Source organism: Allochromatium vinosum DSM 180 (genome assembly GCF_000025485.1).
Lineage (GTDB): Bacteria > Pseudomonadota > Gammaproteobacteria > Chromatiales > Chromatiaceae > Thermochromatium > Thermochromatium vinosum.
On the sequence record NC_013851.1, the window covers coordinates 2,601,823 to 2,659,304 of the forward strand.

The following is a 57,482-nucleotide window of genomic DNA, read 5'->3' on the forward strand; positions in this document are numbered from 1 at the left end:
ACCAGCGACCGACCGCCCAGATCCCCGGCCAGCACCCGAGGCGGTGAATCCGGCTCGCCGAGCTGATCGACCACCAGCGCCGCCGCGCCGAAGTCCTGATCGACCGTATAGTCGTTGACCGTGACCACCAGCGCGCGAATCCCGGCATCGAGCGCCGCACGCGCACCATTGTCCGAATCCTCGACGGCCACGCAGTCCTCGGGTTTCAGGTCGAGCCGTTCCAGCGCATAGGTGAAGATATCCGGCGCCGGTTTCTTGTTCGGCACCACGTCGCCCGCCGCGATGACCTCGAACCAGCCCGAAAGCCCCGGCTCGCCGGCATTCTCCAGCAACGCGACGACGTTTTCGGGCGTGGTCGTGGTCGCGATCGCCAGCCGCACCCCGGCCGCGCGTGCCTCGCGCCACAGACGCAACACACCCGGCCGCAGCGGAATCACTCCCTGACGCAAGAGCGCCAGATAGTGCGCGGTCTTGTCGCGATGCAGCCCGGCGACGAAGGCCTCGACATCCACACCCGGCGCCGGCTCGATCCCGGCACGGTGCATGAAATACCGGATACGCTCCTTGCCGCCGGCCACCGCCAGCAGCTCGCCATAGAGTTCGGGGGGCCAATGCCAATCCAGACCGGCCGCCGCGAAGGCGGCATTGAAGGCAGGACGATGGCCATCGCGCTCGGTGTCGGCGACAGTCCCGTCCACGTCGAAGATGAGAGCCTTGAACCCATGCATGCCTGTCTGCTCCAGTCCGCTCGTCGCGAGCGCTCGCCATGAACCGAACGCGCAAGATTACCCAAATCGGCGCGCGCCCGCATCGCTTCCGGGACGCGAAACAGCGAAGATCAGTTGCCCGCCGGTGCGCGATCTGGTACTTAAGCACGCTTTCTCGGCTCAGACCGCTGGCGGAGGTCGCTTTCGAGCCGCCGGGAGCCACTGAATCCAAACCGCACCCTGACCAGAGAGCCAGCGCGGTCCATGGGAGGAGCACACGATGACCGAAGAACGTCAACACAACGCTGAGGGCTATTCCTTCGAGCCGTACAAGGCCGGCAGCGACGAGGAATACATGAACCCCGATCAGGAAGCCCACTTCCGCGAGATCCTGCTCGACTGGAAGCGCTCGCTGATGGAAGAAGTCGACCGCACCGTGCATCACATGCAGGACGAGGCGACCAACTTCCCCGATCCCAACGACCGCGCGACCCAGGAATCGGAGTTCAGCCTGGAACTGCGCACCCGCGACCGCGAGCGCAAGCTGATCAAGAAGATCGACGAGGCGCTCGACCGGCTCGACAACCACGACTACGGCTATTGTGAGGCCTGCGGCGTGGAGATCGGCATCCGCCGTCTCGAAGCGCGCCCGACCGCCACGCTCTGCATCGACTGCAAGACGCTCGACGAGATCCGCGAGAAACAGCGCGGCTGAGTCCGCCCGCATGAACGGCGAAGCCCCGTCGGTCGCGTCCGGCTACCGGGGGCGCTTCGCCCCCTCCCCGACCGGCCCGCTTCATTTCGGTTCACTGCTCGCCGCTGTCGCAAGCTTCGCCGACGCGCGCGCCCACGACGGCGTCTGGCTCCTACGCATCGAGGATCTGGACCGCCCGCGCGAGGTTCCCGGAGCGGCCGAGGCCATCCAGCGCACACTGCGCGCCTTCGGCTTCGAGTGGGACGAACCTGTGGTCTTCCAGAGCGCGCGTCTCGACGCCTATGACGCGGCACTCGCGCGTCTGGAGGCGCTGGGGTTGGTCTATGGCTGCGGATGCAGCCGCGCCGAAATCGCCGCCCGCGCCCGAGCCGGACTGGAAGGACCGATCTATCCCGGCACCTGCCGTGACGGGTTGCCGCCCGGACGCAAGGTACGCAGCCTGCGTCTGCGTACCGCAACCGATCCCATCGACTTCGAGGATCGCATCCAGGGCCGGCACGGCCACTCGGTCGCCGAGTCGATCGGCGATTTCGTGCTGCGACGCGCCGATGGGCTCCATGCCTATCAGCTCGCCGTGGTGGTCGATGACGCCTGGCAGGCCGTCACCCATGTGGTGCGCGGCGCCGATCTGCTGCTCTCCACGCCGCGCCAGATCGAACTGCAAAGAGCGCTGGGGCTGCCCACGCCCATCCATGCGCATGTCCCGCTGGTGCTCGATGATCAGGGACGCAAGCTGAGCAAGTCGCTGGCGGCCGCCCCCGTCGATGCGGCCGACCCGCTGCCCGCCCTGCGGCTGGCCTGGCATCTGCTCGGACAAGAATCACAGGCCGCCGTCTCGCTGCACGACTTCTGGAGACACGCCATTGCCGGCTGGCGCATTGAGCGCGTTCCAGCCGGCTTGAGCGGCTCGCTTCGACCGGGGCCGGGAGCGATGCTCAGGTCGCCGCTATCACCCGATTGCGCCCAGTCTCCTTGGCGCGATAGAGACCATCGTCGGCGCGTTTGAGCAACTGTTCGGTATCCTCGCCGGGAGCCAGGGCCGCTACGCCGATGCTGACGCTGGGCCGGTAATCCGTGTCGAGCGGACGCATCAGATTGACATGGGCGCGCAGACGCTCGGCCACCGAGACGGCCACTTCGAGTTCGGCATCGAACATGTAGAGTCCGAACTCCTCGCCACCCAGGCGACCAGGCAAGTCCGAGAGCCGTACCTGGGCGCGCATCAGTTCGGCGAAGGCGACCAATACGCGGTCGCCGGCCGCGTGCCCGAAGGTATCGTTGACGCGCTTGAAGTGATCCAGGTCCATCATGAGCACGGACAGCGGATGCGAGCGCGTTTGCGCCTGCCGCACCCCATGATTCAGGCGCTCCATGAAATAGCGCCGATTGGGCAACTGGGTCAGGGCATCGGTGCGGGCCAGCTGCTCGTTCAAACGATTGGCCTGCTCCAGATCGTGGTTGGCCTTGCGCAGATCACGCACCAAACGCGACATCTCCAGCGTCAGGTTGCCCATGCGCGCGATGACGTCGTTGTCGTCGGCCCCGGCCCGCTCGCCGATGAGCAGGGCGTTGTCGCCCAGCGGATAGGCATGGAACAGATAGTTCTCACCGCCCATGACGGTCTTGAAGACCCGAGCCACCGGCTGGCGATGCGGCAGACCAGGCTCGATATCCGGCTGCTGACTGCCGCTGCCGAGAAAACGCGCCAGCGGTTCGCCGCGCACAGAGGCGAATCCGGCGAAGCGCGACCGGAAGGCGACGTTGGCGTCCAGGATCAGACCGTCCCGATCCACTTCCACCACGACCAGACGTCCGGAGTCCATGACATACCCGTGCAAGGCGGCGGCCAGCTCCGGATGCAGCGAACGATCTTGGGATACCAGGGTCACTCGGCCGTCTCCAGTGTACGCGCCCAGTCGACCAGTGCCTCGACGCTTTCGAGAAAGAGATCCGCCCCAACCGTCTCCGCCAGCGCAGGAGCCAGGAGAAAGGCCTGACCGCCGACCAGGATCGGAGGCGTCTCCGCCCCCAGGGCCGCGCGCAGGGCCGACACGGCGTGTCGAGCCTCCTGCACGTTGCTGACGAGCGTCACCGACAGCGCGATGAACCTCGGGCGCTCGGCGAGCGCCCTGGCCGCCAGTAACTCGGGCGTGGTGTCACAGCCCATCAGCGTGACCTCCCAGCCGTCGAGTTCCAGCGTAGTGGTCAGCATCCAGGCGCCCAGCTCATGGAACTCGTTGGCAACGGGCGCGATCAGCGCGCGTCCCCGGCTCATTGAGGGAAAGGGCTGGTCGTAGTAGAGCGCCGAGAGGATGCAATAGACCATGGCCGTGGTCTGATGCTCCATTTCCACCGAGAACTCGCCGCTCTCCCAGCGCGCGCCCACTTCCACCATGGCCGGATAGAAGAGCTCGCGCAGCACCTGCGCATAGCTCATCCCGCACTGCATCAGACCGCGACAATGGCGGATGACCACCGGATAGTCGCCCTGGAAGAGATGTTCCAGGATGAAGTCGTAATCATGCCGCCAGACCTCTGACACCGGCAGGCGCCGGGCCTGATACTGGCGCGCGCGCTCAATGGAGCGCGGATGGGCGTCGAGCATCCAGCGATATACCGGCAGGATGGCCGCCGCGTCTTCAGGGGGCAACATCTGGCCGATGACCGCGATCCAGGCTTCCAGTTCGGCGGCGAAGTAGTCGAACGCAATACCCTGATTGTGATAAGCCGAATAGACCCAGGGTAGCGCCTCCTCCAGCAGACAGGGATCGTTGGCGATGAAGACCTCGACCATGAAAGCGGCATGGTTGCGATGATTGGTGTCCAGGAGTCGCAGCGGATTGCCGCCCAGGAACTCGCTGAGGCGCGGATGTGCGGCAATCCGCTGGCTGACGGCGACCGCCATCATGTCCTTGCTGGACCGATAGTGTTCAGCGGTGCCGGCTGGAATACACCAGAGCGAGGCGTTCGACATCGCGGTGCCTGATACTGTTCAGCGATGATCCGTCTTGGCCCCTCTCCCCACACCGGAGAGCGGTTGGGGAGAGAGGCGTCAGGCGATACGGCCTAGGCCAGCTCGTCTTTGAGCGCGTGCAGATAGGCCGCGAAACGTGCGCCGAGCTCGGGATGTGCCAGGGCGTATTCCACCGTAGCCTCCAGATAGCCGAGCTTGCTACCGCAATCGTAGCGCTTGCCCTCGAAGGGATAGGCGATCACAGGTTCGTCCTTGAGCAGGTCCGAGATGCCATCGGTCAACTGGATCTCGCCGCCGGCGCCCTTGCCGGTACGTTCGAGCTTGTCGAAGATGCGTGGCGTGAGCAGATAGCGCCCGACCACGGCCAGATTGGAGGGCGCATCGGCCGGATTCGGCTTCTCGACGATGGAGACCACGCGCATGGTGCCGTCGGCGTCCGTTTCGACCTGGACGATACCGTATTTGTTGGTCTCCTCGCGCGGCACCTCCTGGACGCTCAGCACGCTGCAACCGTGACGGGCATGGACTTCCGCCATCTGTTCGACCACACCCTTGCCGCTGGAGCGGATGAGGTCGTCGGCCAGCAGCACCGCAAACGGCTCGTCACCGACCACCGGCTTGGCGCACAGCACCGCATGCCCCAGCCCCAGGGCGACGGCCTGACGCACATAGATGCAGGACGCCGATCCGGGCAGGACATTGCGCACGATGTCGAGCAGCTTGTCCTTGCCGGCACGCTCCAGCTCGGATTCCAGCTCGTAGGCGGTATCGAAATGGTCCTCGATCGAGCGCTTGTTGCGCCCGGTGATGAAGACCAGTTGATCGGCACCGCCGGCCTCGGCCTCCTCGGCGGCGTACTGGATCAGGGGTTTGTCGACGATGGGCAGCATTTCCTTGGGGCTGGCCTTGGTCGCCGGCAGGAAGCGTGTGCCCATGCCCGCGACCGGAAAGACAGCCTTGCGAACCTTGGCCATGTATCAGTTCTCCGCAACGTTCATACAGGATTGGTTGATCGCGTCGATCACCGACCGCGGATCAGCCGCTTGGGTGATGGGACGTCCGATCACCAGATAATCGGCGCCGGCGGCCAACGCCTCGGCGGGGGTCATCACCCGCTTTTGATCGCCGTGCGCGGCGCCGGCCGGTCGAACACCAGGAGTGACCAACCGGAAGTTACTGCCCAGCGCCGCGCGCACCGGCGCGGCCTCCAGCGGCGAGCAGACGATACCGTCCAGACCCGCGTCATGCGCCAGATTCGCCAGCGCCAGGACGCGCTCAGGCGGCTCACCGGGGCAACCGATGGCGTCCAGATCCGCGCGATCGAGACTGGTCAGCACCGTCACCCCGATCAGCAGCGGCGGACGCTCGTACCGGCTCAGACGTTCGCGCGCCGCCTCCATCATGGCGCGTCCGCCCGAGGCATGGACATTGACCATCCACACCCCCAGATCCGCCGCCGCCGCACAGGCGGCCGCGACCGTATTGGGGATGTCATGGAACTTGAGGTCGAGAAAGATCTCGAAGCCCAGACGCTGGAGCCGTTCGACGAAGGCCGGCCCGAGCCGGGTGAAGAGTTCCTTGCCGACCTTCAGCCGGCAGCGCGTCGGGTCGAGCTGTTCGGCCAGCGCCAGGGCCGGCGCCTCAGTAGCGAAATCGAGGGCGACGATGATGGGTTTGACGTGTGTCACGGATCTTCGATGGTCTCTAGAGTGAATTAGGTTGTGGCCGGAAGTCTGCCCGCCGGGACTCAGACCGGCGGATGTGTCGCCTCGCCCTGGATGGGGTCGGGCAACACGGCGACGACCGTGCCCCAGTTGCGACAGCTCGGACACTGCCAATGCAGCGAACGCGCCTGAAAACCGCACTGCTCGCACTGATAGACGGACTGACGCTGCAACAGATGACGCGCCACGCCGAGCGCGACCCGCGCATAGCGGTGGGCGCGCCCATCCGGGTCCGACTCGCGCGCGCGCAGATCGAGGAAGCGCTCCAGCACGGCCAGATCGGCCCAGCGCGCCAGATAGTCTGCCAGCAGATCCAGGGCGGCCTCGGAACCGTGCGCCTGTTCGACGCGCTCGCCGAGCGCCAGCATCAGGTGCGGACCGGCGCGATTGGCAGCCAGAGCCTCAAGTTGCGCGATCACGTTCTCGCCCAGCCGCTCCATGGACTCGATCAGGGCCGGCAGGATCTCGGGCACATAGGTCGCCCCACGCTCGGCGACGCGCTTGAAGAGCGCGGCGGCGCCCGCGACATCGTCTTCCTCCAGCACCATGAAACCTTCCAGTATGGTCGCGCGGACACAGTCGGACTGGATGTCCCGCGCCCGGCTCAACTGCTCACGCGCGCCCGCCGGATCCTGCCGCCGCCGCGCCTCCTCGGCCAACTCGCAATGATAGTGCGCGATCTCGACCGTGAGGCGCTGCCCGGTCAGGGCTTCGAGCTGAGCCGCCACCTCCAGACAGCGGCTCCAGTCGCGCTCGCGCTGATAGATCTCGCGCAACGCCTGGAGCGCACGCTGACCGTGCAGCCCCAGACCCACGAGTTCCTCGAACAGCGTCTCAGCCCGATCGAGCAGCCCGGCGCTCATATAGTCCTGCCCCAGCTCGAACAGTGCGAAACCGCGCAGCTCCGGACCGAGATGCCGCCGTTCGATCAGATTCTGATGGAGGCGAATGGCACGATCGACCTCGCCGCGACGCCGGAACAGACTGCCGAGCGCCAGATGCGTCTCGGCCGTCTCGCTGTCGACCTCGGTGAGACGCAGAAAGAGATCGATGGCCTTGTCCGGCTGCTCTTCGAGCAGATAATTCAGGCCACGCAGAAAATCCGGATGCGCCGCCGGCAGGACATCGATCTTGCGACGCAGATCGCGGCGCGCCAGCCACCATCCCGAGGCCGCCGCCACGGGCAGGAGCAGAAAGAACAGTTCGATCATCCGCTCCTCCGCGAGACAACCCGCCCTTCGGGCCTCCAGTTCGACACAGCCTCACCCCCATGGATGGATCTAGCGAAGAGAAGCCCCGATATCCTGGCTGGGGGCATGACCCCAGGCCGACGGCCCGGGGTCCGGTGTGCGATCCATGCTCAGGCTCCCAATCATACAGACAAGCGACCGGACTCGCATGACCCGGCAGCTTGCCCGGTGGTGTGTCGACCCCGACTGTCGGACTGACATCGACCAGTCATCCGGCGGACTTCCCGCAACCTCAAGCCAGGATTCGACAGACATGCACGATCTCAGCAACAAGACCATCCTCATCACCGGCGCCTCAGGCAACCTGGGTAGCGCCACGGCATGCGCCTTGGCGGCTCGGGGCGCGCGGCCGGCCCTGATCGGACGCGATCCCGAGGCGCTGCGCCGCACCCAAGCGATGCTGCCCGCTGGGGCCGACTCGCTGACCCTGAGCGTCGATCTGCTCGATCCGAAGCAGGTCGCGGCCATGGTCGAGCAGGTCGCCGACCATTTCGGCGCCATCCATGGACTGGTCAACATCGCCGGCGGCTTCAGCATGGGACCGGCGATCCAGGACACGACGGATGCCGAGTGGGACGCCATGCTCGACCTCAACGCCCGTACTGCCTTCCACGGCGCGCGCGCGGTTGTGCCGAAGCTCCAGGCGGCGGGTCAGGGCGTCATCATCAACGTCGCCGCGCGCGCGGCCCTGCGCGGCGTCGGGCACATGGGGCCTTACTGCATCTCAAAATCCGCCGTCGTCACCCTGACCGAAACACTCGCCGATGAACTCAAGCCGAGCGGAATCCGGGTAAACTGCGTTCTGCCAGGCACGCTGGACACGCCCCAGAACCGCGCGGCCATGCCCGACCAGGATCCCTCCAACTGGGTCGGACTGGACGCTCTGGCCGACGTCATCGTCTTTCTGGCGTCGGACCTGTCGCGCGGCATCACCGGGGCGGCCATTCCCGTATACGGACGCAGTTGAGGATCATCGTGCAACGCACAGCCGACACCCAGACATCCAGAACCCTCCCCCTCAAGGACCGACCACGCCCCTGGTGGACGCTCCTCGCCGGGCCGCTCCTGATCGGTGGCCTGCTCGCCCTGCCGGCGGTCATGGCCCGGTCCGCGCTCGACGCCGAGACCCAGGCGCTGTTGGTCGAGGCGGCCACAGCCGCTGCCGACCTCGACGCCTATCACAGCCGCTGCCGGGGCGACGGCTCGGGACGGCGGACCGAGAACCTCAATAAGCTCATCGTCGGCAAGCTGCGCACGACCCTGCTCACGGTTCAGGACGACTTCTTCCCTGAGCGCAACTACCGCCGCGTCCAGGCACGCCTCGAAAATGACTTCGTCGAGCGACTGCAAGCGGCCGGCGGCTGTCAGGGCGCCAAGGACTCCCCCCTGCCCGAAGCACTGCGCCAACGCTACGAAACGGCCATCGAAGCCATTCGCCGACTGCCCTGATCCGACTTCGGCGCCGGCCGCCGATCGTCCGCTATCTCGCGTGCCCTACGCACTCCGAATGGCAACAGGACTTTACAGTCCGGATCGTTCGTTATATAAATAACAACAATTCGCATTTCAATGCTTTGGCAACCGATATGTTTCGCGCGTCAGGGCGTCGTTTTGTCCGCGTGACTGAAACCGACTCGACCAGGAGCAATGACCCTTGAGAACCCAACCACTCTCCGCCGCTATCGCGCTCATGCTCGCCGCCGGCACCGCTCAGGCTACCAGCTCATCGAATACCCAACCGTCGGGCGAACCCAAGCGCCTTGAGCGTCTCGAACAGCGCCTCGACCGCCTGGAGGGGACTCTCGACGACAAGCAGACCAAAGACGACGCCGCACCGACCTGGTATCGCAACATCGAGATCGCTGGCCTGATCGAGGTCGAGGCCAGCTATCTCTCACCCTATGAGGGCGGCAGCGAGAGCGACATCGTGCTGGCCACGGCTGAGCTGGGCATCCGCTCGCAGGTCAACGACTGGGTCGAGGCCGGGATTTCGTTCCTCTACGAGCAGGACGAGACCGATCTCGAGGTCGACACCGCCTATCTGACGTTTGCCAACGCCGATGTCTCGCCGCTGTTCCTGACCGCCGGTCAGGTCTATGTGCCCTTCGGCGTCTATGAGACCAACCTGGTCTCCGACCCGCTGACACTGGAGATCGGCGAGGCGCGCGAGACGGCGCTGCAACTGGGCTTCGAGCACAGCGGCTTCTCGGGTAGTGTCTATGTCTTCAATGGCGACAACAACGTCAAGGGCAAGGATCGGATCGAAAGCTGGGGAGCCAATCTCGGCTTTGCGCAGGACAGCGACGACTGGGCCTGGTCGGTGGGTGCCGGTTATATCAACGACCTCGGCGACTCGGACAGCCTGCATGAAACCATCAACGACATCCGGGTCGGCGCGGCCGAACTCGATCCGAGCCTGAGCATCGATCCGACCGAGCGCACCGCCGGCTGGACCCTCAACGCGGCCGCCAACTTCGGCCCCTTCAGCCTCATCGGCGAGTATCTGTCGGCGGCCGACGACTTCGACCCGAACAGCCTGGAGTTCAAGGGCGAGGGCGCGCGCCCCTCGGCCTGGAACATCGAAGCCGGCTACAGCTTTACGCTCCTGGGTCGCGAGTCGGTGGCGGCGGTCGCCTATCAGGGCACGCGCGAGGCGCTGGCGCTCGAACTGCCGAAGGAGCGCTGGCTGCTCGGCTGGTCGATCGAAATCTTCGATCGCACCTCGCTCGGACTCGAATGGGCGCGTGACCGTGACTACAACACGCGCGATGGCGGTACCGGCAAGTCGGGCGATACCTTCACCGCGCAACTGGCGGTCGAGTTCTGACGGCCTGCACAGTTCCCTCGGCGGGGCCGGTCGACGACAACCCCGCCAGGTTCGCATTCCCCTCCCATCTCAGCCGCCCCCTCCAAGCCGTCCTCCTGCCGTCGACGCCCGACAAAAACTGGCGTCCATACAGCACCTTCCGCGCGCCCCGGCCGGCGATGGCTCTTGTCAAGCTCATTTGTCTCTAGCCACAGCATCTGGTTAGAGGTATACTCGCCGCCTACTACATATTGTGCCCGCACCTGCGGGCGCTTTGCGTTCCAGCCGCTCGCCAAGGGTACTGATTTGGAACGAAAAGCGCGATTTCACCCAGGCACGGGCGTCGACATCTCCGCTCAAAACCGTACTGCCGACCGAGGATCACGATGACCAATCAGACGCACTCACCCACTCCCCCGACCCGCGTGGTCAAGCGCGATGGGCAGGAGGTGCGTTTCGATGCCGGCAAAATCGAATCGGCGATCCGGCGCGCCGGTCAGGCCAGCGGTGAGTTCGGTGCCGCCGAAGCCAGTCTGCTCGCCGCCCAGGCGATCAAGGTGCTGACGCACCGCTTCAGCGATGGCCGTCTGCCCGACATCGAGGGCATCCAGGATGTCGTCGAGCAGACGCTGATCGCCGCCAACCACTTCGAGACCGCGCGTGCCTATATCGTCTATCGCGAGCAGCACAACAAGCTGCGCACCGACAGCCGGACCCTGGTCGATGTCGGCAGCTCGATCAACGAATATCTGGACCGTTCCGACTGGCGCGTGGCGGCCAACGCCAATCAGGGCTACTCGCTCGGCGGGCTGATCCTCAACACCTCGGGCAAGATGATCGCCAACTACTGGCTCAATCACGTCTATCCGCCCGAGATCGGCGCGGCGCACCGCGAGGGCGATCTGCACATCCATGACCTGGACATGCTCTCAGGCTACTGTGCCGGCTGGTCACTGCGCACCCTGCTGCACGAAGGTCTCAACGGCGTGCCCGGCAAGGTCGAGGCCGCGCCGCCCAAGCACATGTCGAGCGCCATCGGGCAGATCGTCAACTTCCTCGGCACGCTCCAGAACGAATGGGCGGGGGCGCAGGCGTTTTCGAGCTTCGACACCTACATGGCGCCCTTCGTGCGCGTCGACGGCCTGCCTTACAGGCAGGTCAAGCAGTACATCCAGGAGCTGATCTACAACCTCAATGTGCCGTCAAGGTGGGGCACACAAACGCCATTTACCAATCTCACCTTCGATTGGGTGTGTCCCGAGGATCTGCGCGAGCAGGTGCCGGTGATCGGCGGCGTGGAGCAGCCCTTCACCTATGGCGATCTCCAGGCCGAGATGGACATGATCAATCGGGCCTATATCGAGGTCATGACCGAGGGCGATGCCAAGGGGCGGATCTTCACCTTCCCGATCCCGACCTACAACATCACGCCGGACTTCCCCTGGGAGAGCGAGAACGCCGAGCAGTTGTTCGAAATGACGGCCAAGTATGGCTTGCCCTACTTCCAGAATTTCGTCAACTCCGAGCTGTCGCCCAACATGGTGCGCTCCATGTGCTGCCGGCTCCAGCTCGATCTGCGCGAACTGCTCAAGCGCGGCAACGGACTCTTCGGCTCGGCCGAGCAGACCGGCTCGCTGGGCGTGGTCACGATCAACTGCGCGCGGCTCGGTCATACCCATCGCGGCGACGAGGCGGGCCTGATGGCGCGGCTCGACGAACTGCTCGACATTGCGCGCAACAGTCTGGAGATCAAGCGCAAGGTCATCCAGCGCCACATGGACGCCGGACTCTTCCCCTATACCAAGCGCTATCTGGGCACGCTGCGCAATCACTTCTCGACCATCGGCGTGAACGGCGTCAACGAGATGATCCGCAACTTCACCAGTGACGCCGAGGACATCACCACGCCCAAGGGGCATGAGCTGGCCTGCCGGCTGCTCGACCGGGTACGCGCGCGCATGGTCGAGTTCCAGGAAGCGACGGGCAACATGTACAACCTGGAGGCCACGCCGGCCGAGGGCACGACCTATCGCTTCGCGCGCGAGGACCAGAAGCGCTTCCCGGACATGATTCAGGCCGGCACCGAGGAGACGCCTTACTACACCAACAGCTCGCAGCTGCCGGTCGGTTATACCGACGATCCGTTCGAGGCGCTGGCGATGCAGGAGACGCTCCAGAGCAAGTACACCGGCGGCACGGTGCTGCATCTGTACATGAGCGAGCAGATTTCCTCGACCGAGGCGTGCAAGCGTCTGGTGCGCCGTGCGCTGGAGAACTTCCGTCTGCCCTATATCACGGTCACGCCGGTGTTCTCCATCTGCCCCAAACACGGGTATATCGCCGGCGAGCACCCGTTCTGCCCGATCTGCGATCAGGAGCTGATCGCGCGCAAGCACAAGGCCCAGTGCGCCAGCACGGGCTGCCAGTCGATCCACTGAAACCCATCCGAACGGCTGGACTCGGTCGCCCCGGCTGCCTGGCCCGAGCGATACCGAGTCAGCCACGGTCCCAGACTCGTTGCACCAGCGGCGAGTGACAATCAAGACGCATCGAATTCAAGGAGAATGCGCGTATGAACGACACCATCGAACTCAAGACCGAAGAACGGACTCCCTGCGAAGTCTGGACCCGCGTCATGGGCTATCACCGTCCGGTCTCGGCTTTCAATGCCGGCAAGCAGGCCGAGCACGCCGAGCGCTGCTACTTCAACGAGCAGCCTCGCGGTTCGCTACGCCAGCAGGATCAGCGGGTCGCGGCCTGAGGCACGGCCCAGGCCGCCCTCACGGCGGCTGGATTTCCCCGCCCATGCCCGACAGCGCACCCTTTGCCACGTCCGACCATCCTCAGGCCGCCGAGCGGCTGAGGGTCGGCGGTTTCACGCGCCTGACGACCATCGACTATCCCGGCGAGCTGTCGGCGGTGGTCTTCTGTCAAGGCTGTCCCTGGCGCTGTAGGTACTGTCAAAACGGCGATCTGCTGGACACGACCGCCGTCGAATCGCTGATCGACTGGGCTGACATCCGCGCCTTTCTGCGTCAGCGGGTCGGACTGCTCGATGCGGTGGTTTTCAGCGGCGGCGAACCGACCGTACAGACGGCGCTCGGTGCGGCCATGCGCGAAACCCGCGCGCTCGGCTACAGGATCGGCCTGCACACCAGCGGCGCCTATCCCGAACGCCTGCGCCCGCTCCTTTCGCTGATCGATTGGGTCGGGCTCGATATCAAGGCCCTGCCCGAGGACTATACGGCCCTCACCGGCCTGCCCGATTCGGGTGAGCGTGCCTGGGCGAGTTTGGCCTTGCTGCTGGAAGCTGGGGTGAATCTGGAAGTCCGCACCACCCTGATGCCCGACTGGACACCCGACTACCTGCGAACACTGAGCCAGAGGCTGGCGACCAAGGGTATTCGGCGCTATGTATTGCAAGCCTGCGCAACCCAGCGGGCACTCGATCCCCACCTGCCCGGCTACTCGATCATGCCGCGCGAACTCGTCGAGGTTGTCGACCCGACGGCCTTCGAGCATCTCGATATCCGAGGCTTGTAACGGCTGCCTGACAACGGCTCTATTCTCCAAGCATGACATCCAGCGCTGGAGAGAGACCAATGGAAACGCTCGTGATTGAAGTGGCAACAGACGCCGAACTGAATGCCAGAATTCTATGGGCCGCCGAGCGCGAAGAACCTCAACCACCGGGGTACTTCTTCGAGACCGAGGAAGACCTGCTCAACGCCCTCACAGCCAACCGCTTCGCCATTCTCAAAGCACTGGCGGGTGCCGGACCTATCGGTGTGCGCGAGCTGGCTCGCCGCGTCGGACGCGATGTGCGTGCGGTTCACGCCGACGCGCAACGACTGTCTGGAATCGGACTGATCGAGAAGAGCGCCGATGGCGCCTTGCGCCGCCTGCTGCGTTGACTCCAGCAATGTTTCAGGCAGATCGAGTTCTACAATCACCTCGCCTGCCCCGTCACGTGCTGTTTCACAGCGTTTGTTTGATTTGATCATCCGCATTTTCAAAAAACTTTTTTTCTTGAAATGTGATTTCTTTGTACACTCGTCTTGGATTTCCGCAGAGTCCACAACGCGGCCTACCACAGTTCAATGAATTCTTTTTGTGATAAAAGTGTGGCGAAACTTTAGGCTCAACTTGATCAATCGCATTGATCAGATATAACTTTTTAAGACCGATCTGTCGTTTGATATGACGCTGTTTTTGCAACAAGCGTTTGGATCGAATTAAGCGATATTCAGTGTTGCTCATCCGTTTGTTCAAAATAAATACATCTAATTCTGAGATAATCAAGCGCTGTTGATCGCTTCGCAGAGAGACCGCAACGCATTCAAGGAGTCGGGATCGCTTAGGCGATGATCGGACCCTGTGGTGATCAGCCGCGAGGCCGGTAGGCCGCTGTGTGCCAGCAGTTGTTCCGAGTCTGAATAAGCCACAACGTCATCTTGCGGTGAATGCAGAATCCAGGTCTCCGGTTTGACGCGATCCGTCCAGCCATGATCACGCCAGGCCGAGCACAGCAGCACCAGGGGTGTGTCTTGGGACCGGAGGTGCATGGCCACGGCACCACCGCGCGCGGAGCCGACGATGACATCGGGAGCGTGCTGATCGTAAGTGGCTTGGGCGACGTTGACGGCCAACTGAAAATCATTGTCATCCAGAGCTGGATTGAGTACCTCATGTCCCTGAGCCTGTAGAAACGAAGGTTTCATGCCACCTGGGACTGAGTGCCAGCCGTGTAAAAATAGTATTTTCATCGATGGATTCGCCTGCCTTTGCGTCTCAAGACAGCGCGCTGAGCGGCGCATCGGTGCCGGCCACAGGTTCAGCGCGATAGCCCTGTTCGGCCAGCGCCCCGATGAGATCCAGAGCTTCATCGAGCACGTCGAGCCGGCGCACCCAGGACATGGGCAACGCGGCCAGTCCGGCCCATGCGCCCCAGATCTGTCCAGCGATGGAAGCGGTGGAATCGCTGTCCCCGTCATGATTGGCGGCGTGCCGCACGGCCTCGGTGAAGCTGCCGGCGCGCTGGACGGCATAGAGAGCGATGGCCAATGCCTCTTCGCCGACCCAGCCGTGGCCGAGTTGGGCGATGGCGCTCGGCGGGGATTGGTCGGTTCCGGCCAACTGTTCCGCCCGTTCGATACAGTCAAGCAGATCGGCCTGAATCCCGCGTGCGTGCAGGGTTTGGACTGTGACCGTCTTGGCGCGGTTCAGAGCCTCGGTAAACGTGGCACCGGCGTGCAGTTCGCCGATCAACACGGCCAGCAGGCCGCCGCCGGCCCAGCCGTCGGGATGTCCGTGGGTCAGGGCACCGGCGCGGGCGGCCTGCTCGAAGCGATGTCGCGGATCAGCCGGTTCAATCCAGCCGAGCGGAGCCACGCGCATCACGGCGCCGCAGCCTTTGGAGTCATTGATCGGCTGTTCAGGCGTCCCCGGTCGGCCTGACTGCAAGGCGCTCAGGCAGGTGTTGCCGGGGGCACGCCGCTGCCGCAGAGCCGGACGTGTGGCGAGGAGGCCGCGACAGTGGGCGCTCGCCGGTCCCCCGTCTTGGGTGTCGAGCCAGTCGGCATAGGCGTGGCTCAGGCTGTCGATCAGCGAGCCGGCATCCGCGACACGTCCGGCCCGTACCATCCCTTCCAGCGTGAACAGGGTCATCTGGGTGTCGTCGCTGACCTGGAGTTGGTCGTCGGTGAACAGCAGTTCGCACAGTCCCGCCGGGCCGAACTGTTGGCGAATCTGCTCCAGGCGGTGAAACTCGATCGGATAACCGAAGGCGTCACCCAGCGCGCCGCCCAGCACACAGCCGAGCGCGCGGTCGAGAAAGGCGTCGTTCCAGTACAGCGGGCGGAGAGCGCGGACATAGGCTTCCTGGTCGGCGGTCTCGACGGAACCGGGACGCACCGCGCGCACGGCGGCCAGGGCGAGTGGCGGCTCGAATCCGAGCTCGACCAGCAATCGAGCGGCGACGGTGCCGCTGCGACCCAGACCGCCGAGGCAATGGATCAGCACGTTCTCGCCGGAACGCAGGCGTTGGCGCAGTCGGGTGCCATAGAGCACCCAGCGGCGCTCGAAGCCGGGGCCGGGCGGCTGCACATCGCGGATCGGTAGGTGATACCAGTCCAGCCCCAGCGCTTCGACCGTCTCGCCAAGTTCGGGGACGCCGAAACGGGCGAGTTCGGGCGTTTCCATCAGGGTGACGACGGCGGCTGCACCCCAGTCGCGAATGACCTGGAGATCCGTCTCCAGATCGCGTCGCCAATCGCCGGTCCGGGCGCCGATCTGGTGTTTGCCGGGGCACAGGCTCAAGCCGATCCGACCGCCGCCGGGAGTCCGGACGCTGTCGATGCGCAGGGGATGAGTGTGACTGGTTCGAATGGACATCATAGCTACCCGCAATCGCTAGTCAGACCATGAGCGACGAACGGGTTTTTGTACCTGCCAAATCATCGTTGGTCCACATCGCATTCCGGCGTATCCAACGCATCTGAAATGACGGCCACGATCATCTTCAAACGACTGATGAAAATTAATAAACTCTTCCGGCGTTTTCAGATTCGATCGACAAGAGCGTATACGACACAGCTCTTTGTGACCGCGATCATGACGTCGTTCAGGTTCATTAGAGCCATCCGTCACAACCAATCCGCCATTAATCATTTTATTACAGACGCGGTTGATGTTGCTCGTCGCCAGCCATAGATTTCCGCTTCCTCCTTCGCCCATGCCATCACAACGATAGAAAAAAACGCCCAATTGCTCTCCACGGATTTCCTTATAAAGCGCTAAAAATCCATAGCCACGTCTTTTGTGAATTCTGATTTCACGTCCAGTTTCGAGGTGCCTGTAAGTCTCAGTGAGAATGCATGGCGTAATGTCACGATCGTCCTTATTCCAAACCGGCGGACCTTTAATCATTTTAGAGATGAGTTCATAGCGGCTATCCTCTTCTAAAACCGGAGCCTGTTGGTCCGCCGCCACATCAAAACCAAAATAGCGCGTATCCTGATGGCCAGGTGAAAAATATCCGCGATCTACAAACCAAAAATCCGTAACATAGGGGGAAAAAATTTCGATTGGCGCAATTAAATCTCTACCACTGCACGGATAGAACAAGGCGGAATCTTTGATTTGCTCTAATTTTTTTCGACTTAAAACCAAACAATCTTGAACTTTTTTAATTTCTTCTTGAATATTAACCTTAAATCTTATTTCGGTTTCCGTATCATCCTCATCTAAAAAACGCTTCAATCTATCAGCTTTATTCACCCCAACCAAAGAACTCTTCAATCTTCTCTTCATGATTTCATCCTATTTCGATTTCACTACAATTATCGTAATTCACCGTCATTTTTAATCATACGCATAAAGCGCAATTCGATATCGAACACTAACTGATTTAGACGCATAGTCAATTAGTGCATTCTTTAAACCAAATATGAACAATAATTTTTTGGCGGATGGTTTAAGCATAAACTGGCTCAACACTTCAACACTGAATGGCGTTTACAACAGCCATTAGCGACCTTCTGGTTTTTAAACCAGATTTTGCATATAAATACATTTTTGGAAAATTTGCCAAGGCAGAGATTTTTGCTCAAAAAATTAGCCGAAAAATTATAGCGCACCCGGCCTAAAGCTGGGGTAAAATTAAACACTTTGACAGCGCTTTTGTCAAGTGGCAAACTCTTTACCTGCTGACCGCAATCAGCAAAATTAAACTATACGTGAATTACCGGTGATTGTTTTTAGACATAAAAAACCAAAAACAAATCGAATTAATTTTATGCAAAAAACAGCAAATCAATACAAATTTAATCAATAAAAATCTCTATATTTCACAACAAAAATCACTGTGACATACTGTTAGGCTGACGAGAATCGTCGGCCAGTTGTACTCGACAAGCGTGAGGGCGCGTTCGACACAGCGGTGGATGATGCAGTGACTTCGACAGGAGACTTAGTTATGCGATTGGCTAACACAGTTCAGGACTGGCTCGACGAAAATGGCTGGGAAGATGTGATTGAGCGCGACGAGGTTGCCCAAACCTCACAGTGCCACATGTTTTATAGGATTCATAATCAGCGCTGTGAACTCTTCATCGAAACCGACGAACCGAAAGACTGGATCACCCTCTATTTCTATCTGCCGTTTAATGCGCGCGCTGATAAACGCACGGATGTGATCTGTCTGTGCAATCGCCTCAATGCCACACGGTCCAGATTCGGATCGTTGCAGGTCTTGCCGAGCGGTCGGATCCGCTTCCGTCATACGCTGGATGTCGAAGGGGCCGAACTCTCGACCATCGTGATCCAACGAATGCTTGAATCCGCTGCACACCTCGTCGAGATTTTTATGAGCGATCTGGCGGCTGTCGCACTCACCAGCCTGACCGCTCAAGCGGTATTCGAACGGCTCGATCAGGTTGAAGAAACCGGGGCAACCAGCTGACGATCTGATACCGGACGGAGCGCTGGGTGAATCCGTCGTGGCCGTGAACCTGAATCAACGTCTTATTTTGATGGAGAGACCAATGAGACTGGCCGATACCATTGAGCAGTGGCAGATTGAACAGGATTGGCAGGGAGAGCTGGAGCGCGATGAAGCGCAGCAAACTGCAACCCTGGAGGCTGGCTACCGGATCAAGGAACAGTCGTTCAAGTTATACCTGGAAACCGATGAGGAAAACGACTGGCTGGCCGTTTACCTCTATGCGCCGTTCAACGCCCTTGAACATAAGCAGATTGAGTGTGCGTTGCTGTGCAACAGCATTGATGCGCGGCGATCAGCTGGGTCGATCCATGTACTACCCGATGGTCGTATTCGCTATCGCCAGACGATTGATGTCGAAGGTATGACGGTATCGGGAGTCATGATTAGCAACCTGATTCAAGATGCTGGAGATTGTTTCTTCGCCTGGCTTGAGGAAATTGCCGCCGTCGCCCTGACCGAGGCCACAGCCGAAGAGGTTCTGGCGCAACTCGATCAAGAAGCGACCGAAGATGAATCCGAGCAGACCGAAGCAGTACCGGAAGAGGCCCCCGAGGACGCGCGTCTGCATTGATTCAGCTCGTTGACTGAGCATCTGGTCTTCAGGAGGAGCGTTTCTTGAAGAAAATCTTGTATGTCGACATGGACAATGTCCTGGTCGATTTTCAGTCAGGCATTGCCCGGTTGACGGACGCGGTCATACACGACTATTCCGGAAGACTGGACGAAGTCCCAGGGATCTTTGCCTTGATGTCGCCCATGCCGGGCGCGCTTGCAGCCTTCAATGAACTGGCAGCGCTGTTTGACACCTACATCTTGTCAACAGCGCCCTGGGAAAACCCATCCGCCTGGACCGATAAGCTGTTATGGGTGAAACAGCATCTCGGAACGACCGCTTACAAGCGGTTGATTCTGACGCATCACAAGCATCTCAATGACGGGCACTTCCTGATCGATGATCGAACAAAAAATGGGGTCGATCGCTTTGCCGGAGAACATATTCACTTCGGAACAGAACGGTTTCCGGATTGGAATGCTGTGTTAGACTACTTGCGAAAAATCAAATAGATTTTAAAAAAAATCAATTGCTTGTATTGGATGCTGGTTGCTCTACATGAGCACCGGCACGTCCGCATTGAGACCCGCTTTCGAAGAGATTAAGACCAAAAGAAAATAAGATGAAAAAGTCAACTGTCAATTTTATTTCTTGGTTTCTGGCAATCTTTGCTTTGATTGTTTGGATTATTATTGCAGAAGCCGAAGGCGTTCGGGCGGATCGAATTCAATCTGAAGCCGTTGAGCTCGGTTATGCTTTTTATAATCAATCTGGAGAATTTTTTTGGTTAAAGGGAAATTAAGGCGAGTCTATCCCGAGATACTTAATTTTTCTTCCTCTGGGTCCACTATATTCAGTGGTTCAATGATTGTAGTCCACTTCAATGATGGATGACGCACATGTGCATACTCGAATTAAAGCTTGTTGGCGATATCGCCGGACAATTCCGCGTCGCAAGATACCAGCGAGGGTACCGCTGGAGCTCGCTTGAAGTAAATCAATTGCTCAACGACATCTGGAATAGCAATGGCGCCCCCTACAGTCTCCAACCGGTTGTCGTGAAGCGCGAACCCGAACGCAAAGATGCATGGGAACTCGTGGACGGCCAGCAGCGTTTAACGACACTGTACTTGGTCTTTTTCTACATGCACCGCGAAAACCTCAAAAACGTCCCACCGCCTTACTCCATTACCTATGACACCAGGTCGCAGGTCGAGAATTATCTCAGAACACTAGATCATGAGCGGCGTGAGGACAACATCGATTTTTTTCACTTGCATGTAGCCTACACATGCATCCAGGCATGGTTTGAAAAGAATGGGCCGACACCGATCCAACGTCAAAACATAGCTGATGAGGTCTTTCGCTATCTCGTCCAAAGTGTGCGGGTCATCTGGTACGAAGCGCCGCAGGAGCTCGACGCCACGACTTTATTCACGCGGTTGAATGTTGGCCGCATTCCCCTCACTGACGCCGAGCTCTTTAAAGCCCTGTTGCTCTCGAGTCGTCACAACGCCGGTGGCGTCGTGGACAGAACCCACGAAATCGCGGCGCAGTGGGACACCATCGAACGCAGTCTCCAGCATCCCGATATCTGGGCGTTCATTGCCGACGAGGCCACTGTCAACACCCCAACGCGGATCACCCTGCTGCTCGATACCCTCGCCGGTGGGCCGCACGGCGCAGCACGCCCGCAATTCCATACGTTCGACGTTCTTCGCGCGCGGGTTGAAGCGAACGGATCAGAAGCGGTCTGGAACGAAGTCGTTGCACTTTATGAACTCATTCTCGGCTGGTACGAAAGCCGAGATCACTATCATAAAATCGGCTATCTGGTGGCGATCGGTCAGCGGTTCGGCGACCTCGTGTCACTGGCCGGCAATCAGAATAAACGCGAGTTTGACGCCATCCTTGACAGGCGAATCAGGGAAACCCTCAACCTCACACCCACTGCCGTGGCGTCCCTTAGCTACGAGTCAGACAAAAAAAAGTGTACTCGGCTGCTCCTACTGATGAACGTCGAAACGGTGCGCCGGATACAGGGGTCGAGCGAACGGTATTCGTTCCGCCTCCACAGGGAACAAGCCTGGTCGCTTGAGCACATTCATGCGCAGCACGCAGATACCCTCACGATTAAGGAGCAGTGGCGGGAGTGGTTACAACTGCACCGTGAGGCGCTCGCTGACCTGACATCGATCGACCCGAATCTCCGGAACGCACTCCTTCAGCGCATCGACAACATTATTGGTAACGCTATCGATGGCCAAGTGTTCCAGGAACTCGTGCGAGACGTATCAGCGGCATTTACATTCGCCGACACGTCACCTCCAGCGGCAGGCCATACCGTGCACTCAATATCGAACCTTGCGCTTCTCGCCAATGGCCACAACAGCGTGCTCAGCAATTCGGCGTTTGAAGTCAAGCGGCGGCGTATCCTAGCGCTGGATCGGCAAGGCGCTTACATTCCCATCTGTACGCGTCAAGTCTTCCTCAAGTACTACACCGACGCAGACGCGCAGCAATTCCATTTTTGGAGTACGAAGGATCGCAACGCTTACCTGTCTGCGATCCTTTCGCCCGAGGGTGGTGTCGGTTCCTACCTAAAGTAAAGAGCAGCCTCAGCGATGACGACATCTTACAACGGCCTATTCAACCAGCCGCAGGGTAACGCTCCTGCTGTGGTCCGCATCGAGATCCCAATCATCCAGCGCGATTATGCGCAGGGGCGAGACAGTGAGGCGGTAGCACGCATCCGCGCCCAATTTCTTGATGCCATACACAATGCTGTGACAAATAAGGGAAGCCCACTCAGCCTCGATTTCATCTACGGCGATGTGATCGACGGGACGCTCCGCCCGCTCGACGGTCAGCAGCGGCTGACCACCCTCTTTTTGCTGCACTGGTATCTGGCGTGGCGCGCTGATCGCCTTGAGCAGGAACAGGGGTGGAAGCGCTTTGAATACGCGACGCGTCCCAGCGCGCGGCGGTTCTGCGAGTGCCTCGTCGAGTCAACGCCTCCGGCCGACGCACGTCTGCGCGCGTGGTTCGAAGATCAGCACTGGTTTTTGTATAGCTGGCAGCACGATCCGACGATCCAGTCGATGTTGCGCATGCTTGAGGCAATCCATGAACGCTTTGCTACGGCAGATTGTGTTGCCGCCTGGAACCGTCTCGTGCGCCCCCAAAATCCGGCGATCTCGTTCCAACTGCTGCCGATCGAGAATATGGGTTTGACCGAGGATCTCTACATTAAGATGAACTCGCGCGGGAAACCGCTGACGCCGTTTGAGAATTTCAAGGCGCGGTTCGAGCAGATCTTAGAGGTTTCCTGCCCTGAGCGCGTCGAGGGGTTCGCACTGAAGGTCGATGGGGTGTGGGCTGACCTGCTATGGCGGTTCCGGCGAAGGACCGAAAACAGTGTCGACGAGGCCTTCCTTCACTACTTTCAGTTCATTAGCGACGTCTGCGAGTGGCGCGACGGTCGGATCCCTGCGGATGACATCGAATCCCTTGCCGAGCGTGTCTACGGTCCAGGCAACCCGAATGCACTGGCGCACCTGGACTTTCTGATCAAAAGCTTCGACACCTGGGTTGGCATTGACACGTCCGCCGTGTTCGCGCAGACCTTCTCGCACCCGCCTGCTCAGGGCGACAATGCGCCTCCGGACACCGTGGTTCTCTTCGGGATACCGCCGGACGGCTCGGTCGATCTCTTTGCGGAGTGCTGCCAGGGCCGGGTACACCGAAGCTGGCCGAAAACCCTGCTCCTCTACGCGGTCCTGCTACACCGGCCGCATCAACACACGCCGGAATTTCTGCGCCGGGTTCGCATACTTCGGAACCTGATTGAAGCCTCGGGTAACGAACTCCGTGCTGACAGGATGCCCAATCTACTCAAGGACACTCGATACCTCATCGAGGCCGATGCTGAGCATCTGAATCTCTTGGACATCAAGAGCTTCAACCAGGCGCAGGTTGCCGATGAGCAGCTAAAAGTCCAGTTTCTGGAGCAAACGCCTGATCTTAAGGACGTGCTCTTCCGTCTTGAGGACCACACACTTCTACGCGGCGCTCTGGCCGCCTTCGAATTCGATGCAACGGTGTTTGAGAAGCTGGCGAACGCGTTCCACGCTGTATTCGCCACCCCGGCGGTGCTTCCGGTTCTGACCGGCGCGTTGCTTGCGGCTGGCGACTACTCGCGCCGCATCGATCTTAATCGGTTCTCGAAGTTCGGGTCGGGCGTTATCTTGGCACAATGGCGAACGGAGATCCTAACGGGGTCGAGTCGGGCTGTCCTTACACCTATCCGCAGGTCACTCGGCCACCTTCTCGATGTTGTTGCCCAAGGAAACGGCGACGTCGTTTTAGCACTCAAGGACTTCACGCAGAATTGGTTGAACAACTTTGACGCCGCACAAGGCTTGGACTGGCGCTGGTACTTCGTGAAGTACCCGGAGATGCGCGCGGGTCGGTCTGGCGTCTATGCCCACGCGACAAGGGCAATGGACTACGAAATGTGCATGCTGGATAGGCAGACTATGGCTAGCTACTATCGCGATCCATACCTCTCCGCAATTCGGGTGCAGAGCACTGTTCCGGACGACGCTGTTACGGGAACAGTCTGGCAAGACAGAGTTAATGGTCCGTGGTTCGCAGGCTACGAGACCGAAGAGCGTTGGATGCGCCTTACGAACAGTGGTACGCGGATGCGGTGCGTAAACTCTGGGCTACAACTACGCGCTCCGCAAAACGAGGATGACGCGGCAAAATTCTGGGAGGTCTGTATAGACCATGAGGTAAATGCCGATGGGCTCTTGAGGATTCCCCAAGTGCAGGTGAACGGTCATTCGCTCGATACTGTAGACCGGGTGCAACGTGGGGCCGACCTGCTTCGCGCTCTGGTACAAAAAGGTCTATAGCTGTTGCGTCTAGCGCAAGTTTCTGTTCCGTTGGTTGTCGGACCCGACGCCTGAATGGGTCAATTCTCGTGGCCATTGACAATGGTCTATCACCCCTCAATACCGTCGGGCAGACCAAGCCACTATTATCCAGAATATTTGCCGTGCGCGGTACTAAACCCCGTCCGGGATGAAATGCATCATTTTGCTGTAGGTGCGGCTTCAGCCTCATCGGTCGAACATGCGGCTGAAGCCGCACCTACAAAAGACGTTTCTCGAACCGGACGTGGTTTAGTAGCTTGGCCTAACACTCAAGGAAAATGAGGGACACCACCCATCTTTGGCTCTACCATAACTTTTCTTCTGAAAATCGCCTTACACGGCATCGCTGCACGGACGCCCGGATTCGTAGACCTCCAGCCCCAGAGATGGGTGCGGCAGATCACGATAGTCCGCCGCTTCAGACGTCTCACAGTCCTCCCAGTCAATGCCGAACGACTCCAGATACGCGCGCGCCAGCCCGATCGCCGGCTCGATCTGCGCCTTGACCTCGGGGCGCAGACTGCCGCCGAAGTCGTCCAGCTCGACCGGCTGCACGCCGATCAACAGCAGATGGCGCGGATAGTCGCCGAGCAGATCGGCCAGCGCCAGCACCTCCTGGAAGCCGGTCTGGTGCAGGCTCATCTTCTTGGCGCCCATGAACTTGGGCACCTCGTCGCCCTCGACCCGTTTGAGCGTGCCGGGCGTCAGCCCATAGTCGATGGCATCGAACACCACCAGCACCTCAGCCCAGCGGATGTCGTCGACCAGATAGATGCCCTGGGTGCCGCCGTCGAGCAGACGCACGTTGGGGCCGAAGCGAGAGCGGCGGGCGATCTCCTCGATCACCCGCACGCCGAAACCCTCGTCGGCCCAGAGCACGTTGCCGATGCCGAGAACCAGCACATTGGGGTCGGCGCTCATGGCCGATCATCCTTGAACATGCGCCACCCGCTGACCATGGTACTGATGAGACTCTGACGCGACATGATGTCCTCGCGGATGGCGGTATAGACGTGCAGCATCACGAACACGACGATGACCCACATCCCCCAGTGGTGCCACATGCGCACGTCCTGGCTCTGGCCGACGGCCGGTATGACCCAGCCGAAGAGATCGTCCTGCCAACTCCCCAGCCCGGTCTGCTCGGAATAGAGCGCAAACCCCGTGACCATCATCACCAGCCCGCCGACCGTGATGATGATGACCATGAACAAATGCGCCAGCGGATTGTGCCCGACGTATTTGCGCGGCTCCGGCTCCTGGAAGGCATACCAGCGCAGCTCGTGCACCAGCTCGCTCCAGAATCCGCGCCGCCAGAAGGGCAAGGTGAACAACTGACGCGAGTAGCGATTGCCCACGACCGCCCAATAGAGCCGGAACAGGAAACCGACCAGGAACACATAGCCCGCCGCGAAATGCAGGAAGCGGATGTTTCCCATCAGATAGTGATCGCTGGCCTCGCCCGGCAGGCTCGGCAGCGGATTGGCGATCAGATAGCCGGTGACGGCCAGGACCGTGATCGCGAGCGCATTGACCCAGTGCCAGATCCGCACCGGGGTTTGGTAGACATAGACGGCCGTGCGCTTGACCGTTGGGACGCCGGTGTACATAGACATAGCCTGTTCCTCCAATCAGCGGACCTTGACCCGCGTCAGCTCCTCGCCGTCCGGGCTCATGATGTGCGTCGAGCAGGCCAGACAGGGATCGAAGCTGTGCAGCGTGCGCAGGATCTCCAGCGGCTGATCGGGAACCGCCACTGGCGTGTTCAGGAGCGCGGCCTCGAAAGCGCCGATGTTGCCCGCCGGATCGCGCGGCGAGCCGTTCCAGGTCGTCGGCACCACGGCCTGATAGTTGGCGATCTTGCCCTTCTCGATCACCACCCAGTGCCCGAGCGCACCGCGTGGAGCCTCGGTGGTGCCGACACCCTTGGTCAGTTTCGGCCAGGTTCGCGGCTCCCATTTGTCGGGATTGGCGGTCGCGCTGTCGCCGGCCTTGAGATTGGCCACCAGTTTGTCCTGGAAATGGCGCAGCTTGTGCGCCGCCCAGGACGCCTCCAGCCCGCGCGCTGCCGTGCGCCCGAGCGTCGAGAACAGCGCCGAGACCGGAAGCTGCAAGTCGGTCAGCACCTTCTCGACCGGCTCCTTGAACTCCGGGATGCCCTTGGCATAGCCGATGATGTAGCGTGCCAGCGGCCCGACCTCCATCGCGTGACCGCGCCAGCGCGGAGCCTTGATCCAACTGTATTTGGCGTTCTCGTCGATGGCCTCGATCCGGGTCTGGCTGCCCTTGGTGTTCGGACCCAGGACGAAGTTCGGCTCGGTCACGCCGTCCCAGGGGTGCAGTCCCTTGGACTCGTCTTTGTACTTGAACCAGGAATGGGCGACGAACTCCTGGATCTGCTCGGGATCGCGCAGATCGACCTCGTGGACCTCTTCGAGCTTGCCGTTGATGATCGCGCCGCGCGGCAGGCATTGGTTGTCGGACGAATCGTCGTTGGCGCGCTCGGGGATGTCGCCATAGGACAGCACCGCCTGACTGCTCAAGCCCCCGCCGTGGGTCCAGTCCTTGTAGTAAGAAGCGATGGCCATGAGGTCCGGCAGATAGACCTTGTCGATGAACTCGATGGTGCGGTCGATGATCGAGGAGACCAGATTCAGCCGCTCCATGTTGACCGCGCCCACCGCGCCCGCGTCATGGATGTTGATGGCGCAGGGCACGCCGCCGACCAGCCAGTTCGGATGCGGGTTCTTGCCGCCGTAGATGGTGTGGATCTTGACGATCTCTTTCTGGAAGTCGAGCGCCTCCAGATAGTGGGTGACGGCCAGCAGATTGGCCTCGGGCGGCAGCCGGTAGGCCGGATTGCCCCAGTAGCCGTTGGTGAAGGGACCGAGCTGACCGGACTCGACAAAGCGCTTGATCCGGGTCTGCACGTCGCGGAAATAGCCGGGCGAGGACAGTGGCCAGTCCGAGATCGACTGCGCCAGCGCCGAGGTCGCCTTGGGATCGGCCTTGAGCGCCGAAACCACGTCCACCCAGTCGAGCGCATGCAGATGGTAAAAGTGCACCAGATGGTCGTGCGCGTAGAGCGTCAACTGCATGATGTTGCGGATGGAGTTGGCGTTCTCCGGGATCTGGATGTCGAGCGCATCCTCGATGGCGCGCACCGAGGTCAGGGCGTGGGTGCCGGTGCAAACACCGCAGATACGCTGGGTGAAGGCCCAGGCGTCGCGCGGATCGCGACCGCGCAGGATCACCTCCAGACCGCGCCACATGGTGCCGGTCGAGACGGCATTGCGGATGACGTTCTGCTCGTCGAGATTGACCTCGCAGCGCATGTGACCCTCGATGCGGGTCACGGGGTCGACGACGACGCGCCGTCCGGCTGTGTCGAGTTGGAAGCCGTTGGGGGTCTGAACGCTCATGCCTGTTCATCCTCGGTGTGCTGAGCGCCCGCGCGCTGTTTGATGCGATGGACGGCGCTCGCCGCCGCATGCGCGGTGATGGCCGCGCCGACCGTGCCGGCGGCCGCGATTCCGACCGCATCGGCATTGGCCTCGATGCCGAAGACGCGGGTGTCGGTGACATGGTCGTAGAAGCTGCCCTTGTCCCAGAAGTCCTCCTCCGAGCAGCCGATGCAGCCATGACCCGACTGGATCGGGAAGGAGACCCCGTCGTTCCAGCGCACGGTCGAACAGGCGTTGTAGGTGGTCGGTCCCTTGCAGCCCATCTTGTAGAGACAGTAGCCCTTGCGCGCGCCCTCGTCGTCCCAGGACTCGACGAACTGACCGGCGTCGAAGTGCGGACGGCGGTAGCATTTGTCGTGGATGCGCTGGCCGTAGAACATCTTCGGCCGCCCCTGGCGATCGAGTTCCGGCAGACGCTCGAAGGTCAGCATGTAGGCGATGACGCCGGTCATGACCTCGGCGATCGGCGGACAGCCGGGCACCTTGATGATGGGCTTGTCGTGGATGACCTTGTCGATCGAGACGGCCTGAGTCGGATTCGGATGCGCGGCCTGCACGCAGCCCCAGGAGGCGCAGGTACCCCAGGCGATGACGGCCTGACAGTCGCTCGCGACCTCGCGCAACTGATCGAGGAAGGGACGCCCGCCGATGATGCAGCTCATGCCGTCCTGACCCAGCGGCGGATTGCCCTCGACAGCCAGGATGTAGCGGCCTTTGTACTGATGGCGGATCTCATCGAGGATCGCCTCGGCCTGATGCCCGGCGGCGGCCATGAGCGTGTCGTTGTAGTCGAGCGAGATCATCGACAGCACGACGTCCGAGGCCAGCGGATGGGCCGAGCGGATGAAGGACTCCGAGCAGCAGGTGCATTCCAGACCGTGCAGCCAGAGCACCGGGATGCGCGGCTTGGTCTCCATGGCCTCGGCGATGCGGCCCGCGAAGCCGGGCGCCAGACCCAGGGTCGCGGCGGTGATGGTGCAGAACTGGAGGAACCCGCGCCGGCTGATCCCCTGCCGGCGCATCGCCTCATAGAAGGTGTCGGTGGTAGCCATCTTGGTGCCTCTATTTTTTTCGTTGTCATTGGCGCCACGCGCGTCACGCCGGGTCGTGGCGGCCTGATCTCCTCCAAAGAGTATGGAAATTAGAGCACCCCTGGATTGAATTCATCAAGGTGGTGAAAAAAATAAAAATCGTGTTATCAATGACAATTGTCAATTGCTATAAACCCAGGACATCCGGATCGGATGCGTTGGGCGGCAACTACCGGGGCGGCGATGCCTGGTTTAGACTGCGATCCAGGCAACCATCCGCCCCTCCAAGTCCCCCTCTTTCAGGAAACCCGTCTTGCTCGCTATCCTTGCCGTCACGGCTCCCATCTTTCTGTTGATCGCACTCGGTTTCGCCGCCGTGCGCCGGGCCTGGATGCCGCGCGAGGGCGCGGTGGCCATGAGCCGCTATGCCCTGCTGTTCGCCCTGCCCGCGCTGCTGTTCGACACGCTCTCCAAACGCTCGCTCGACAGCATCCTGGTGCCGGACTTCCTGCTGGTCTATGTCAGCGCCTCGCTGATCACCTATGGGATCGGTGTACTGGTCGCCTCCATCGCGCGGCGGACCTCGCCGCTCGACAACGCCTTCTTCGGCATGGGGCTGTCGATGTCCAACAGCAGCTATATCGGCTATCCGCTAGTGGCGCAGTTGCTGGGCGACTCGGCTCTGATCGCGGTGGTCATGGCCATTCTGACCGAGGTGCTGATCATCCTGCCGCTGACCCTGATCCTGACCGAGTTCCATCGCGAGCGCGGACGCGGCAGCATGCTGCGGACGCTGGGGCGGGTGCTGCGCACGGTCGGTACCAATCCGATCCTGCTGGCGATCGCGGCCGGACTGGCGTTCTCGGCGCTCGGCTGGCACCTGCCGGTGGCGATCGGGCGCACCATCGAGCTGCTGGCCGGCTCGGCGGCGGTGGTGGCGCTGTTTGCCATCGGCGGCAGTCTGGCCGGACAGCGGGTGCGGGGCGCGCTCGGCCCGGCGACGGCGATCGCCACCGGCAAGCTGGTGGTCCATCCGCTCGTGGCCTTCGGGATGCTGATGCTGGTGCCGACGCTCGATCCGACGCTCGGTCAGGCCGCCCTGATTCTGGCGGGACTGCCGATGGTGACGATCTTCCCGCTGATCGCCCAGCGCTATGACCAGGGCGAGATTCCGGCCACGGCGCTGGTGATCACGACGCTGCTGGCCTTCGTGACGCTCAATCTCGGGTTGTGGCTGTGGGGGATCGGCGTGCCGGGTTAGGCGCTCTGGTTGATCTCGCGCGCGAAGCGTTCGAGCTTGAGCGTGTCGGCAGTGAAGAGCCGGATGCCCTCGGCGAGCTTCTCGGTGGCCATGGCGTCCTCGTTCAGCTCCCAGCGGAAACCGATCTCGTCATAGCCGACCCTGGGGATGTCGAGCGCCCGCGCCCGGTCCGGATCGAGCCGGCGCGACACCTCGCCCTCGGTCGAGGCCAGCTCGCCGAGCAGCGCCGGGGAGATGGTCAGATAGTCGCAGCCAGCCAGCTCCAGGATCTCGTCGAGATTGCGGAAGCTCGCACCCATGACCACGGTCGGATAGTCGTGACGCTTGTAGTAGTTGTAGATGCGCGTGACCGAGCGCACACCGGGATCTTCGTCGGCCGGATAGCCGGCGACGTTCTCGGCCTTCTTGTACCAGTCGAGGATGCGCCCGACGAAGGGCGAGATGAGCGTGACACCGGCCTCGGCACAGGCCACGGCCTGGGCGAAACCGAACAGCAGGGTCAGATTGCAATGAATCCCCTGACGCTCCAGCCGTTCGGCGGCGCGAATCCCCTCCCAGGTCGAGGCGATCTTGAACAGCACCCGCTCCCGGGCGTCGATCCCGGCCTGCTCGTAGAGCTCGACCAGCGCCTCGGCGCGACGCACCGTGCCTTCGGTGTCGAACGAGAGCCGTGCGTCGATCTCGGTCGAGACCCGGCCGGGGACGACGTTCAGGATCTCGGTGCCGAAGTTGACCGCCAGCTTGTCCATGGTCAGACGCGCCTGAGCCTGACTGTCGCCGCCGCCGTGCCGGGTGCCATGGAGCACCGCGTCCTCGACCAGCTCGCGATAGGCCGGCATCTGCGCCGCCTTGTAGAGCAGCGAGGGATTGGTGGTGGCGTCCTGAGGCCGGTAGTCGATGATGGCCTGAAAGTCGCCGGTGTCGGCGACCACGGTGGTCATGCTCTTGAGTGCTTCGAGTCGGTTCATGGTGGAAAGCGCCTCCAGCGCGAAAAACGAAGGGGATGGAGTGATTCAGAGTAACCCAGGCGTAGCGGGTTGCGTCGAAACGCGACGCAAGATCGCTCCATGAAGATTATGGCTTGCGCCCATGTCGAACGTTTGACGGATGTCTGTGTCCGACACGCCGGCGGGACTGGAGCGAACCGGCAATCTCGCCTATGCTCGACGCCCTTGAACGAACCGCTCCCCGAGTGGTCCACAAGCGCCACGGACCGCCGCTCTTCGCGGCGGTTTCTCGTTTCGATCGATCAATCAACCTCAACCCTGGAGTCTACCTGTATGGAACATTTCGGCTTTCCGATGGAAGCCATCGCCATCTTCGTCACCGTGGTCGCCGTCTCCATCTATCTGGATCTCTTCGCACATCGCAAGACCGATGAGATCAGCGTCGCCGATGCCGCCAAGTGGTCGGTGTTCTGGATCGTGCTCGCGCTCGGCTTCTACGGCTATCTGTGGGGACGTTTCAGCAAGGAGTGGGCCGATCTCTATCTGGCCGGCTATGTGCTCGAAAAGAGCCTCTCGGTCGACAATCTCATGGTCTTCATGGCCATCTTCGCCTCCTTCGGCATCCGCTCGGGGCTGCAACACCGCATCCTCTACTGGGGCATCATCGGCGCGCTGGTGTTCCGCGCCATCTTCGTGCTGATCGGCACCAGTCTGTTCATGGCCAGTCCCTGGGTCGGCTTCGTCTTCGCCATCCTGGTGGCCTGGAGCGGCGTGCAGATGCTCAAGAGCCGTGGCGATGGGGAAGCGATCGAGGATTATTCGGATCACTGGAGCGTGCGTCTGACCGGCAAGATGATGCCGATCTACACCCGGCTGCATCTGGACCGCTTCTTCGTCAGGCACGAGGAGTTGTTCGTCGGACGCGAGGAGGCCGAGCGCCAAAAGTCGGTCACGCGCATGGGCGCGCTCTATGCCACGCCGGCCTTCCTGTGTCTGGCGACGATCGAGACCTCGGACCTGGCCTTCTCGTTCGACTCGGTGCCGGCCGTCATCGCCGTGACGCAGGAACCGCTGCTGGTCTATGCGGCCATGATCTTTGCCATCCTGGGCCTGCGCAGTCTGTATTTCGTGCTCGCGGCCCTGACGCGCTATCTGGTGCATCTGGAGAAGGCGGTCATCGTGCTGCTGTTCTACATCGCCGGCAAGATGGCGTTGCAGTCCTGGAACCACGCCATTGGCGACACAGGTCTGCACATCTCGCCCGGAGCCAGTCTGATGGTGGTGCTCGGCGTGCTGGCGCTGGGTGTGGTGGCCTCGTTCCTCTTCCCCGAGAAGAAGGACGACGACGCGGGCGCGGCCAAGGGCTGATCGCGGTCTGAGTCACGGGCCGGTTCGCGGGGACCGGCCCGTGCCTGATCCGGCAGCGGCCCGCTCCATCCCGCATCGCCCACCGGGATCGGGCCTATCGGCCATTGAACCGTGTCCGGTATGATAGACGCCATTTCGCCGATTCAGGAGCCACACCCATGACCGACATCGACAAAGCACAAGCCCTCGCCGGCTCGACACTGGGCGGGGAACTGGACGCCGACGAATGCCAGGCGCTCGCCGAGCGCATGGGCGTCATCTCACTCCAGGCCGGCGAGACGCTGGTCGACGAGGACCAGGATCGACGCACGCTCTTCGTACTGGCACGCGGTCGGCTCTGCGTCTGCAAATCCGTCGGCGGCAAGGAGGAGACCGTCTACCAGATGCGCCCCGGCGAATGCGCCGGCACCCGCGCCTTCGTCGACGGCAAACCACGCCGCGCCGCCCTGCGCGCCGAGGAACCCGTCACCGTCCTGACCCTGGAGCCGGAAGACTTCGACGCCCTGATCGAGACCCACCCGCGTCTGGTCTTCAAGATCATGCGCGCCATGTTCCGCATCACCCACAGCAACCTGATGCGCATGAACCTGGAGAGCGCCGAGATGCGCAACTATCTGCTCAAGAGCGGTGGACGCTATTGAATCGCGTCTCTGAGTCGAGGCTTCAACGCTGAAGCCCTGACCAGCGATCGCTCCCGGAGGCGCCGATGCACCCGTTCGACATCCTCGCCATCCTGCTGAGCCTGGCAGCGGCCTTCAGTTGGATCAACCATCGCTTCATCCGGCTGCCGACCTCCATCGGCCTGATGCTGATTGCGCTCCTGCTCTCGCTCGGACTGCTGATCGCTCCACTCGACAGCGAATGGCAGACGGCCCTGAAGCAGTTGCTCGAAGACGTCGACTTCGAGGACACCGTGCTGCACGGGATGCTCGGCTTCCTGCTCTTCGCCGGCGCGCTCCATGTCGATCTGCACGATCTGGCACGCCACAAAGGGGTGATCGCCACACTGGCGAGCGCGAGTGTCGTCGTCGCGACCCTGCTGATCGGGGTGGGCGGCTGGCTGCTGTTCCGGCTGCTCGGGCTGGACGTGCCCTTCATCTACTGCCTGCTGTTCGGCGCCCTGATCTCGCCGACCGATCCGATCGCGGTGCTCGGTATCCTCAAGAACGCCGGCGCACCCGAGTCGCTCAACACCAAGATCACGGGTGAATCGCTGTTCAATGACGGCGTGGCCGTGGTGCTGTTTCTGACCCTGATCGGGATCGCCACCGGCGAACGCGAACCGAGCCTGTTCGGCGCGCTCGGGATGCTGGGGTACGAGGTCATCGGCGGCGCGCTGCTGGGCATCCTGAGCGGCGGTCTGGTGCTGCTGATGCTGAGCCGCGTCGACGACTATCAGGTCGAGATCCTGCTCACCCTGGCCCTGGCCACCGGCGGCTACGCCCTGGCCGAGCAGTGGCATCTGTCGGCGCCGATCGCCATCGTGGTCGCGGGCCTGATGATCGGCAATCATGGGCGCCGGCACCTGATGTCGGACAAGACCCGCCAGCACCTGGACGACTTCTGGGAGTTGGTCGACGAGATCCTCAACGCCGTGCTCTTCGTGCTGATCGGACTCGAAGTGCTGGTGCTGGAACTGAGCGGCGGTCCGCTGCTGGCCGGGATGCTGGCGATTCCGCTGGTGCTGGTCGCACGCGCCCTGAGCGTGGGTCTGCCGATCGGCCTGATGCGCCGGATGCGTGACTTCGCGCCCGGTACCGTCACCCTGCTGACCTGGGCCGGACTGCGCGGCGGAATCTCGATCGCGCTGGCACTCTCGCTGCCGGATGGCGAGACGCGCGACATCCTGGTGAGTGTGACCTATGTCGTGGTCGTCTTCTCGATCCTGGTCCAGGGACTGACGCTCGGACCGCTGGTGCGGATCATCGGTCAGCGTGCCGACCGCGAACTCTCGGATGTCGCCGGACGCTCCGAGTCACCCTCTCACAACTGACCAACGACAACGATCTGGTGAGGACACAGCCATGCAACGACGCGATTTCCTGAAGACCGCCGGTGTCGGCGCACTCGCCGCCGGCGCCAGTGTCTCGCTCCCGGCGCGCGCCGAGGGGCCGACCATCAAATGGCGTCTGGCGTCGAGCTTCCCAAAGAGTCTGGACACCATCTACGGCGGCGCCGAGACCCTGTCCAGGCGGGTCGCTGAGCTGACCGACGGGCGCTTCGAGATCCGCGTCTTCGCCGGCGGCGAGCTGGTGCCCGCGTTCGGCGTGCTCGATGCCGTGCAGCAAAACACGGTCGAGTGCGGCCACACCGCGTCCTATTACTACTACGGCAAGAACAAGGCGCTGGCGGCCGAGACCACCCTGCCCTTCGGGCTGAACACGCGCCAGCTCACCTCCTGGGTGATGGCCGACGAGGGCATGGGGCTGCTGCGCGAGATGTTCGCCGAGTACGACATCCTCAACTTCCCCGGCGGCAGCACGGGCGCCCAGATGGGCGGCTGGTATCGCCGTGAGATCAAGTCGCTGGAGGATCTCAAGGGACTCAAGATCCGCATTCCCGGTTTCGGCGCCGAGATCTTCTCGCGTCTGGGTGCCGTGCCCCAGTCACTGCCCGGCGGTGAGATCTATCCCTCGCTGGAGCGCGGCGCCATCGACGCGGCTGAATGGACCGTGCCCTATGACGACGAGAAGCTCGGCTTCCACAAGGTCGCCAAGTATTACTACTACCCCGGCTGGTGGGAGACCGGCACCCATCTGGTGTTCTATGTGAACAAGGATCAGTGGGCCGCGTTGCCGCCGAGCTATCAGGCCGCCTTCGAGGTCGCCGCCAATGAGGCACACCTGGAGATGCTCGCCCGCTACGACGCCAAGAATCCGCCCGCGCTGCAACGCCTGATCGCCGGAGGTGCCGAGTTGCGCCGCTTCCCCGACGACGTGCTGCTCAAGGCGTACGAGACTGCGCATCAGGTCTATGCCGAGGAAGCCGAAAAGAATCCGGTCTTCAAGCGGCTCTATGATTCCATGATGGCCTTCCAGGAACGCTCGGATGCCTGGTGGGGTGTGGCCGAGTTGCCCATGTCCAACCTGCGGCAGGCGGTGCGGCGCATGAAGTGAGCCGGGAGGCGGCACACCTCACCCGCCCCGTTGGCGGTCGCTCGCACTGAGCGACCGATCAACCGTCTGACCCCCGCAACACGGCCAGCGCCTGCTCGAAGTCGTAACCGACCAGTGCTCTGCGAAACGCCTCCTGGCGCCCCTTCAGCACGGGTTCATAGAGACTGGGCGCATCGAAATACAGACTGTGCGCGGTCACGTCGCACTGTTCGAGCAGGCACACCAGATCGTCGATGGCCTTGCGCAGCATGGCCTCGTCGACCGCGTCCGCGCCCTGCCCCGTCTCCACCGGCACGACCTCGCCGATGGGCAGGCGCAGACTGAACCAGAACACACTCCCCTCGCCGAGCGTGCTCTCGACCCCGATCTCACCGCCCATGAGCGAGACCAGACGCTTGGTGAGCGCCAGTCCCAGTCCGACCCCCTCGTATCGGCGGGTCATGGACCCATCGCCCTGGCGGAAGGGCTCGAACAGATTGGCGCGCGCCTCGGGTGACAGACCGATCCCCTGGTCCTCGACGCTGAAGCGCAGTGTCACCGCCTTTTCGCGCGACTCGACCGGCGCGACCATGAGCCGGACCCGCCCCTGTTCGGAGAACTTGACGGCATTGCTCAGCAAGGCGTCGAGCATCTGTTCGAGATGCGCTGCATCGCCTCGCAGACACAGCGGCACGCCGTCCTCGATCACCTGCGCCAGCTCGATGCCCTTGGAACGGGCGGGCGCCTCGAAGCGCCCCATGACGCGCGCGCACAGCGCCTGAAGATCGAAGTCGGAAGACTTGAGTTCGAGCCGATCGGATTCGGCCCGACTGAGTGTCAGCAGATCATTGATGATATGGAACAGACGCTGTGAGGCGCGTTCGAGATGGTCGATACGTGTCTTGGCATTGTCGTCCTGGCTGTCGCGCCTGGCCAGATAGGCCAGCCCCATGATCTGATGCAGGGGCGTGAGGAACTCGTGTCCGACATTGGTCAGGAAGACGCTCTTGGCGCGATTGGCACTCTCGGCCTCGTCGCGCGCCAGCGCCAGTTCGCGCACCCGCTCATGGACCAGATCCTCCAGGTGATCGCGATGACGTATCAGCTCGGCATTGGCGGCGCGCAGCTCACGCGCGCGCCGCTCCAGCTCCAGATGCAGCGCGACACGCGCGCGCAGGACCGCCCTGTTGACCGGCTTGTGCACGAAGTCCACGCCACCGGCCGTCAAGGCGCGTGTCTCGCTCTCGGAGTCGGTGCGCGCGGTGACGAAGATCACCGGGATCTCGCGCGTGGCCGGATCGGACTTGAGCGCCGCGCAGACCTCATAGCCATCCATCTCGGGCATCATGACGTCGAGCAGGATCAGGTCCGGCACGGCGGTCTTGGCGAGCAGATCCAGCGCCTGACGCCCGGAGGTGGCAAAACTGGTGTCGTAGCTGTCTTCCAGCATCCCGAGCAGGATCTCGATGTTGGTCGGCGTGTCGTCGACGATGAGGAGGCGTGGAAGGTCGTGTTCTTTCATGGCAGATTCCAACTCTGTTTTTGCGCCAGACGCCGCACCCCGGCCAGGGCCTGCTCGAAGTCGAGTCGGGCGATCGCGGCGGCGATCGGTGCGTAGTCGGCCTGTAGCGCGGAATCCTGTAGCCAGGATTCGATCTCGCGGCTGAGCCGGCGCGCCCGACTCTGCCGATTGTCAAGCATCCAGGCCAGGGTCTGGAGCTTCGGATGCAGGGCGTCCAGATCCAGTCGCCGGGGCGTCGCGCACCGCTCCGACGGCCGTTCGGACGCGGCGATGGGTGCCGTCGCCGGAGACGCCCGGCTTGCGGCATAGTCGGCGATGTCGACCAGACGCAGCGGCACCGTGAACCAGAAGGTACTGCCCTCACCCAACCGGCTCTCGACCCCGATCTCGCCACTCATCAGCTCGACCAGACGCTGGCAGAGACTCAGGCCCAGGCCGGTACCGCCGTGGACGCGACTGGCCGACATATCGGCCTGCTGAAAGGGAGCAAAGAGCGCCTGACACTGCTCGGGCGTCAAGCCGATGCCGGTGTCCTCGATCGAGAAGCGCAGCACGAGGCGCTCGCCGGCCGCCGTCTTGGAGGCCACCCGCGCGGGTGCGGCGACCAGCACGACCCCGACCCGAACACTGCCGCGCTCGGTGAACTCGATGGCATTGTCGACCAGATGGTCGAGCACCTGCTGGATGCGCAAGGGGTCGCCGGCGAGTACGGGCGGCACTTCGGGCGCCCTCACACAGGAGAACGCCAGCCCTTTCTCCTCGGCGCATGGCATGTAGAGCTGGCGCGTGCGGTCGAGGATGTTGTCGAGATTCAGGGGCGTGGACTCCAGGCGCAGATAGCCGGACTCAACCTTGGAATAGTCCAGGATGTCGTTGAGCAGGCTCGAAAGCGCGGCGGCCGAGTCGTGGATCTTGAGCAGATAGTCACGCTGGTGCGGAGTCATGGCCTCGGAGCCGTCGAGCAACAGGTTCGACAACCCGATGAGCGCGTTCATGGGGGTGCGCAGTTCATGCCCCATGTTGGCCAAAAAGGCGCTCTTGGCCACATTGGCCTGCTCGGCGGCCAGCTTGGCCTGTATGAGCTCGTGCGAGAGCGCGCGCAGGGCTTGCTCGGCACTGCGATCGACCAAGACCACCAGAATCTGCCGACCATCCGACCGGCTCTCGCTCAGCGGCATGAGATGCACATCGAAGGACGCCTCACCCTCACCGCCGGCTTTCAGGGCCATGGACTCCAGCTGATAGGGACCGACATCGAGCACTGTGCGCATGAGACTGTGCAGCCGGGTGCGACTCGGGAAGTCGAAGAGCTGGAACAGCGAACCGCGCTGCAAGGCGACATGGCGGCTGATGCCCAGTACCTCGCACGCCTGCTCATTGGTCTCGACGATGAAGCCGCTGGCGTCGACCACGATGGCCGGCATGGGCAGAGACGCGAAGAAGCGCCGATAGCGTTCCATGGCGAGCGCGATGTGATCCTGCGCCTGGATCAGTTCATCGTTCTGGATCTCCAATTCGGCTTGGTAGACCCGCAGCTCCTCGATCAGGTGCGAGAGCTCCAGCACCCTGGAGCCATCCTGGTCCAGCGCCAGACTGGCCTGCCCCTCAGCGATCGCCCGCTCGGCACGCTCACGCAGCTGGTTGAAATCGAGCGGACGCCGCTTCAAGCCGCGCGACTCCGATGCCAGGCGCTGATGTTGATGTGACTGACCACCACGCCGATATCCTGACTCATCACGGGGGCCACGTTCATGACGAACCAGCGTTCCTCGGCCGAGGCGTGGCAGGGATACTCCATCGAAAAGATCGGCAGGGTACCTTCGAGCACACCGCGCAGGCCGCGATAGGCCTCCTCGGCATAGCCATCCTCCTTGGTTACGCCCGGCTGGAAGATGTCCAGATAGTTCACCCCAGGTCCGGAGCGCTTGAGATCCTTGTCGCCGTTGGCGCGCGCAAAACGCCGCCAGGCGGCATTGACCAGGATGATGCAGCCGCTGTGATCGAGCACGGCGACGTGTTCGGGCAGGGCATCGAGGATGGATTGCAGCCGGCGCGCATCGTGGAAGGCGGTCACATCGACGAAGGTGGCCACCACACCGTTGATGGTGGTCGAGGGAATCAGATACGGCAGGATGCGCACCAGATAGGTCTTCTTGTCGTCGAGCGTCACCACTTCGGTCTCGACCGAGCGCTGGGTGGCCAGGGTCTGGCGCAGATCCTCGATCAGACTCGGGTAGCGCAACACATGCGAGATGTCGCCCAGCGGACGTCCGGCGTCGGACTCGCGCAGCTTGAAGATCTGGGTCGCGTCCGGGCTGAAGCGCGTGATGTGCAGATCGGCGTCGAGAAAGATGGTGGCCACGCCGGCAGCCCTGGCCATGCTGTCGAGATCGGCGTTGACGCGGTTGAGCACCAGCATCTTTTCCTGAAACTCCGCATTGACGGTGCTCATCTCCTCGTTGACCGACTGCAACTCCTCGTTGGAGCTTTGCAGCTCCTCGTTGGAGGCCATGAGTTCCTCGTTGGTCGCCTGCAACTCCTCGTTGGAGGTCTCCAGTTCCTCGATGGTCGCCTGGAGACTCTCGCGGGTGGCGCCCAGCTCGCGCTCGAGCACCGCCACGCGCGCCATGGTCTCGGCGTCGACGTCGACCGGCTCGGCGGCGGTGGCCACCGCCTGGTTCGGGGCCGCCTCGAAGCACAGCAGCGTCAGGCGCTCATCGCTGTCGGTGCGCAACGGATGGGCCGACAGCCGGATGGTGCGCTGCTCGCCGCTCTTGAGCGTCACGTCGATCAGATCCGAGATGATCGAACAGCGGTCGCGCGTGGCCTTGTAGAGCAGCGCGGCCGCCACCGGCGTGAGCTTTTCGGGCAGCAGCCGGCTGATCTCCAGACTGGCCGCGCCCTCGCGGGTCTGGAGATAGGCATTGACGTCGCCGAACAGATGGATGGCTTCATGCTGCGGGTTGACCACGATCGCCGGCGGGGCATAGAGCGAGAGCAGTGCGGTGACGCCCAGGTTGGCGATCGAGCTCTCCGTGGCGCCATGGCGGGTCTTGGCCAACTGCGGCGCCTTGCCAAGGGTTGGCGGTGTGAGCAGGGCCGCGCCCTTGCGCTCCAGGAAGGGCAGCGAAATGGCGCCGACACGCCGAAACAGCTTGTGCTTGGCGCTGATGGTCTGCAAGCCCTCCGTCACCGATGAGAGCGACTCGCTGGAGCCGAGCAGGAGTACCCCGCCCTCGCGGATGGCGTATTGCAGTGAGCGCAGGGCATGTTCCTGAGCCGCCGAGTTGAAATAGATGAGCGTATTGCGGCAGACCACCAGATCCATCTTGGTGAAGGGCGGATCGGCGAGCAGATTGTGCCGGGCGAAGACGATGCACTGACGCAGTTCGTTCTTGATGACGAAACGGTCGCCCTGCTTGATGAAGAAGCGCTCCAGACGCTCGGGCGAGAGTTCGGCGGCGGCCGACTCGGGATACTGGCCGACGCTGGCCGTCTCGACGCAGGATTGATCGACGTCGGTGGCGAAGATCTTGAGGTTCGGCCAGCGGCGTTCGCGCTCGAAGGCTTCGATGAAGAGCATGCCGATGGTGTAGGCTTCCTCGCCCGTGGCCACGCCCGCGATCCAGACCCGGATCGGCTCGTTGGGCGGACGATCGGCGACCATGGGGCCGATCACCGTGTCGGCCAGCACGCTGAAGGTCTCGGGATCGCGGAAGAAGCTCGTGACCGAGATCAGCATCTCGCGTCTGAGCGTGACGATCTCGTTGCGGTCGTGTTCGAGCAGATCGTAGTACTGATACAGCTCCGGGGTGTGGCGCACCTGCATCCGCCGGTCGATGCGGCGCATGACCGTGGTCGGCTTGTAGTCGGAGAAGTCGATCCCGCCGACCTGATGCAGCAGATGCAGCAGCGCTGCCAGCACTTCCTCGGCGGTCATGTTGGCGCGCGGCACCAGCCGCGGCGGCTCGACCTCAGGCTCCTTGTAGGGGATGTTGCGGATGTGGGCCAGCAGCCGCGCCGGGATCTCCTCGGCCGGCAGGATGGCATCGACCAGCCCGGTGGCGATCACGCTGCGCGGCATGCCGTCGAACTTGGCCGATTCCGGCTCCTGCGCCATCAGGAAACCGCCGGCGGCATTGATGGCGACCGCGCCGCGCGTGCCGTCGGTGCCCGTGCCCGAGAGGATGATGCCGACGGCGTGCCGATCGTAGACGTCGGCCAGCGAGGAGAAGAAGATGTCGATCGGCAACGTCAGACCGCGCGGATTCTTCGGCGTCAGATGCAGGTGCCCCCTGGTCACATGCATTATGGCGCCGGGCGGAATCAGATAGACGTGGTTGGCGTCCATCGCCATGTCGTCCTCGACCATGGTCACCGGCATCTCGGTGTGACGCGCGAGCAGATTGCTCATCATGCTCTTGTGGTCGGGCGAGAGATGCTGTACCACCACGAAGGCGGCCCCGAGGTCGGTCGGACAGGCCTTGAAGAACTTCTCCAGCGCATCGAGACCGCCCGCCGAGGCACCGACGCAGACGACATAGCCGTCGAAGGGGGCGGACTTGGAGGAGTCGGTCCCCTCGCTCTTGGGCGGGGCGTTCTTTTTCATCAGCAACGGTCCAATTGATGTTCGACGGCTCGGGTTGGGATGCGCCCAGGACGCTCTGATTTCCCTTCTCCCGCGACAGGCATGACCGTATCGCGAATCGACGGCGGTCGAGGCGGCCAGGGAGTAGAATACGGCATTCTATCCAAAAGACACGCCAGGGAGGCGTCGAGATTCGAGACCGATCCGACCATGCCCGAACGATCGCGCCATGCCTGAACCGTCGCTGAACACCGAGTCCGGGTCGGCCGGCACGGGTACTCCGTTCGGTGATCCAGGACTCTGGCTGCTGGGACTGAACCTGACGCTCGTGCTCGTCTTTCCATTCTGGCTGCATTTTCGCTGGGGTGGTGAACACCGGATCGGACTGATCGCCAATCTGACCTTCATCCTGTTCCACCTGTCGCTCCTGATGCTGCTGTGGCGCACGGCGAGTGCTCCCTGGGTCGAGCCGGTCACACGCCGCGGCTGGAGGCTGATCGCCCTGGGCGAGCTGGCCTATCTGAGTGGCGAGATCACCTGGTTCGTCCATGAGACGCTGCTCGGCATCGAGCCCTTTCCCTCGCCGGCGGATCTGGGCTATCTGGCCTTTTTTCCGCTGGTGCTCGCCGGGATCCTGAGTTTCACGCGTCCACTGGAGCAGCGCGGTGAGCGTCTGCTCTTCTGGCTCGATTTGAGCGTGATCGCGATCGGCGTGGCCACCCTGGTCTGGTATTTCCCTCTGCACGCCATCACGGCCGCCGACGATCTGCAAATCCTGGCGCTGGCCCTGGCCTATCCGGTCGGCGACACGGTGCTGCTGGTCGGCATGGCGGTCTGGCTGTTGCGGCCCAGGCGCAAGCGCTCGACCGCGCCAATAGTGTGGCTGATGTCGGGCTTGCTCCTCTTTCTGCTGGCCGACCTGCGCTTCGCCCAGGAAGCCGCCAGCCATGACTATCGTGTCGGCCAGCTCACCGATGTCTTCTACCACCTCGCCACGGTCATGATCATGGTGGCGGCTCATCTGGAATATCGCGATCACCGCTCGGGTTCCGTCCCGGCCATGACGGGATATGCCCTCACCACCGGGCGTCCCGAATGGGGGCTGGCGATCCTGCCCTATCTGGCGATCGGCGCCGTCTACGCCCTCATCATTCCAACCGTGTTCCACTGGATGCCGGGCCACACCCTCAGCCGGGACGGCAAGGAACTCGGCATCCTGATCCTGGTGGCGGCGATCCTGGTCGTCCTGGCCATGCTGCGCCAGGCGGTCGCGGCCGGCGAGCTGGCGCGCCTGAAGACCGAGCACGCCGTTCAGGCCAGTGAGATCCGTTTCGCCGCGCTCGCGCGTCACTCCTCGGATCTCATCATTCTGACGGGCACGGATCTGCGGGCGCGCTTCGCGAGCGACTCCATTCAACGGGTGCTTGGTCACACCCCGCGCGATCTGATGCGGGTCTCGCTTCTCGACTATCTCCAGCCGGAGGATCGGGTGCGTGCCAGCCGCTTCATCGCGCGTGTTCTCGCCGCCCCGGACATCACACTGGTCACGGAATGGCCCATGCGTCACGCCGACGGCACCTGGCGCGACATCGAGATCCTGGCCACCAACCTGAGCCACAATCCGGCCGTCGGCGGTCTGGTGCTCAACGGGCGCGACGTCACCGAGCGCAAGCGTCACCAGCACGAGCTCGAACAGGCGCGCGCCGCCGCCGAATCGGCCAACCGGGCCAAGGGCGAATTCCTGGCCAATATGAGCCATGAGATCCGCACCCCCATGCATGCCGTGATCGGACTCTCGAGTTTGTTGCTCGACTCGACGCTCCTGCCACAGCAACGCGACTATCTGGAGCGTATCCATCTCGCCGGGACCGCTCTGCTCGGGGTGCTGAACGACATCCTGGACTATTCCAAGATCGAGGCCGGACGGATGCGCCTGGAGTCGATTCCACTCCGGCTCCAGGAGGTGCTCGATACCACGCACGCCCTGTTCGAGATCCAGGCCGAGAAGAAACCACTGAGCCTGGAGTTCGAACTGGCGCCCGAGGTGCCCGAGCGGTTGCAGGGTGATCCGCTGCGACTGTTGCAGGTGCTCAACAATCTGGTCGGTAACGCGCTCAAGTTCACCCACACTGGCGGCGTGTGGGTTGGTGTCACGTGTCAGGAGCAGACCGAAACGTCCGTACTCATCAAGATCTCGGTTCGGGATACCGGCATCGGCCTGACACCGGCTCAACTGGAGCGGCTCTTCGGCGTCTTCCATCAGGCCGATGCCTCGACCACGCGCCAGTACGGCGGCACCGGACTGGGACTGAGCATCTGCAAGCGTCTGACCGAGCTGATGGGCGGCGAGATCGGGGTGGAGAGCGTCGCCGGTCAGGGCAGCACCTTCTGGTTCACGGCACGTCTGAAACCGCTCGCGCCCGACACCGACCAGAGCGACGACGGGACGCACCCATCGCCGGACGTCGCGACATCCGTCACACGTCCTCTGTCTACACTCGATACGCTGGGCACAGGGTCGCTGACGGACGGGATCGCGGCGCCTGAGACATGGGCTGACGCGCCCGTCGAACTCAGACGTGCCCTGCCCCCACCCCGCGATGCATTTCAGCTCCTGGAACGGCTGGACGAACTCGACGCACTGCTGGCGACCCAAAATAGCCGCGCACGGCATCTGAGCCGCGAGATCATGCACGCGCTCGCCGACACTCCCCGGCGATTCGACTACGCCCCCATCGCCGAGTCGATCAAATCCCTTGATTTCGCGACCGCCCGCCAGCGGCTGCAACACCTGCGCATGGAGCACGACCCAACGCACACAGCCGATGGCTGAACGCGCCATCCAGGCATCGACACCGCGCACTGGCCATGCTGGTGCCGCGCACCCGCCGGCGTGGCGAGCACGAGCATGAAGTGAGCCGCGCTCCCAGTGTTTCAGGTCTCCTGGAGACGGTCGTAATAGCGCGCCCGATAGAGCAGGCGCGGCACCGGGCCGTCTGCGAAGCCGCTGCGGGTATGCAGGACGTTGTTACTGACCAGTCCCCAGCCGGATTCCAGTCGACCGCTGACACTCCAGGGTGTGCCGCCTTCGAGCAGAGATTTGAGCGTCGCGACGGCTTCACGGGTGACGGGATCGTCGCGCCAGCGGATGTTGCGAGCGCGATTGGTATAGCGCATGTGCAGCCGCCCGTCGGCCCGCACCGAGAACACCGGGCCGGGCTGGTCGGGTCGGACTTCCTCGCCGTCGACATGGTTGGCCGGGATGGTCATGCACTCCGGGTGCATCAGGGCGCGGATGAACTCGGGGCTGAGGTCGCGCAGCAGGATGTAGGCGATCTCGTGGTCGAGCAGATCGTTCGCTCCGCCCTCCTCGGCCGGGTGGACGCAGTGCAGCAGCAGGCCGTGTATCTGGTGTTCGGGGCTGTTGTAGTAGCCGTCTGTATGCCAGGAAATGGGACGGTTCGAATAGGGTATGTAGTCGCGATGACGCGCGTCGGTCTGCACCGTCAGCGACGTGATGGCGTCCTCGTCGGCCCCTGGGTTGTGGTCGAGCCGGTGCAGACCCAGGCCGGCGCCGAGTGCGCGCGGGATCTCCTTGTCGGGATCGTCGCCCGTGGCACCGACATAGATGGCCATGTTGGCACGGCGGCAGCGATCCAGGATGGCCGTGCGCTCGGCGTCGGTGAGCTGGCGTGGGTCACGGACCTCGACGATCAGCGCCCCGAGATCGGTCGGCGACTGTTCGAGCTTGCGCTCGCGCCAGCGTTGGTAGGCTGAGTCGTCGTCGAGCGCGAAGGGTGAATCCGGCATGGCGTCACGCGTCTCCAGTGGTTTGAGGAAGCGGTTGCGGTGGGAGGCGCGGAAAGATCCCCCACTGGGGAAAGCGCCACTTGAGTCCCGAGTAGAGCGCCAGCCCCAGCAGGTCGGCCAGCAGATCGAACCAGGAGGCGTCGCGATACGGCAGTTCGTATTGCATCGACTCGATGAACGCGCCATAGCACAGCAACCACCCCCAACGCTTCCAGGCCCGCTCGCGTCCCGGCCAGCCGCCGTCGGCCAGCCAGGCCAGCACCAGAAAGGCCAGCAGATGATTGGCTTTGTCAAAGCCGAGTCCAGGCACGGATTCGGCGGGCGTCAGGGCCAGATAGAGTATGGCCAGCAGGCCGATCACCAGGGCGAAGCGGTAGAGTGGTCTGGGTATATCGAAAGACATGCGTGCCTCCGGAGCCTGTGATAGTGAACGGGCCGGATGGCCCCGGTTTTCGCCGAACTGTGGCTGGGTATTGTAGTATCAAGAACGCTGGCGACACATGCCGCAACAGTCACCCTGGTCTCAGCCGAAATGGATCCTGGCCTCCAGATTGGCCGCCGAGTCGGCATTGGCCAGCGCCTCCTCCATCGTGATGGTACCGGCGTTGTAGAGCGCCAGTAGCGCATCGTCGAAGGTACACATCCCCCCTGCGCCGCTCTCCTGCATCGCTTCGTTGATGGCGTCGACCCGTCCGTCGCGGATCAGATCGGCGATGTGCGGCGTGTTGACCAGGATCTCGATCGCCGCGCAGCGCGCGCCGTCCTTGGTACGCACCAGACGCTGCGACAGGATGGCGCGCATGTAGGCCGACAGGTCCATGAACAGCGTCTTGTGCATCTCCTGCGGGAACATGTTGACGATGCGCTCCATCGCTTGATACGCATTGTTGGCATGCAGGGTCGAGATCGCCAGATGCCCGGTCCCGGCCAGTTCGATCGCTGCCTCCATGGTCTCGCGGTTGCGGATCTCGCCGATCAGCACCACGTCGGGCGCCTCGCGCAGCACGCTCTTGAGCGCGTTGGCATAGCTCTTGGTGTCGATGCCGATCTCACGCTGGCTGATGATGCACTGCTGGTGTTTGTGGGTGAACTCGATCGGATCCTCGATGGTGACGATGTGTCCGGTGGAGTTGCGATTGCGGTGGTCGATCATGGCTGCGAGCGTGGTCGACTTGCCCGAGCCGGTGGCCCCGACCATGAGGATGATCCCGCGCTTGTGCATGATGAGCTGCGAGAGGACCGACGGCACATTCAGCTCGTCGAGCGTCGGCACATTGGCACGGATGTAACGCAGCACCATCGCCGGCTGCCCGCGCTGGAAATAGGCGTTGACGCGAAAACGCGCCTTGCCCTCCAGCGCGATGGCGAAATCCAGTTCGCGCTCGCGCTCCAGCTCCTCGATCTGCTCGGGGGTCATGATGCCTTCGACCGCCGCCCGACAGGCCGCCGCCGTCAGCACCGTCTCGCCGACCGAGCGGATGACGCCCTCGATCTTGATCTTGACCTGGGTGCCGGCGGCAAAGAACAAGTCCGAAGCCTTGTGCTTGACCATGAGTTCGAGATAGGGCTTGATGTCCATGAGCGGCTCCTGGAATGGCTGTCGTCGCGGCTCACGCCGTTATCGATCCGACTTGAAACGTGCCGGGTCGAAGGGCGGATCCTCGATGGTCGAGACGGGCGATGCGTCGCCGAAGAGGCTCGAATCCGGTCCGCCGTCCTCATCGCCCTCGTCGCTCATGATCGACAGCGCACCTGTGCCGCTGAAGTGATCCTTCTCGCGCGCCCCATGCCCCTCGAGCTTGATGGCCAACCGCAGACCGTTCATGGAGTCGGCATTGCGCAGGGCGTCCTCGTAGCTGATCTTGCCCGCTTCGTAGAGATCGAACAGCGCCATGTCGAAGGTCTGCATCCCGAGTTCGCGCGACTTCTTCATGACCGCCTTGATGCCGCCGACGTCGCCCTTGAAGATCAGATCCTGGATCAGCGGCGAGTTGAGCATGATCTCGACGGCCGCGACCCGCCCACCATCGGTGCAGGGCAGCAGACGCTGCGAGATGATGGCATTGAGATTGAGCGAGAGATCCATCAGCAGTTGACCACGCCGCTCCTCGGGGAAGAGGTTGATGATGCGGTCGAGCGCCTGGTTGGCGCTGTTGGCGTGCAGGGTCGAGAGACACAGATGGCCGGTCTCGGCGAAGTTGATCGCATGCTCCATGGTCTCGCGGGTGCGGATCTCGCCGATCAGGATCACGTCCGGCGCCTGACGCAGGGTATTGACGAGCGCGGCCTCCCAGCTCTCGGTATCGACGCCGACCTCGCGCTGCGTGATCAGACAGTTGACGTGCGGGTGCACGTATTCGACCGGATCCTCGATGGTGATGATGTGGCCGTAGCTGTTGGCGTTGCGGTGTCCGAGCATGGCGGCGAGCGAGGTCGACTTGCCCGAGCCGGTGCCGCCGACCATGAGCACCAGGCCGCGCTTGTTCATCACCACCTCCTTGAGCACCGGCGGCAGCTTCAGCTCGTCGAGAGTCGGGATACCGGCGTTGATGGTGCGCAGCACCGCGCCCGACAGTCCCTGCTGCACGAAGGCATTGACGCGAAAACGCCCGATACCCTTGGGACTGATGGCAAAGTTGCATTCCTTGTGCGCGTCGAAGTCGCGCACCTGGCGGTCGTTCATGATCGAGCGTACCAGGATGTTGGTCTGCTCACCGGACAGCGCCTGAGTGCTCATCGGCGTCATGCGTCCATGGATCTTGCAGGCCGGCGGGAATCCGGCGGAGATGAAGAGATCCGATCCATTCTTCTGCGTCATCTTGCGCAGACAGTCGAGCATGAAATTCGCGGCTTGTTGACGGTCCATGGCGCCCTCTGGTGGTACGGATGACGATCAGTGATCGACTCGACGGTCGCGTGCACGACATGCCGTGGCCGTGCGTGTTCACATGATAAGCCGCGAGCCGCATTCGGAAAACGGGCCTGGGTCAGCGTGCCGGGGCCGCGAAGCCCCGGTCGAGCCGACGATAGCCGATGGCCTCGCTCAGATGGGTCGTGTCGATGCCCTCGGCACCGGCCAGGTCGGCGATGGTGCGGGCGACCTTGAGGATACGATGGTAGGCGCGCGCCGAGAGCGCGAGCCGCGTCAGAGCCTGTTCGACCAGCCGTTGACCGGCGGCGTCGAGTGCGCAGTCGCGATCGATCTCGGCTGGGGTCAGGGCCGCGTTGGCTTTGCCGGCGCGCGCGAGTTGGCGTTCGCGCGCCGCGCTCACGCGGGCACGCACCTGGGCCGTGGTCTCGTTCAGGCGCGACATCGGCCCGGTGAGCTGGCCCACCTCCAGACGCAGGACCTCGACATGCAGGTCGATGCGGTCGAGCAGCGGACCGGACAGGCGCCGGCGATACCGTGCCACCTGCTCGGGGCTACAGCGGCAACGCCCGGTGCTGTCGCCCAGATAGCCACAGGGACAGGGATTCATGGCCGCGACCATCTGGAACTGGGCCGGAAAGCGGACCTGACGCGCCGCGCGCGAGATGTCGATCCAGCCCGACTCCAGCGGTTCACGCAGCACTTCCAAGACCCGCCGATCGAATTCGGGCAATTCGTCGAGAAAGAGCACGCCATGATGGGCCAGGGAGATCTCGCCCGGTCGCGGCTGGGTGCCACCGCCGACCAGGGCGGCGGCCGAGGCGGTGTGATGCGGCGAGCGGAATGGACGTTCCAGCCAGCGCGCCGGATCGAAGGGGTCACGCCCGCCGACCGAGCGGATCGCGGCCGCCTCCAGGGCCTCGGACTCGCTCAATGGCGGCAGCAGTCCGGGCAGGCGCATGGCCAGCATCGACTTGCCGGTTCCGGGCGGACCGGACATCAGGATCGAATGCCCGCCGCTGGCGGCGATCTCCAGTCCGCGTTTGCCGTGCTCCTGACCGCGTACATCGACCAGATCCGGATAGTCGGGCCGGATCTGGAAACGATCGTCACCGCGCTGGATCGGCAGGGGTTCGACGCCATCGAGGTGTGCGCACACCTCGCGCAGATGCGCGGCCGGGCGCACCTCCAGCCCCTCGACGATGGCCGCCTCAGCCGCGTTCGCCTGCGGCAGGATCAGCGCTCGTCCAGCCGCGCGCGCGGCCAGGGCGATCGGCAGCACGCCCTGGATCGGGCGCAACGCGCCGGACAGGGCCAGCTCGCCGATGCATTCATAGTGTTCGAGCCGCTCGGTCCTGAGCTGACCCGTGGCCCCCAGGGTTCCGAGCGCGATCGGCAAGTCGAAACGCCCGCCTTCCTTGGGCAGATCGGCCGGCGCAAGATTGATCGTGACCCGCCCGTTGGGAAACTGAAAGCTGTTGTTGACGAGCGCGCCATGCACCCGGTCCTTGCTCTCGCGCACCGCCATCTCGGGCAGACCCACGATGGACATCGCCGGCAGTCCGCCCGAGAGCTGAACCTCGACCGTGACCGGCGGCGCCTCGATTCCGAGTCGCCCGCGGCTGTGCAGGATGCAGAGGGCCAACTCCCGTCCCTCCTGGGTTCAGTCCGAACGGCGTCCTGGGGCGGCGAGCGACTGCTCCAGGGCAGCGACCTGCGACTCCAGGGCGGCCAGCTTCTCGCGGGTGCGCGCCAGCACCGCCGACTGCACGTCGAACTCTTCGCGCGTGACCAGATCGAGCCGCGACAGCCCAGCCTCCAGCGAGGCGCGCAGATTACGGTTGACGTCGTCCTGTAAGACCTGCAAGCCCTTCGGCATGGCCGAAGACAGGCGCTGGAACAGATCGTCGAAGTGTTTTGGATCCAACATCGTTTAGAGACCTTGCATTGGGTTGGAATGAAGCTCGGATCGGAAGAGACTTTGAGTGGGCATTATAGGGTCGTGTTCGCGAACCGTCTTCCATTCGCGCTTGCTCCACGAACGTGCATCCATCCACCTCGGCCGAATCGATGCGCCTCATTTTGGTGCATCTGTCTGTGGTGATTTTCGCACATGAGGCCGAAGCACATCCGCGCACAGACAAAGCACTTTAAGTGTAGACGCGACTCCACACCGTCTCCAAACCTTTTGAGTTCTTGGGGATATCCATGCCGAGCCGTCCCGTCCGGCGGCCGGATCTTCGCTGGGATGCTTGATGGCACGCTCTCTGCTTTGCTACCGATACGCATCCAGGACCGACAGGCTCATGCGGCCCTTCCAGCCGAGCCGGCAACGTCCCCGATCGAGTCCATCAGGCAACAACCCAGCACGAGGAACCATCCATGAAGACACAGAGCATCAGCGCACTCGCCGCAGCCGGCCTCCTGGTCATGGGCGCGAGCGCTTCCCAGACCGCACTCGCCGAAGGGCCGCACTCGGTCAGCGCCAACATCGGTGCGGTGAGCAACTACATCTGGCGCGGCCAGACCCAGACCGGTGATCAGCCAGCCATCCAGGGTGGTCTGGATTATGCGCACGAGAGCGGTTTCTCAGCCGGCACCTGGGTTTCGAACGTCGACTTCGGCGGCGATGAACCGAATTACGAACTCGACCTCTATCTTGGATTCGACGGTTCCATCAACGATGATCTCAGTTACAACCTCGCACTCACTTATTACGCCTATCCGGATGGTGAGGATGCAGATTTCGCCGAGATTGGTGCGAGCGCAACCTACAAGTGGCTCACTGCCGGCGTCGCCTACACGTTCCACGGTCAGGCCGACGATGCCAAGGGAGTCATGAACAATGAAGCCAACTATATCGAAGGCGATCTCTACTACCACGCCAGCCTCGACTTCGAGTTGCCCTTCGACCTGGGCCTGAGCCTGCGCGGTGGCTATTACGATTTCCGATACAACGGCGTCAAGCACGAGGCTCGCGACTATGCGCATGGTGGAATTTCCATCAGCCGCTCGGCTGGGGAGTTCGGCACCTTCAGTCTGAACTACGACCAGATCGAACGCGACAGTGACGTCTATGACGAGGATGCCAAGGTCTGGGTCGGCTGGCTGAAGGAATTCTGAGCGCGACACCGCGTTTGACTCGAACCCCATCGCCCAGGGCTCTGACCCTGGCCGCACTCGGAGCTCACTCACCATGAAACTGGTTTCAGCCGTCATCAAACCCTTCAAGCTCGACGACGTGCGCGAGGCGCTCGGCGACATCGGCGTCTCGGGCATCACGGTCGTCGAGGTCAAGGGCTTCGGCCGACAGAAGGGCCACACGGAACTCTACCGCGGCGCCGAATACGTCGTGGACTTCCTGCCGAAGATCAAGGTCGAGATCGCCGTCGACGACGCCATGGTCGACCAGGTCATCGAGGCCATCAGCAACGCCGCCCGCACCGGCAAGATCGGCGACGGCAAGATCTTCGTCTTCGAACTCGATCAGGTCATCCGTATCCGCACCGGCGAAACCGGCGCGGACGCACTCTGATCCATGTCCCAGGAGATCCCTAAGATGCATTCGACCCCGATGCCACGACTGCTCCGACCGCTGCTGGCGGCCGGACTGACCCTCACACCGCTCCTGGCGCTCGCTCAGGAAGAGGCGACGATCGACACCGGCGACACCGCCTGGATGCTGACGGCCACGGCGCTGGTCCTGTTCATGACCATCCCTGGGCTCTCGCTGTTCTACGCCGGTCTGGTGCGCGCCAAGAACGTGCTCTCGGTACTCATGCAGTGCTTTGCCATCACCGCCATGATGAGTCTGCTGTGGGCCATCTACGGCTACAGCCTCGCCTACACTGACGGCGGCTCGATGCAGAGCCTCATCGGCGGCTTCGAGAAGCTCTTCCTCTCCGGACTGACGGTGGACTCGGTTGCGGGCACCATCCCCGAGTCGGTCTACATGACCTTCCAGATGACCTTCGCCATCATCACCCCGGCGCTCATCGTCGGCGCCTTTGCCGAGCGCATGAAGTTCTCGGCCATGCTGGTGTTCATGGCGCTGTGGCTGACCCTGGTCTATGTGCCGATCTGGCACTGGGTCTGGGGCGGCGGCTGGATCGCCAATCTCGGCGCCATCCTGGGGCTGACCGAGGAAGGCGGCGCGGCGCTCGACTTCGCCGGCGGCACCGTGGTGCACATCAACGCCGGTATCGCCGCACTCATGGCCGCGATCGTGCTCGGTCCGCGCAAGGGCTATCCCGGAACCGCCATGCCGCCGCACAACCTGGGCCTGACGGTGATGGGCGCCTCCATGCTGTGGGTCGGCTGGTTCGGATTCAACGCCGGCTCGGAGCTGGCCGCCGACGGCACCGCCGGCATGGCGATGACGGTCACCCAGCTGGCCACCGCCAGCGCCGCCCTGACCTGGATGTTCGCCGAGTGGATCAATCACGGCAAACCCTCGGTGCTGGGTATCGCCACCGGCGCGGTCGCCGGCCTGGTCGCCATCACCCCGGCCTCGGGCACGGCCGGTCCCATGGGCGCCATCGTCATCGGTTTCGCCGGCGCCTTCTTCGCCTTCATCGCCTCGACCAAGATCAAGCGCAAATTCGGCTATGACGACTCGCTCGACGTCTGGGGCGTGCATGGCGTGGCCGGTATCGTCGGCGCCATCCTGACCGGCGTCTTCGCCGCCCCCATCCTGGGCGGCGCCGGGCTGGCCGACGGTATCGAGACCATGGGCGCGCAGGTGATCATCCAGGTCGTATCGGTCCTGGCCACACTGATCTATGGCGGGGTTCTCAGTCTGCTGATCCTGCTGGTGGTCAAGTCCACCATCGGACTGCGCGTCACCGAGGAACAGGAGACCATGGGTCTGGATCTCTCGCAACACGACGAACGCGGCTACATTCTCTGAAACCGCGCACGGGTGGCCGGCACCGTCCGGCCACCGTCCCGCAACCGGGACACGCCCAGCATGCTTTGACTGTTGTTGTGATTTCGGGGCCATTCGGCCCCATTCTTTTGTCTGCTCGAACTCGCCGGCCCACAGTCGGGATCGACCGATCGACCAGACCATGAATGTCGTGGACAATGTATTCGAGCAGGCGCCTCCCTTCACTCATCAATCTGGCGCCCAACGGCCTGTCAGGCCATGGAGAACGACAGTGTCCCTGATCCATGTCATCTATATCAGCACGGCCCGTCACGAGTTTGACCCCGACGAACTCGAGTCGATCCTCGAAAGCTCCGCACGCCACAATGCCCGTCTGGGCATCACGGGCATGCTGCTCTATGCCGAGGGCTGTTTCCTGCAGGTTCTGGAGGGTGAGGCCGGGCCGGTCGAGGAGACCTATGCCCGTGTTGAGCGCGATGCCCGTCATTTCGGCCTGATCGAACTGGAGCGCAGCGAGATCCAGGCGCGCAGCTTCGAGCAATGGAGCATGGGGTTTCGGCAGGTGAGCGAGGCAGAGATCCGCCAGCACCCGAACTTTGCCCCCTTTTTCGAGCATGGATTCGATCCGGCCAGCATCGGGGCGCATCCGGGACTGGCCTTCGATCTGCTCGTCGCCTTCGCCCGCAACCAACAGCGTCTCTAGATCGAGCACTCAGCGGCCGGCTGCATCATGTCCACGACAGACAGTCAACGCAACCAGGCACAGCCCAAGTCCGAACCAGCGGAACTGTGGCCGGCGCTGCATCGGCGGCTCCAGAAACTGGGGATCGATTCCTCCAATGGTCTGGACTTCCAGACGCATCTGGTCCGCATCGCCGACGGACTGACCCAGGCGCTTCAGGAGCGCCCCGACGACAGTCTATTCGTCCTGGTGCAGATGCTCCATGACCTGCGCCATGGCTACAGCGCCACCCATGCCCTGCTGTCGGCCGTCACCTGTCAGCTGACGGGGCCACTGGCCAACATCCAGGGCGAACGCCTCGAGGCGCTGAGCCATGCCGCCCTGACGATGAACATCGGCATGCGTGCGCTGCAAGACCGGCTCGCGTCCCAGACTCAACCCCTGGACTTCGAGCAGCGTCTCGCCATCCAGCAGCACCCGACCGAGGGCGCCAACCTGCTGCGGCGGCTGGGCGTCACCGACGAGACCTGGCTGTCGCTGGTCGCGGATCATCACGAGACGCCGGATGGCAGCGGTTATCCGCATCGCAAGCCCGTGCGCGACGCGCTACAGAATTTGCTGCGCATGAGCGATCTGTTCGTGGCGCGCATCAGTCCGCGCCGGAGCCGGCGCGGTCTGGCTCCCAATGTGGCGGTCCGCAATCTCTATCTGGAGATGCGCGATCACTCCGGTGAACTCGGCGCCATCTTCGCCAAACAAATGGGCATGTACCCGCCTGGAAGCTATGTGAGACTCCAGAGCGGAGAGACGGCGGTCGTCGTCCGGCGCGGTGCGCGTGTCAATTGTCCGCTGACGGTGGCCATCGCCGATCCGATCGGCGTGCCCCTGAGTCCGCCTCAGGTCCGCGACACCCAGTCGCCCGGACTCGCCATCAAGCGCCACATGGATCCGGATGAGGTGCGGGTGCGCATTGATCTGGCGCGTCTGCTGGATCGTCTCTGAGACGCCCCAAGGCAGGCCCCGCCCACTGTCGCGCGGGTGCTAGCCGGCGCGCGCCAGCACGATCGCCGGTTCCGGCATCGGTGCCGACAGCGATTCGGGATAGGCGTCGGTCCAGCGCAGCAGCTCCAGCCGCCCGTCGTGATGCTCGACCAGCGCGGTACAGCTCTCGACCCAGTCGCCGCAGTTGCAGTAGGTCACATCCCCGATCCGGCGCATCTCGGCGTGATGGATGTGGCCGCAGATCATGCCGTCCAGGTCGCGCTGCCGGGCTTCGGTGGCCACGGCATGCTCGTAGTTGCCGATATAGCTGACGGCATCCTTGACCCGCTGCTTGAGATAGCCGGCCAGCGACCAGTATTTGAGTCCAAACAGCCGGCGCACCCGACTGATGAGACCGTTGAGCGCCAGCAACTGGTCATAGGCGTGCGAGCCGAGCCGCGCCAGCCACAGACTGTTCTGGACGACGCCATCGAACTTGTCGCCATGCAGCACCAGGAAGCGCCGCCCGTCGGCGGTCGTGTGCACCACTTCGTCGCACACCCGCACGTCACCGAACCGCGTATCGAGATGATCGCGGAAAAGCGCGTCGTGGTTGCCGGGGATATAGATGACCTCGGTGCCGGTGCGCGCCTTCTCCAGCACCGCGCGCACCACCTGATTGTGCGCGTCCGGCCAGTGGAAGCCGCCCTTCATGGCCCACAGGTCGATGATGTCCCCGACCAGATAGAGCTGCCGGCAGTGGGTCGATTGCAGGAAATCGAGCAGAAAACGCGCCTGACAGCCGCGAAAGCCCAGATGCACGTCCGAGATGAAGATGCTGCGATATTTCAGTGGATGCATGCGCTTGACGTCCGGCATCGCCTGATCCGCCTCTGGTGAAACGACAGGGCGCTATGGTCGCCAAGATTGATGACCGGGCCGTTGAGGCTTGGTGAAGATGCGGTTAAATCGGACGCCCCCTTCAGTCGGCCGCCCATTCCGAAGCGCTCCCGATCTATACTATCGACTTTGCCCGCACGGGCCGTTTTACCCTAGATCTGGAGCGAGACGATGGCGCAAGGCGCAATCAAGAAAGTGGTCCTGGCCTATTCCGGCGGACTGGATACCTCGGTCATCCTGAAATGGCTGCAAGAGCAATACGGCTGTGAGGTCGTGACCTTCACCGCCGACATCGGCCAGGGCGAGGAGCTGGAGCCGGCGCGCACCAAGGCCCAGGCGGCCGGCGTGAAAGAGATCTACATCGACGATCTGCGCGAAGAGTTCGTCAGCGATTTCGTGTTCCCGATGTTTCGCGCCAACACGATCTACGAGGGCGAGTATCTGCTCGGCACCTCGATCGCCCGTCCGCTGATCGCCAAGCGTCTGATCGAGATCGCTGCCGAGACCGGCGCCGATGCCATCGCCCATGGCGCGACCGGCAAGGGCAACGATCAGGTACGCTTCGAGCTGACCGCCTATGCGCTCAACCCCGAGATCAAGATCATCGCGCCCTGGCGCGAATGGGATCTGCTCTCGCGCGAGAAGCTCATGGCCTATGCCGAGAGTCGCGGCATCACCGTCGAGATGAAGCGCGACGGCACCAAGTCGCCCTACTCGATGGACGCCAACCTGCTGCATATCTCCTATGAAGGCTATGACCTGGAAGATCCCTGGGTCGAGCCGGGTTCGGACATGTGGCGCTGGTCGGTCGCGCCCGAGCAGGCACCCGACGAGCCGACCACGATCGAGATCAGCTTCGAGCAGGGCGATCCGGTGGCCATCGACGGCAAGCGTCTGAGTCCGGCCGAACTCCTGGCCGAACTCAACCGCATCGGCGGAGCCAATGGCATCGGGCGCTCCGACATCGTCGAGAACCGCTATGTCGGCATGAAGTCGCGCGGCTGCTACGAGACGCCCGGCGGCACCATCCTGCTCAAGGCCCATCGCGCCATCGAGTCGCTCACGCTCGACCGCGAGGCGGCGCATCTGAAGGACGAGCTGATGCCGCGCTACGCCAGCCTGGTCTACAACGGCTACTGGTTCACGCCCGAGCGCAAGATGATGCAGGCAGCCATCGACGAGACGCAGAAGGTCGTCAACGGCGAGGTGCGGCTCAAACTCTACAAGGGCAATGTCATGGTCGTCGGCCGCAAGTCCGAGACCAACAGCCTGTTCGATGCCTCGATCGCCACTTTCGAGGAAGATGCCGGCGCCTATGATCAGGGGGATGCCACCGGCTTCATCCGTCTGAATGCGCTGCGTCTGCGCGTGGCTGGACGCCGAAAGGGCTGATCCCTTCGCTCATCACGCCCTCGGCGGTAGCGTCGAGGGCGCTTCCCCCCGCGCCTGAAGCGCCTCGAACGGGTCCGGCGCATGCCGCGCGTGCCCGGCGTCCTTGAGTTGGCGCAGATAGTCGTACCAGAACGGCTGCCAGGCGCGACCGAGCTTGTAGAGATAGGCCCAGTCGTACAGCCCCGAATTGTGCCCATCGTCGAAGTGGATCTTCACCGCATAGCGTCCGATCGGCTCCAGATCGCGGATATTGACCGCTTCCTTGCCGACCTGGAGCTTGGCCGTCGCCGGCGAATGGCCGCGCACCTCGGCCGAGGGTGAATAGACGCGCAGATACTCGCACGGCAACCGGAAGCGCGCGCCATCGTCGAAGACGATTTCCAGCACGCGCGATTGCTGATGCAGATTGAGTTCGGTCGGGAGGACGTGTTGTTCCATTGAATTGGACCACCTGTGGCTGTTTGGCTAGGGGTCATCCAGATGGGGACGAACGGGCGCGAGTCCCACTCTCA

Annotated in this window: 53 protein-coding genes (1 of these 53 running past the window's edge); 27 read left to right on the plus strand and 26 right to left on the minus strand. The window is 62.8% G+C overall.

The window, feature by feature from the left end; translation table 11 throughout:
* Positions 1–728: the 5' portion of an HAD-IA family hydrolase gene (locus ALVIN_RS11370; protein WP_012971472.1), read on the minus strand. It extends 52 nt beyond the left edge of the window; only the first 728 of its 780 coding nucleotides appear in the window; it begins with the start codon at positions 726–728; its stop codon lies off the left edge, out of view.
* Between the two features lie 259 nt (positions 729–987).
* On the opposite strand from ALVIN_RS11370, the gene dksA reads away from it, so the two are divergent.
* Together dksA and gluQRS are read left to right on the plus strand one after the other, a co-directional pair.
* Complete coding sequence (dksA, locus tag ALVIN_RS11375; protein ID WP_012971473.1) at positions 988–1,422, plus strand: RNA polymerase-binding protein DksA; 435 nt, start codon at positions 988–990, stop codon at positions 1,420–1,422.
* A 10-nt stretch (positions 1,423–1,432) separates the two neighbouring features.
* Complete coding sequence (gene gluQRS, locus ALVIN_RS11380) at positions 1,433–2,428, plus strand: tRNA glutamyl-Q(34) synthetase GluQRS (RefSeq protein ID WP_012971474.1); 996 nt, start codon at positions 1,433–1,435, stop codon at positions 2,426–2,428.
* Here the strand turns inward: gluQRS and ALVIN_RS11385 are convergent.
* The 5 genes from ALVIN_RS11385 to lapB all read right to left on the minus strand — a co-directional run bounded on the left by ALVIN_RS11385 (position 2,358) and on the right by lapB (position 7,331).
* On the minus strand, positions 2,358–3,311 hold the full coding sequence (locus tag ALVIN_RS11385; RefSeq protein ID WP_012971475.1) for a GGDEF domain-containing protein: 954 nt from the start codon (positions 3,309–3,311) through the stop codon (positions 2,358–2,360). The two genes, gluQRS and ALVIN_RS11385, sit on opposite strands and share 71 nt — an antisense overlap.
* Entirely contained in the window at positions 3,308–4,396 is a 1,089-nt protein-coding gene (locus tag ALVIN_RS11390) for a cobalamin B12-binding domain-containing protein (RefSeq protein ID WP_012971476.1), read from the minus strand. The genes ALVIN_RS11385 and ALVIN_RS11390 overlap by 4 nt, the downstream gene beginning before the upstream one ends.
* 92 nt (positions 4,397–4,488) lie before the next feature.
* Positions 4,489–5,370, minus strand: coding sequence for a UTP--glucose-1-phosphate uridylyltransferase GalU (gene galU, locus ALVIN_RS11395; RefSeq protein ID WP_012971477.1), 882 nt, complete (start codon positions 5,368–5,370; stop codon positions 4,489–4,491).
* Between the two features lie 3 nt (positions 5,371–5,373).
* Positions 5,374–6,084 carry an orotidine-5'-phosphate decarboxylase gene (gene pyrF / locus ALVIN_RS11400; RefSeq protein WP_012971478.1) on the minus strand — a complete coding sequence of 237 codons (711 nt, stop codon included), beginning with the start codon at positions 6,082–6,084 and terminating at the stop codon, positions 5,374–5,376.
* Positions 6,085–6,143: 59 nt separating this feature from the next.
* Complete coding sequence (gene lapB, locus ALVIN_RS11405) at positions 6,144–7,331, minus strand: lipopolysaccharide assembly protein LapB (RefSeq protein WP_012971479.1); 1,188 nt, start codon at positions 7,329–7,331, stop codon at positions 6,144–6,146.
* A gap of 292 nt (positions 7,332–7,623) precedes the next feature.
* Here lapB and ALVIN_RS11410 point away from each other — a divergent pair, with 292 nt between their 5' ends.
* The 7 genes from ALVIN_RS11410 to ALVIN_RS11440 all read left to right on the plus strand — a co-directional run bounded on the left by ALVIN_RS11410 (position 7,624) and on the right by ALVIN_RS11440 (position 14,090).
* A complete protein-coding gene (locus ALVIN_RS11410) occupies positions 7,624–8,337 on the plus strand; it encodes an SDR family NAD(P)-dependent oxidoreductase (RefSeq protein WP_012971480.1) in 714 nt (237 codons plus the stop codon).
* An 8-nt stretch (positions 8,338–8,345) separates the two neighbouring features.
* Positions 8,346–8,819 (plus strand): hypothetical protein, encoded by a 474-nt coding sequence (locus tag ALVIN_RS11415; RefSeq protein ID WP_012971481.1) that lies wholly within the window; start codon positions 8,346–8,348, stop codon positions 8,817–8,819.
* Positions 8,820–9,024: 205 nt separating this feature from the next.
* Positions 9,025–10,197 (plus strand): LbtU family siderophore porin, encoded by a 1,173-nt coding sequence (locus ALVIN_RS11420; protein ID WP_012971482.1) that lies wholly within the window; start codon positions 9,025–9,027, stop codon positions 10,195–10,197.
* A 365-nt stretch (positions 10,198–10,562) separates the two neighbouring features.
* Positions 10,563–12,614 (plus strand): ribonucleoside triphosphate reductase, encoded by a 2,052-nt coding sequence (locus tag ALVIN_RS11425; RefSeq protein WP_012971483.1) that lies wholly within the window; start codon positions 10,563–10,565, stop codon positions 12,612–12,614.
* Between the two features lie 134 nt (positions 12,615–12,748).
* Positions 12,749–12,937 (plus strand): anaerobic ribonucleoside-triphosphate reductase, encoded by a 189-nt coding sequence (gene nrdD / locus ALVIN_RS11430; RefSeq protein ID WP_012971484.1) that lies wholly within the window; start codon positions 12,749–12,751, stop codon positions 12,935–12,937.
* 44 nt (positions 12,938–12,981) lie between these two features.
* Positions 12,982–13,719: an anaerobic ribonucleoside-triphosphate reductase activating protein gene (locus tag ALVIN_RS11435; RefSeq protein WP_012971485.1), complete on the plus strand. Its 738-nt coding sequence runs from the start codon at positions 12,982–12,984 to the stop codon at positions 13,717–13,719.
* A gap of 59 nt (positions 13,720–13,778) precedes the next feature.
* On the plus strand, positions 13,779–14,090 hold the full coding sequence (locus tag ALVIN_RS11440; RefSeq protein ID WP_012971486.1) for an HVO_A0114 family putative DNA-binding protein: 312 nt from the start codon (positions 13,779–13,781) through the stop codon (positions 14,088–14,090).
* Between the two features lie 64 nt (positions 14,091–14,154).
* On the opposite strand, the gene ALVIN_RS17605 is transcribed toward ALVIN_RS11440, so the two are convergent.
* The 4 genes from ALVIN_RS17605 to ALVIN_RS17610 are packed head-to-tail and all read right to left on the minus strand — an operon-like array spanning position 14,155 to position 17,487.
* Positions 14,155–14,436 carry a hypothetical protein gene (locus ALVIN_RS17605; protein WP_148217503.1) on the minus strand — a complete coding sequence of 94 codons (282 nt, stop codon included), beginning with the start codon at positions 14,434–14,436 and terminating at the stop codon, positions 14,155–14,157.
* Positions 14,437–14,474: 38 nt separating this feature from the next.
* A complete protein-coding gene (locus ALVIN_RS17155) occupies positions 14,475–14,942 on the minus strand; it encodes an alpha/beta fold hydrolase (protein WP_148217612.1) in 468 nt (155 codons plus the stop codon).
* Positions 14,943–14,967: 25 nt separating this feature from the next.
* Positions 14,968–16,572 (minus strand): ADP-ribosylglycohydrolase family protein, encoded by a 1,605-nt coding sequence (locus tag ALVIN_RS18230; protein ID WP_012971488.1) that lies wholly within the window; start codon positions 16,570–16,572, stop codon positions 14,968–14,970.
* 15 nt (positions 16,573–16,587) lie between these two features.
* Positions 16,588–17,487, minus strand: coding sequence for a hypothetical protein (locus ALVIN_RS17610; RefSeq protein WP_012971489.1), 900 nt, complete (start codon positions 17,485–17,487; stop codon positions 16,588–16,590).
* Between the two features lie 664 nt (positions 17,488–18,151).
* On the opposite strand from ALVIN_RS17610, the gene ALVIN_RS11465 reads away from it, so the two are divergent.
* The 6 genes from ALVIN_RS11465 (at position 18,152) to ALVIN_RS11485 (ending at position 24,151) form a co-directional block, all read left to right on the plus strand.
* Positions 18,152–18,637 carry a YbjN domain-containing protein gene (locus ALVIN_RS11465; protein ID WP_012971490.1) on the plus strand — a complete coding sequence of 162 codons (486 nt, stop codon included), beginning with the start codon at positions 18,152–18,154 and terminating at the stop codon, positions 18,635–18,637.
* Positions 18,638–18,719: 82 nt separating this feature from the next.
* On the plus strand, positions 18,720–19,250 hold the full coding sequence (locus ALVIN_RS11470; protein WP_012971491.1) for a type III secretion system chaperone family protein: 531 nt from the start codon (positions 18,720–18,722) through the stop codon (positions 19,248–19,250).
* A 44-nt stretch (positions 19,251–19,294) separates the two neighbouring features.
* A complete protein-coding gene (locus ALVIN_RS11475; RefSeq protein WP_012971492.1) occupies positions 19,295–19,744 on the plus strand; it encodes a 5' nucleotidase, NT5C type in 450 nt (149 codons plus the stop codon).
* Positions 19,745–19,854: 110 nt separating this feature from the next.
* On the plus strand, positions 19,855–20,034 hold the full coding sequence (locus ALVIN_RS17615) for a hypothetical protein (RefSeq protein WP_148217505.1): 180 nt from the start codon (positions 19,855–19,857) through the stop codon (positions 20,032–20,034).
* A gap of 97 nt (positions 20,035–20,131) precedes the next feature.
* The gene (locus tag ALVIN_RS11480) at positions 20,132–21,841 is read left to right on the plus strand and encodes a DUF262 domain-containing protein (RefSeq protein ID WP_012971493.1); all 1,710 of its coding nucleotides are present in this window, start codon (positions 20,132–20,134) and stop codon (positions 21,839–21,841) included.
* A gap of 15 nt (positions 21,842–21,856) precedes the next feature.
* On the plus strand, positions 21,857–24,151 hold the full coding sequence (locus ALVIN_RS11485; RefSeq protein WP_012971494.1) for a DUF262 domain-containing protein: 2,295 nt from the start codon (positions 21,857–21,859) through the stop codon (positions 24,149–24,151).
* A gap of 354 nt (positions 24,152–24,505) precedes the next feature.
* On the opposite strand, the gene ALVIN_RS11490 is transcribed toward ALVIN_RS11485, so the two are convergent.
* The 4 genes from ALVIN_RS11490 to ALVIN_RS11505 are packed head-to-tail and all read right to left on the minus strand — an operon-like array spanning position 24,506 to position 28,688.
* Complete coding sequence (locus tag ALVIN_RS11490; protein WP_012971495.1) at positions 24,506–25,093, minus strand: HyaD/HybD family hydrogenase maturation endopeptidase; 588 nt, start codon at positions 25,091–25,093, stop codon at positions 24,506–24,508.
* A complete protein-coding gene (gene cybH / locus ALVIN_RS11495) occupies positions 25,090–25,782 on the minus strand; it encodes a Ni/Fe-hydrogenase, b-type cytochrome subunit (protein WP_043795643.1) in 693 nt (230 codons plus the stop codon). The genes ALVIN_RS11490 and cybH overlap by 4 nt, the downstream gene beginning before the upstream one ends.
* Before the next feature lie 21 nt (positions 25,783–25,803).
* A complete protein-coding gene (locus ALVIN_RS11500) occupies positions 25,804–27,594 on the minus strand; it encodes a nickel-dependent hydrogenase large subunit (RefSeq protein ID WP_012971497.1) in 1,791 nt (596 codons plus the stop codon).
* Positions 27,591–28,688 carry a hydrogenase small subunit gene (locus tag ALVIN_RS11505; RefSeq protein WP_012971498.1) on the minus strand — a complete coding sequence of 366 codons (1,098 nt, stop codon included), beginning with the start codon at positions 28,686–28,688 and terminating at the stop codon, positions 27,591–27,593. The genes ALVIN_RS11500 and ALVIN_RS11505 overlap by 4 nt, the downstream gene beginning before the upstream one ends.
* A gap of 292 nt (positions 28,689–28,980) precedes the next feature.
* Here ALVIN_RS11505 and ALVIN_RS11510 point away from each other — a divergent pair, with 292 nt between their 5' ends.
* A complete protein-coding gene (locus ALVIN_RS11510; RefSeq protein ID WP_012971499.1) occupies positions 28,981–29,928 on the plus strand; it encodes an AEC family transporter in 948 nt (315 codons plus the stop codon).
* Here ALVIN_RS11510 and tal read toward each other — a convergent pair.
* Positions 29,925–30,896, minus strand: coding sequence for a transaldolase (gene tal / locus ALVIN_RS11515; RefSeq protein WP_012971500.1), 972 nt, complete (start codon positions 30,894–30,896; stop codon positions 29,925–29,927). The two genes, ALVIN_RS11510 and tal, sit on opposite strands and share 4 nt — an antisense overlap.
* A 312-nt stretch (positions 30,897–31,208) precedes the next feature.
* Between tal and ALVIN_RS11520 the strand changes: the two genes are divergently transcribed.
* From ALVIN_RS11520 to ALVIN_RS11535, 4 genes are all read left to right on the plus strand, one after another.
* A complete protein-coding gene (locus tag ALVIN_RS11520) occupies positions 31,209–32,243 on the plus strand; it encodes a TerC/Alx family metal homeostasis membrane protein (RefSeq protein WP_012971501.1) in 1,035 nt (344 codons plus the stop codon).
* A gap of 158 nt (positions 32,244–32,401) precedes the next feature.
* Entirely contained in the window at positions 32,402–32,884 is a 483-nt protein-coding gene (locus tag ALVIN_RS11525; RefSeq protein ID WP_012971502.1) for a Crp/Fnr family transcriptional regulator, read from the plus strand.
* A 65-nt stretch (positions 32,885–32,949) separates the two neighbouring features.
* Complete coding sequence (locus tag ALVIN_RS11530) at positions 32,950–34,236, plus strand: cation:proton antiporter (RefSeq protein WP_012971503.1); 1,287 nt, start codon at positions 32,950–32,952, stop codon at positions 34,234–34,236.
* Positions 34,237–34,267: 31 nt separating this feature from the next.
* Positions 34,268–35,359 carry a TRAP transporter substrate-binding protein gene (locus tag ALVIN_RS11535; RefSeq protein WP_012971504.1) on the plus strand — a complete coding sequence of 364 codons (1,092 nt, stop codon included), beginning with the start codon at positions 34,268–34,270 and terminating at the stop codon, positions 35,357–35,359.
* Positions 35,360–35,417: 58 nt separating this feature from the next.
* On the opposite strand, the gene ALVIN_RS11540 is transcribed toward ALVIN_RS11535, so the two are convergent.
* The 3 genes from ALVIN_RS11540 to ALVIN_RS11550 are packed head-to-tail and all read right to left on the minus strand — an operon-like array spanning position 35,418 to position 41,469.
* Entirely contained in the window at positions 35,418–36,860 is a 1,443-nt protein-coding gene (locus ALVIN_RS11540; protein WP_012971505.1) for an ATP-binding response regulator, read from the minus strand.
* Positions 36,857–38,527, minus strand: a complete 1,671-nt coding sequence (locus ALVIN_RS11545) for an ATP-binding protein (protein WP_012971506.1) — start codon at positions 38,525–38,527, stop codon at positions 36,857–36,859. Before ALVIN_RS11545 ends, ALVIN_RS11540 begins: the two co-directional genes overlap by 4 nt.
* Positions 38,524–41,469, minus strand: coding sequence for a chemotaxis protein CheB (locus tag ALVIN_RS11550; protein WP_012971507.1), 2,946 nt, complete (start codon positions 41,467–41,469; stop codon positions 38,524–38,526). The genes ALVIN_RS11545 and ALVIN_RS11550 overlap by 4 nt, the downstream gene beginning before the upstream one ends.
* A 208-nt stretch (positions 41,470–41,677) precedes the next feature.
* Between ALVIN_RS11550 and ALVIN_RS16670 the strand changes: the two genes are divergently transcribed.
* Positions 41,678–44,281, plus strand: a complete 2,604-nt coding sequence (locus ALVIN_RS16670; RefSeq protein ID WP_012971508.1) for a hybrid sensor histidine kinase/response regulator — start codon at positions 41,678–41,680, stop codon at positions 44,279–44,281.
* A gap of 101 nt (positions 44,282–44,382) precedes the next feature.
* Here the strand turns inward: ALVIN_RS16670 and ALVIN_RS11560 are convergent, their stop codons facing one another.
* The 6 genes from ALVIN_RS11560 to ubiK all read right to left on the minus strand — a co-directional run bounded on the left by ALVIN_RS11560 (position 44,383) and on the right by ubiK (position 50,057).
* A complete protein-coding gene (locus ALVIN_RS11560; RefSeq protein ID WP_012971509.1) occupies positions 44,383–45,258 on the minus strand; it encodes a TauD/TfdA family dioxygenase in 876 nt (291 codons plus the stop codon).
* A gap of 4 nt (positions 45,259–45,262) precedes the next feature.
* Positions 45,263–45,661, minus strand: coding sequence for a VanZ family protein (locus ALVIN_RS11565; protein ID WP_012971510.1), 399 nt, complete (start codon positions 45,659–45,661; stop codon positions 45,263–45,265).
* A gap of 120 nt (positions 45,662–45,781) precedes the next feature.
* On the minus strand, positions 45,782–46,837 hold the full coding sequence (locus tag ALVIN_RS11570; protein ID WP_012971511.1) for a PilT/PilU family type 4a pilus ATPase: 1,056 nt from the start codon (positions 46,835–46,837) through the stop codon (positions 45,782–45,784).
* 39 nt (positions 46,838–46,876) lie between these two features.
* Entirely contained in the window at positions 46,877–48,124 is a 1,248-nt protein-coding gene (locus ALVIN_RS11575) for a PilT/PilU family type 4a pilus ATPase (protein ID WP_012971512.1), read from the minus strand.
* Positions 48,125–48,245: 121 nt separating this feature from the next.
* Positions 48,246–49,772: a YifB family Mg chelatase-like AAA ATPase gene (locus ALVIN_RS11580; RefSeq protein ID WP_012971513.1), complete on the minus strand. Its 1,527-nt coding sequence runs from the start codon at positions 49,770–49,772 to the stop codon at positions 48,246–48,248.
* 18 nt (positions 49,773–49,790) lie between these two features.
* Positions 49,791–50,057 (minus strand): ubiquinone biosynthesis accessory factor UbiK, encoded by a 267-nt coding sequence (gene ubiK, locus ALVIN_RS11585; protein WP_012971514.1) that lies wholly within the window; start codon positions 50,055–50,057, stop codon positions 49,791–49,793.
* 452 nt (positions 50,058–50,509) lie between these two features.
* Between ubiK and ALVIN_RS11590 the strand changes: the two genes are divergently transcribed.
* The 5 genes from ALVIN_RS11590 (at position 50,510) to ALVIN_RS11610 (ending at position 54,699) form a co-directional block, all read left to right on the plus strand.
* Positions 50,510–51,250, plus strand: a complete 741-nt coding sequence (locus tag ALVIN_RS11590; protein WP_012971515.1) for a TorF family putative porin — start codon at positions 50,510–50,512, stop codon at positions 51,248–51,250.
* 73 nt (positions 51,251–51,323) lie between these two features.
* Positions 51,324–51,662, plus strand: coding sequence for a P-II family nitrogen regulator (locus ALVIN_RS11595; RefSeq protein WP_012971516.1), 339 nt, complete (start codon positions 51,324–51,326; stop codon positions 51,660–51,662).
* 24 nt (positions 51,663–51,686) lie between these two features.
* Positions 51,687–53,036, plus strand: coding sequence for an ammonium transporter (locus ALVIN_RS11600; RefSeq protein ID WP_012971517.1), 1,350 nt, complete (start codon positions 51,687–51,689; stop codon positions 53,034–53,036).
* A 250-nt stretch (positions 53,037–53,286) separates the two neighbouring features.
* On the plus strand, positions 53,287–53,718 hold the full coding sequence (locus ALVIN_RS11605; protein WP_012971518.1) for a BLUF domain-containing protein: 432 nt from the start codon (positions 53,287–53,289) through the stop codon (positions 53,716–53,718).
* Between the two features lie 27 nt (positions 53,719–53,745).
* Complete coding sequence (locus ALVIN_RS11610; RefSeq protein WP_012971519.1) at positions 53,746–54,699, plus strand: HD-GYP domain-containing protein; 954 nt, start codon at positions 53,746–53,748, stop codon at positions 54,697–54,699.
* A gap of 39 nt (positions 54,700–54,738) precedes the next feature.
* Here the strand turns inward: ALVIN_RS11610 and ALVIN_RS11615 are convergent, their stop codons facing one another.
* The gene (locus ALVIN_RS11615) at positions 54,739–55,557 is read right to left on the minus strand and encodes a UDP-2,3-diacylglucosamine diphosphatase (protein WP_012971520.1); all 819 of its coding nucleotides are present in this window, start codon (positions 55,555–55,557) and stop codon (positions 54,739–54,741) included.
* A gap of 192 nt (positions 55,558–55,749) precedes the next feature.
* Here ALVIN_RS11615 and ALVIN_RS11620 point away from each other — a divergent pair, with 192 nt between their 5' ends.
* Positions 55,750–56,970: an argininosuccinate synthase gene (locus ALVIN_RS11620; RefSeq protein ID WP_012971521.1), complete on the plus strand. Its 1,221-nt coding sequence runs from the start codon at positions 55,750–55,752 to the stop codon at positions 56,968–56,970.
* A 12-nt stretch (positions 56,971–56,982) separates the two neighbouring features.
* Here the strand turns inward: ALVIN_RS11620 and ALVIN_RS11625 are convergent, their stop codons facing one another.
* On the minus strand, positions 56,983–57,408 hold the full coding sequence (locus ALVIN_RS11625; protein WP_012971522.1) for a gamma-butyrobetaine hydroxylase-like domain-containing protein: 426 nt from the start codon (positions 57,406–57,408) through the stop codon (positions 56,983–56,985).
* Between the last annotated feature and the right edge of the window lie 74 nt (positions 57,409–57,482).

Coding starts and splice junctions, on each gene's coding strand:
- ALVIN_RS11575 (WP_012971512.1), bottom strand. CDS start 48,124: ATGGACCGTCAACAAGCCGCGAATTTCATGCTCGACTGTCTGCGCAAG.
- ALVIN_RS11600 (WP_012971517.1), top strand. CDS start 51,687: ATGCATTCGACCCCGATGCCACGACTGCTCCGACCGCTGCTGGCGGCC.
- ALVIN_RS11620 (WP_012971521.1), top strand. CDS start 55,750: ATGGCGCAAGGCGCAATCAAGAAAGTGGTCCTGGCCTATTCCGGCGGA.
- ALVIN_RS17155 (WP_148217612.1), bottom strand. CDS start 14,942: ATGAAAATACTATTTTTACACGGCTGGCACTCAGTCCCAGGTGGCATG.
- ALVIN_RS11470 (WP_012971491.1), top strand. CDS start 18,720: ATGAGACTGGCCGATACCATTGAGCAGTGGCAGATTGAACAGGATTGG.
- ALVIN_RS11485 (WP_012971494.1), top strand. CDS start 21,857: ATGACGACATCTTACAACGGCCTATTCAACCAGCCGCAGGGTAACGCT.
- ALVIN_RS11610 (WP_012971519.1), top strand. CDS start 53,746: ATGTCCACGACAGACAGTCAACGCAACCAGGCACAGCCCAAGTCCGAA.
- ALVIN_RS11535 (WP_012971504.1), top strand. CDS start 34,268: ATGCAACGACGCGATTTCCTGAAGACCGCCGGTGTCGGCGCACTCGCC.
- ALVIN_RS11550 (WP_012971507.1), bottom strand. CDS start 41,469: ATGAAAAAGAACGCCCCGCCCAAGAGCGAGGGGACCGACTCCTCCAAG.
- ALVIN_RS11615 (WP_012971520.1), bottom strand. CDS start 55,557: ATGCCGGACGTCAAGCGCATGCATCCACTGAAATATCGCAGCATCTTC.
- ALVIN_RS11570 (WP_012971511.1), bottom strand. CDS start 46,837: ATGGACATCAAGCCCTATCTCGAACTCATGGTCAAGCACAAGGCTTCG.
- ALVIN_RS17610 (WP_012971489.1), bottom strand. CDS start 17,487: ATGAAGAGAAGATTGAAGAGTTCTTTGGTTGGGGTGAATAAAGCTGAT.
- nrdD (WP_012971484.1), top strand. CDS start 12,749: ATGAACGACACCATCGAACTCAAGACCGAAGAACGGACTCCCTGCGAA.
- ALVIN_RS11410 (WP_012971480.1), top strand. CDS start 7,624: ATGCACGATCTCAGCAACAAGACCATCCTCATCACCGGCGCCTCAGGC.
- lapB (WP_012971479.1), bottom strand. CDS start 7,331: ATGATCGAACTGTTCTTTCTGCTCCTGCCCGTGGCGGCGGCCTCGGGA.
- ALVIN_RS11525 (WP_012971502.1), top strand. CDS start 32,402: ATGACCGACATCGACAAAGCACAAGCCCTCGCCGGCTCGACACTGGGC.
- ALVIN_RS11595 (WP_012971516.1), top strand. CDS start 51,324: ATGAAACTGGTTTCAGCCGTCATCAAACCCTTCAAGCTCGACGACGTG.
- ubiK (WP_012971514.1), bottom strand. CDS start 50,057: ATGTTGGATCCAAAACACTTCGACGATCTGTTCCAGCGCCTGTCTTCG.
- ALVIN_RS11480 (WP_012971493.1), top strand. CDS start 20,132: ATGTGCATACTCGAATTAAAGCTTGTTGGCGATATCGCCGGACAATTC.
- ALVIN_RS11465 (WP_012971490.1), top strand. CDS start 18,152: ATGCGATTGGCTAACACAGTTCAGGACTGGCTCGACGAAAATGGCTGG.
- ALVIN_RS11540 (WP_012971505.1), bottom strand. CDS start 36,860: ATGAAAGAACACGACCTTCCACGCCTCCTCATCGTCGACGACACGCCG.
- ALVIN_RS11440 (WP_012971486.1), top strand. CDS start 13,779: ATGGAAACGCTCGTGATTGAAGTGGCAACAGACGCCGAACTGAATGCC.
- ALVIN_RS18230 (WP_012971488.1), bottom strand. CDS start 16,572: ATGATGTCCATTCGAACCAGTCACACTCATCCCCTGCGCATCGACAGC.
- galU (WP_012971477.1), bottom strand. CDS start 5,370: ATGGCCAAGGTTCGCAAGGCTGTCTTTCCGGTCGCGGGCATGGGCACA.
- ALVIN_RS11490 (WP_012971495.1), bottom strand. CDS start 25,093: ATGAGCGCCGACCCCAATGTGCTGGTTCTCGGCATCGGCAACGTGCTC.
- ALVIN_RS11625 (WP_012971522.1), bottom strand. CDS start 57,408: ATGGAACAACACGTCCTCCCGACCGAACTCAATCTGCATCAGCAATCG.
- ALVIN_RS11560 (WP_012971509.1), bottom strand. CDS start 45,258: ATGCCGGATTCACCCTTCGCGCTCGACGACGACTCAGCCTACCAACGC.
- ALVIN_RS11425 (WP_012971483.1), top strand. CDS start 10,563: ATGACCAATCAGACGCACTCACCCACTCCCCCGACCCGCGTGGTCAAG.
- ALVIN_RS11390 (WP_012971476.1), bottom strand. CDS start 4,396: ATGTCGAACGCCTCGCTCTGGTGTATTCCAGCCGGCACCGCTGAACAC.
- gluQRS (WP_012971474.1), top strand. CDS start 1,433: ATGAACGGCGAAGCCCCGTCGGTCGCGTCCGGCTACCGGGGGCGCTTC.
- ALVIN_RS17615 (WP_148217505.1), top strand. CDS start 19,855: ATGAAAAAGTCAACTGTCAATTTTATTTCTTGGTTTCTGGCAATCTTT.
- ALVIN_RS16670 (WP_012971508.1), top strand. CDS start 41,678: ATGCCTGAACCGTCGCTGAACACCGAGTCCGGGTCGGCCGGCACGGGT.
- dksA (WP_012971473.1), top strand. CDS start 988: ATGACCGAAGAACGTCAACACAACGCTGAGGGCTATTCCTTCGAGCCG.
- ALVIN_RS11500 (WP_012971497.1), bottom strand. CDS start 27,594: ATGAGCGTTCAGACCCCCAACGGCTTCCAACTCGACACAGCCGGACGG.
- ALVIN_RS17605 (WP_148217503.1), bottom strand. CDS start 14,436: ATGAGCAACACTGAATATCGCTTAATTCGATCCAAACGCTTGTTGCAA.
- tal (WP_012971500.1), bottom strand. CDS start 30,896: ATGAACCGACTCGAAGCACTCAAGAGCATGACCACCGTGGTCGCCGAC.
- ALVIN_RS11520 (WP_012971501.1), top strand. CDS start 31,209: ATGGAACATTTCGGCTTTCCGATGGAAGCCATCGCCATCTTCGTCACC.
- ALVIN_RS11505 (WP_012971498.1), bottom strand. CDS start 28,688: ATGGCTACCACCGACACCTTCTATGAGGCGATGCGCCGGCAGGGGATC.
- ALVIN_RS11590 (WP_012971515.1), top strand. CDS start 50,510: ATGAAGACACAGAGCATCAGCGCACTCGCCGCAGCCGGCCTCCTGGTC.
- ALVIN_RS11530 (WP_012971503.1), top strand. CDS start 32,950: ATGCACCCGTTCGACATCCTCGCCATCCTGCTGAGCCTGGCAGCGGCC.
- ALVIN_RS11565 (WP_012971510.1), bottom strand. CDS start 45,661: ATGTCTTTCGATATACCCAGACCACTCTACCGCTTCGCCCTGGTGATC.
- ALVIN_RS11435 (WP_012971485.1), top strand. CDS start 12,982: ATGCCCGACAGCGCACCCTTTGCCACGTCCGACCATCCTCAGGCCGCC.
- cybH (WP_043795643.1), bottom strand. CDS start 25,782: ATGTACACCGGCGTCCCAACGGTCAAGCGCACGGCCGTCTATGTCTAC.